Raw genomic sequence first — 57,671 nt, 5'->3', positions numbered from 1 at the left:
ATCCCTTTGTCCGGGAAAAACCCAAAAAGCCCTGTACAAAATAAACGGAAAACAGTTGAAATCCGGTATCAGCTATGGTAAAATAACCTCTAGTTGATTAGGAGGTGTAACCGCGTGAATATTTTGAAGATTATTCTGACTGTAATTTATGCAATAGATTGTATCGCTCTGACTGTTGTCGTACTGATGCAGGAGGGTAAGCAGCAGGGTCTTGGCTCTATCGCCGGAGTAGCTGATACCTATTGGGGTAGGAATAAGGGACGTTCCATGGAGGGTGGTCTTATAAGAGGAACCATTATCATGGGAGTTATTTTCTTTGTACTTTCAATTGTACTGAACATTATCTGACCGGCAGTTTATCCGGTCAGAATGTGGGAACACTCTTGCTGCGTTAGCATGCAGAAGGAACTCTGAAAGGAGTCTTCTTTTGTTAATCAGCAGGAGTGTTTTTGCGTTGATATAAGATCCGCGGGGAAATCCTTTCTGAAAATTACTGAAGTAGAATTATTATGAAACAGGAGAAATTGTGAAAAGATCAAAAAAATTTGAAAAAAGAAAAAAATTCGTGATGGAGCTGTTGGGAGATCCGCTGTACAAGCCTATGCGCCTGCGTGAGATCGGTTCTCTGCTCCGATTGGATAAAGGTGAAAAAAAAGAACTTTTTGAGGTGCTGGATGAGCTTTGTGCCCAGGGAAAAGCTGAAGTTGACAACAAGGGCAGATACAGCAAAGCCTCCGGCAGACATAAAGAAAGAGGAAAAAAGAAAGACCATTTTAAATCCGAGAAGAAGGACAGAAACAGCCGTGAAAGAGATCGCAGAGAAGAATACCGCGAGGAACATCATTTTTCTGAAAAAGACGGAACTATTATGGAAGGGACCTTCATTGGTCATTACAAGGGCTTTGGTTTCGTAGAAGTGGAAGATCAGGAGCAGGACATTTTTATTCCGGAGAATGATACGGGAAGTGCCATGCATCAGGATAAAGTGCAGATCCTTGTGCGAAACGGGCATAAAGAAGGCAAGCGTCCGGAAGGCGTTGTGCTGAAAGTTCTGGAACGTGGAATGCCTTCTATTGTGGGAACATATCAGAGCAGCAGGGACTATGGTTTTGTGATCAGTGACAACCCCAAGTTTTCCAAAGATATTTTTATTTCCCGAAAGAATTCCATGGGAGCCAAAGACGGGGATAAAGTAGTGGTTGAGGTAACAGATTATGGCTCCAGAAACAGAAAACCAGAAGGAAAAGTGACAGAAGTCCTGGGAAATTTACGTTCACCGGGAACCGATATTCTGGCAATCGTGAAGAGCTTTAATATTCCAAGTGTATTTCCAGACAAAGTACTCCGTCAGGCAGATCGTGTGCCGGATCATGTGCAGGAAGCAGATATGGACGGAAGGCTGGACTTAAGAGATTTTGTTACTGTTACGATTGACGGTGAGGATGCCAAGGATCTGGATGATGCCATTTCCCTGACAAAAGAAAACGGAATCTACCATCTTGGCGTGCACATTGCAGATGTAAGCAATTATGTTCAGGGTGGCAGTGCTCTTGACCGTGAAGCACTGAAACGGGGAACTTCCGTATATCTGGCAGACCGAGTGATTCCTATGCTTCCGGAGCGGCTTTCCAACGGGATCTGTTCTCTGAACCAGGGGCAGGATCGTCTGACCTTAAGCTGCCTCATGGATATCAACGAAAAAGGTAAGGTTATTTCACATAAGATTGCGGAGACAGTGATTTGCGTGAATGAGAGAATGTGTTATACAGATGTTAAGAATATCCTGGAGGATACTGATGATGAGGCGAAGAAGCGGTATGAATCACTAATCCCGATGTTTTTCCTGATGAAAGAGCTTTCAGGACTTCTTCGCAGTCGCCGTCATACAAGAGGATCCATTGATTTTGATTTCCCGGAAAGCAAAATTATTCTCAATGCAGCAGGTAAAGCCATCGATGTACAGCCATACGAAGCTAATGTTGCAACCAGGATCATTGAGGATTTTATGCTTCTTGCCAATGAGACTGTTGCACAGGAGTATTGTACCGGAGATTATCCTTTTGTATACAGAACCCATGAAACTCCGGACCCCGAGAAGATCGAGAGCCTTCTGATGCTTCTTCATAATGAGGGAGTTAATATTCAGAAATCCGGTCAGGAGATCACGCCGGGAGAGATCCAGGAAATTCTGGAAAGCATAGAAGGCCTGCCCAATGAGGCGCAGATCAGCCGCATGACGCTGCGTACCATGAAACAGGCAAAATATACAACGGAATGCAGCGGTCATTTTGGTCTTGCTGCCAAATATTACTGCCACTTTACTTCACCGATCCGAAGATATCCGGATCTTCAGATCCACAGGATTATCCACGACAGACTGCGTGGAAGGCTGGTGAGGGAAGGTCGTGCTGAACATTACAAAGAAATCCTGGATGAAGTGGCACGCCAGTCCAGTGTGTGCGAGCGGCGTGCAGATGAGGCAGAAAGAGAATCTGACAAGCTGAAAAAAGCTGAGTACATGTCCTATCACCTGGGTGAGGAATATGAGGGGATCATTTCCGGCGTTACAGGCTGGGGACTTTATGTGGAACTTCCAAATACTGTGGAAGGACTGATCCATATCAATACATTACGTGACGATTATTATGTATATGACCAGGATGCCTATGAGCTGCGGGGCGATATGACCGGCCGGATTTTCCGTCTTGGGCAAAAAGTCCGTGTACGTGTGGCAGATGCAGACAAGATGCTGAAAACCGTAGATTTTGTTCTGGTTGAGGAAGACTGAGGGAGCAGAAAATGGCAAAAAAATCAGGAATGAAACTGATCGCGAATAACAAAAAAGCGTTTCATGATTATTTTATCGAAGACACCTATGAAGCCGGGATCGCACTTGCAGGAACAGAGGTAAAATCCCTCCGCTCCGGTAAATGCAGCATCAAAGAGGCTTTCGTCCGTGTGGAGAACGGAGAAGTGTATGTATATGGAATGCATATCACTCCTTATGAAAAGGGAAATATTTTTAATAAAGATCCGCTTCGCGTGCGCAAGCTCCTGCTGCACCGCTACGAGATCAACAAGATCGAAGCAAAATTAAAAGAAAAAGGACTGACACTAGTACCGCTTAAGGTCTATTTCAAGGACAGTCTGGTAAAAGTGGAAATTGGCATGGCCCGTGGTAAGAAACTCTATGACAAACGCCAGGATATTGCCAAGAAAGACCAGAGAAGAGAAGCAGAGAGAGATTTTAAGGTAAAAAATCTCTATTAAAAATGAGGGGGAATGTACCGTGGATAACGGTCATGAAAGAAGAAAAAAGACAATAGAGGATTCTATGACAGAGCAGGTTCATCTGATCATGCAGCAGCATCTCAATGGAAGCGGAAGGCTTTTTGGCGGAGCCCTGATGCAGTGGATCGATGAGGTGGCAGGTATTGTGGCCATGCGCCACGCCGAGACACATAGAGTTGTGACGGCAGCTGTTGATAATCTTCAGTTCAAACGCGCTGTTTATGAGGGAGATATCCTGGTCTTAAGAGGATATGTGACTTACGTAGGAAAAACCTCCATGGAAGTCGAAATCGATACTTATACAGAACTGCCGGATGGCATGCGCCAGACAGTAAACCGGGCATTTTTTGTGATGGTGGCAGTGGATGAAGATCAGAAACCTGTACAGGTACCGGATCTTGTCATTTCCACAGAGGCAGAAAAAGCCAGGAATGAGGCTGCAAAAATGCGCCGTACCATGCGAAAACAGCGAAGAGAGAATGGATTCTGATATCAGATGCCGCAATTTTTCGCATAGTCTGAAAAAACTAAAAATTGTGTGAAATTCCGAATGGTCAGGTTGACAAGAAAGTGATACTCTGCAATAATAGGAAGAGATAACTAAAAAGAAAGACAGAACCATTTTATATGGAGGAGATATAATGAAGAAACGCTATTTGATCTTTGCCGGAATCCTGGCAGCGAGTATGTTTGCGGCTGGCTGTGGAAATAAGCCTTCCGTAGCACCGGAGCAGAAAGTGGAAGCAACAGCAACACCGGCAGTAACCGAGGCACCGAAGTCAGATGTAGTGGAGATGAAGACTGCAACAGATGATACAGCGAATATCAAGAATGTGATGGGAACCAAGAGTGAAACCACTACAAGTATTGTATTTACGAATAAAATGGGATCTACCATTTCAGCAATTTATGTCCGTCCGACCAGAGACGACGGGGATGACAGTGATGAGACCTGGGGTAGTGACCTTGTAAACAGTAAGTTTACATTGGCCGACAACGACAAGGCTGTTTATTATATGGAGAAAGATCAGAAGGATGATAACGGTGACACAGCGACCAGTTTTGATGTGCGCATCACATTTTCTGATGAGGAGCAGAATGAGTGCTTTTTCCGTCAGCTTCCGCTTACGACTATCTCACAGATCAGCCTGTGCATGGATGGAGAAGGTGAAGACGGAATCCCTTATGCTACATATCTGACAAGCGGAAGCACCAAGGAGGTTTCCACTTTGAAGGATGTGAAGGCAAGACTTGGAATCGAGGATGACAGCGCGGAGAGTGACAGCACAGATTCCGTCAGCGACAGCACTGATGTTACACCAACTCCGTCAGCAGATGATGAGAGTGGTAATTCTGATGGCAGTGGTAATTCAAACAGCACGGATAATTCGGACTCCACACCGTCTGCAGATTCCACATCAAACCAGCCGTCAGCAGATCCTACTTCAGCACCGTCTGATAACAATAATGGTGACAACAATAGTGGTGATGATCTGGCTTCTGTGGCGGCAGGATATATCGGTCAGTCCATGTCAGCTCTTGAAAGCGCATGCGGCAGTCCGAACGGCAGTGATTATGAAGATGAGCCGGAATCCGGCAAGACCGGTTATTATTACTATGATACGTTTACGGTTTCCACAACTTTTGATGATGATGGCAATGAAGTTGTATCCGGCGTATGGTAAAGGAGAATAAACATATGAAGAGAGTGTTACTGAAATTAAGCGGAGAGGCTCTTGCAGGAGAGCAGAAGAGAGGTTTTGACGAGGCAACTGTCACAGAGGTAGCCAAACAGATCAGGACTATTGTTGATGAGGGACTTCAGGTAGGTATTGTTATCGGAGGCGGAAACTTCTGGAGAGGACGTACCAGCGGAGCCATGGACAGAAGCAAGGCAGACCAGATCGGAATGCTTGCAACGATCATGAATTGTATCTATGTATCTGATATCTGCAGATATGTAGGACTTAAGACAGAGGTATTCACACCATTTGTATGCGGTGCATTTACAACTCTTTATTCTAAAGATGCAGTGGAAGAGAGCTTTGCAGCAGGTAAGGTAGTGTTTTTTGCAGGCGGTACAGGACATCCTTATTTCTCCACAGATACAGCTACTGTACTTCGTGCAGTTGAGATCGGTGCAGATGCTATCCTTCTTGCGAAGGCGGTTGACGGAATCTATGACAGCGATCCGAAGGTTAATCCGGATGCCAAGAAGTATGACGAGATTTCCATTGATGAGGTAGTTGCGAAGAAACTGGCAGCTATGGATCTGACAGCTTCCATCATGTGTATGGAGCAGAAGATGCCGATGCTGGTATTTGGTCTCGATGAGAAAGACAGCATTGTGAATACCGTTCACGGCAAGTTCTCCGGAACTAAGGTAACTGTGTAATTAAATTAATAAAATAACCATACAGGGAGATATGTGAAATGGATGAGAGAATTCAGGTATACGAAACAAAAATGGGAAAAACACTGAATGCTTTGGAGAGCGAGCTTACAACGATCAGAGCCGGACGTGCGAATCCGCATATTCTTGATAAACTTACTGTAGATTATTATGGAGCACCAACTCCGATCCAGCAGGTTGCCAACATTTCCGTACCAGAGGCGCGTATGATCCAGATCCAGCCATGGGAATCCAGCATGATCAAGGCAATCGAGAAAGCTATCCTCTGCTCTGACCTTGGATTAAACCCAAGCAACGATGGTAAGGCAATCCGTCTTGTATTCCCGGAGCTTACCGAGGAGCGCCGTAAAGAACTGGTTAAAGATGTTAAGAAAAAAGGTGAAGGCGCCAAGGTCGCAGTGAGAAATATCCGTCGTGATGCAAATGACGCTTTCAAGAAACTTGCAAAACAGGATGTATCCGAGGACGAGATCAAGGAGCTTGAGGACAAAGTTCAGAAGCTTACAGACAAGTACATCAAGGAAGTTGACAAGGCAATCGAGAACAAGTCTAAAGAGATTCTGACCGTATAATTGCAGGAATACAATGATTAAGAGGGCTTCTTCGAAGAAGCTCTCTTTCTGTATGGAGGAAAAAATATGAACGTACCAAATCATATCGCGATCATTCTGGACGGAAACGGAAGATGGGCCAGGGAACGGGGAATGCCGAGAACCTACGGACATGTGAAAGGCTGTGCCAACCTTGAGAACATCTGCTACGATATCAAAGATCTGGGAGTGAAATACTTAACGGTCTATGCTTTTTCCACAGAGAACTGGAAGCGTTCCAGAGATGAGGTTGAGGCACTGATGAAGCTGTTTCGCAGCTATCTCAAGAAATGTATCAAGATTTCCAGGAAAAATAATATGAGGATGAAAGTCATTGGAGATATTAAGGCATTTGCACCGGATATTCAGCAGAGTGTCCGTGAGCTTGAGGAATACTCCAAGGATTTTGACGGAATCTATTTCCAGCTGGCATTAAATTACGGAAGCCGTGATGAGATCCGCCGTGGAATGCAGAAGATGGCCCAGGATGTAAAAGATGGAAAAGTAGAGCCGGATAGTATTACAGAGGATACGATTGAAAGCTATCTGGATACAGCAGGTGTTCCGGATCCGGATCTGATGATCCGTACCAGTGGAGAGCAGCGGCTTTCCAATTTCCTTCTCTGGCAGCTGGCTTATTCCGAGTTTTATTTCACACCGGTAGCATGGCCGGATTTCAACAAGGAAGAGCTTATTAAGGCTATCGAGAAATATAATCAGAGAGACAGACGTTACGGCGGTGTTAAGGAGGAGTAATTTATGTTTAAGACAAGACTGATAAGCGGTATCATCCTTGTCATCATTGCCCTTGCAACGATCATTTCCGGCAGCTGGATATTGTTTTTTACACTTCTGGCTGTTTCACTGATCGGAATGCGTGAGCTTTACAATGTGATGAAGGTAAGTGATGAGCATGTTACTGTGCTGGAGCTTGTGGGATATCTTGGAGCAGTGCTCTATTATATTGCCATGAAGTTTGATTTTGGAAATTTTGGAATGATGGCAGTTATTGTAAGTATGATCCTTATCCTGTTCGTTTATGTATTTGGATATCCGAAATACCGCGCTGAACAGGTAATGGCAGCATTCTTTGGTGTTGTATATGTTGCAGTGATGCTTTCATTTATTTACCTGACCAGAAATCTTCCGGATGGCAAATTCCTGGTATGGCTGATCTTTTTATGCTCCTGGGGCTGCGATACCTGTGCGTACTGCGTGGGAATGCTTATCGGCAAGCATAAGATGGCACCTGTCTTAAGCCCGAAAAAATCCATTGAAGGAGCTGTGGGTGGTGTTGTGGGGGCTGCACTTCTGGGAGTGATCTATGCAGCAGCAACACAGGGGAAAATGGCTGAGTATGCCCTGATCTGCGGAGTTGGGGCCCTGATCTCCATGGTAGGCGATCTGGCAGCTTCTGCCATCAAAAGAAACCAGAACATCAAGGACTATGGAAAGCTGATTCCTGGTCATGGTGGAATTCTGGATCGTTTTGACAGCGTGATCATCACAGCACCTGTTATTTATTATCTTGCAAAACTGATTCTTGGAATTTAGGAGATATTGAAATGAAGAATATTGCAATATTAGGATCTACCGGTTCCATTGGAACCCAGACGCTGGATGTAGTGCGGAAGAATAATGATCTTCGTGTAGTTGCAGTCAGTGCAGGTAGGAGTGTGAAAAAGCTGGAGCAACAGATCCGTGAGTTTCATCCCCTTCTGGCAGCAGTCTGGGATGAGAAAGCAGCTGAAGATCTGAAGATCCGCATCGCAGATACAACAACAAAGGTTGTCAGCGGGATGGACGGCCTTCTGGAGCTTGCATCTATGCCGGAGTCCGATATCCTTGTTACGGCTATTGTTGGAATGATTGGAATCCGCCCGACCATGGAAGGAATCCGTGCAGGAAAAGATATCGCGCTTGCCAACAAAGAAACACTTGTCACAGCAGGTCATCTGATCATGCCTATGGCAAAAGAGTACGGAGTTTCCATCCTGCCTGTTGACAGTGAGCACAGTGCAATCTTCCAGGCAATTCACGGAGAAGAGAAAAAAGAGATCCACAAGCTGCTGATTACAGCTTCCGGTGGACCATTTCGTGGACGTACCACAGATTATCTTAAGAACGTGACAGTGGCAGATACTCTCAAACATCCGAACTGGGTAATGGGACAAAAGATCACTGTAGATTCTGCAACACTGGTAAACAAAGGCCTTGAAGTTATGGAAGCGAAATGGCTTTTTGATATGGATCTGGATCATATACAGGTTGTGGTACAGCCGCAGAGTATTATTCATTCCATGGTGGAATTTAAGGATGGAGCCATTATGGCCCAGCTTGGAACACCGGATATGCGTCTCCCGATCCAGTACGCACTGTACTATCCTCACAGACGTTATCTGGATGGAGACCGTCTTGATTTTACGAAACTTCGCGAGATTACTTTTGAGGTTCCGGATATGGAGACATTCCGTGGCCTTCCAATGGCTATCCAGGCATCCGGAGAAGGTGGCAGTATGCCAACAGTCTTCAATGCAGCCAATGAGCTGGCAGTAAAGAAATTCCTGGAAGAAAAGATCGGATTCCTGGATATTTATGAGATTATTGCACAGTCTATGGACAGACACAAAAAAATCGCTCACCCGGATCTGGATGAGATCCTTTCTGTAGAGCAGGATACTTATCAGTGGATCGAAAGCAGGTGGTAAATTGAGATTTGTGATAGCTGTTATAATTTTCAGCGTTGTAATACTGATTCATGAGCTGGGACATTTTCTTCTGGCAAAAAAGAATCACATAGAGGTACTGGAATTTTCTCTTGGCATGGGTCCGAGAATTTTAAGCACTGTAAAAGGCGGTACCCGCTATTCCCTGAAGCTTCTTCCCCTTGGCGGTTCCTGTGCCATGGCCGGAGAGGACGCTGAGGATGATGGTCCCGGGACGTTCAATTCAGCTTCTGTATGGGGCAGGATCGCAGTTGTTGCTGCAGGACCGGTTTTTAACTTTTTGCTGGCGTTTGTGCTTTCCGTGATCATTGTAGGCTGTATTGGTTATGATCCGGCTACAGTACTGGAAGTTACGGAAGGCTCCTCCGCTGAGAAGGCAGGTCTGGAAGCTGGCGATGTGATCACGCAATATCAGGGTTATCATATTGATCTTGGGAAAGATCTCTACGTATATACTTATCTGAATGAACTGCAGGAGGAGGACACCATCCACCTGAAAGTAAAGCGTGACGGAGAGATAAAGGAAATTTCCTATAAGCCGGATGTAAATGTACGTTATCTTCTGGGCTTTAACCGCTCTGATGCAAATTCCATGACAGTGGAATCACTGATCAAGGGAATGCCGCTGGAAGAGGCAGGTCTGGAGGCAGGAGATGTAATTACCAGGATCAACGGGGTGGAAGTACCTGATGGAGCGGCTTATGAAAAATATCTTGAGAAACATCCCCTGTCTGATCAGCCGGTTACAATCACTTATGAACGAAACGGGATGGAGTATGAGGTAGAAATTACACCAAGAGAATACAGAACTCCTGTGACTGGTTTCGGGTATAACACTTACAGCGAAAAAACTTCCGGTTTTAATGTGCTGAAATATGGTGCTGTGGAAGTAAAATATATGATCCGCACCACGATTCTGAGTTTGAAAGAGCTGGTAAGCGGCCATCTCGGGATGAAGGACTTAAGCGGTCCGGTTGGTGTGGTAGATGCCATTGGTGATACTTATGAGCAGTCCAGGAACGAAGGAACACTGATGATCTGGATGAACATGCTGAATATGGCAGTTCTTCTTTCTGCCAACCTTGGTGTTATGAACCTGCTTCCCATTCCTGCACTGGATGGAGGAAGACTGGTATTTCTGCTGACAGAAGCCATCCGCAGAAAACCGGTCAACCGTCAGATAGAAGGAATGGTCCATTTTGCAGGACTGATGCTTTTGATGGCGTTGATGGTTGTGGTGATGTATAATGACATTCTGAAAATATTCTGATATCTGGAGAAATAAGGTGAATATATGGTGCTGTATGATCTCATGGAAGATGATACAGCACTTTTTCTATTATTGTGGAGTATTTATTGTATAATAGACGCATTGGGCAAAGAAATTCATTGCGAGCTGCAGAAACGGATGAGTCGGCAGTGCAGATGAACTTGATGATATTCAGGATGAAGAGGATTACTGGGAGGAAGCACAGTAAAAAATATGGCATTTTTTGATTTTAGGCATATACTGACAGAGAGTTAATGTGTATTGAGATACAAAAAGGAGTCTCTGTTTATGAAAAATCATTCTTATATTTCCATACAGCAGGATACCCCGGATCAGGGCCAGCTGCAGGTGACGGTGTGGGATGGAGTAAATAACCGTCCTGTTGAAAATGCAAGAGTACGGATTTCATACACGGGTATGCCGGACAATATCATCGAAGAAATACGTACGGATTCCTCCGGAAAAACGCCTCTTCTGGATCTGGCGGCTCCGCCTTTGGAATACAGCATGAAACCGGTAGAGCAACAACCTTATTCAGAATATACAGTTCAGATCAGTGCAGATGGTTTTGAACCAAAAGAAGTGGCAGGAACAGAAGTACTTCCTCATTCAATCTCTTGGCAGGGTGCATCTCTCAGGCGGCAGCAGGGAAATGGGGAGGATTATCAGCGGATCGTTATCGGGCCGCACACCCTGTTTGGAGAGTATCCACCTAAAAATCCGGAAGCAGAGATTAAGCCGGTAAATGAATCCGGAGAGATCGTTTTGAGCAGAGTGGTGATTCCGGAGTACATCGTAGTCCATGATGGTCCGGCAGGGGACACCAGTGCCCGGAATTATTACGTACGTTACAAAGATTATATCAAAAATGTGGCCAGCAGCGAGATCTATGCGACCTGGCCGGACGATACGATTCGTGCCAATGTCCTGGCAATCATGTCATTTACATTAAACCGGGTATATACAGAATGGTACCGGAACAAAGGCTATGACTACACCATCACTTCTTCCACAGCATACGATCATAAATGGATCAATGGCCGGAATATTTTTGACAGCATCGACAGGATTGTGGATGAGCTTTTTGAAAACTATCTTTCCAGACCGAATGTGCGGCAGCCTATCCTGACGCAGTATTGTGATGGCAGACGGGTGCAGTGCAGGGATCGTGGCTGGATGACACAGTGGGGAAGCAAGTCTTTGGGAGATCAGGGATATTCTGCAATTGAGATCATACGGAGCTTTTATGGAAATGATATGTATATCAATGTAGCAGAGGCAGTTTCCGGGATTCCTGCATCCTGGCCGGGATATGACCTGACAATTGGTGTTACCGGGGAAAAAGTGCAGCAGATTCAGGAACAGCTTAATGCTATAGCAAAAGCCTATCCCGCAATTCCAACTGTGACTGTGGATGGTATTTACGGCCCCGCGACAGCTGCTTCCGTAAAAAAATTCCAGAATGTGTTCGGGCTTCGGGCTTCCGGAGTGGTGGATTATCCTACATGGTATAAGATCCAGGAAATATATGTGGCAGTTACCAGGATAGCGGAATTGCGATAATACAGATAATAGTTATAAAAAGATACGCATAAAAAATATAATTGCAGATTTCAAAAGGAACAAAAATTTACAGTTTTTGAAAAAAGTATTTGACCTTTCAGAATAAACCAGGTATAATGGCTGTTTGTATATTTGAATGCAGATCGCAAAACGATCGTGTTCATGAGCATATGGCAGAGCGGAATGTGAATGTCCGCTTTATAAAAGGAGCGATGAGAAATGACATTTTATCAGGAACTGCAGTTAAGCTCAACAGGATCCAAACAGCTGATACGGAATACCACAGACAAAAAAGAAAAAAGAAGGCACATTCTGATCTATAATTTTAAAGTATATCTCGTTATGGCCTTCTGCGTAGCTGTTGTTACGTTATACAGCAAGATAACAGGAAATGACAACAGTGTTGTAGGCGTAACTGTACTTTTGGCAATGCTGGTCTTAAGACAGGCAGATTTTGGGATACGAACCACGCATGGACTTTTATCCATTGCCGGGATCTTTGGGATTTTGATCGCAGGCCCCAGACTTTCCAACATGGTTTCTCCGATACCGGCGTTTTTGATCAATGCAGTGAGCATTCTGCTTCTGATGATTCTTGGATGCCACAATGTAATTATGTATAATCATTCTACCTTTGTACTGGGATATCTCCTGCTGATGGGATATGATGTGACGGGAAAAGCTTATGTACTGCGTGTGGAGGGTCTTCTCGTAGGAATGGTTCTCTGCATGGTGATCTTTTACAAGAATCAGAAGAAGCGTCCGTATCGCAGGACATTTCCGGATCTGTTTCGGGAGTTTAATCTCTGTTCTTCCAGAGGCAGATGGTATTTAAGACTGACACTGATCGTTTCAAGTGCCATGTTGATCATGTCCCTTCTTGGACTTCCGAGAGCTATGTGGGCAGGAATCGCCTGCATGTCCGTATGTCTTCCGTTTACAGAGGACTGCAAGACCAGAGCAGGAAAAAGAGGTATGTTTAACATTGTGGGATGTCTGCTTTTTGTTGTGCTCTATCTGGTGCTTCCGAAATCCATGTATCCTTACATTGGAATGATCGGCGGAATCGGTGTAGGATATTCCGCAGGCTACGCATGGCAGACGGCGTTTAATACTTTTGGTGCGTTGTCCATTGCAGCAGGGCTTTTCGGAATGCCGGCAGCAGTGCTGCTTCGTATCGGGGCGAATGTATTTGGGGCTGCTTATACAATGCTCCTGAATAAGCTGGGAGATAAGATTGTACAGCAAAAGCACGTTGTCAACGTGAGTCAGATGTGATAGTATAAAATTCATAAAGGCAAAATAATGCATCGCAGAGCCAAAGGCCGGGTGCATTATTTTTTTGGACAAAAAGGAGTCTCAGAAGATGAATACGTTAACAATTCTATTACAGCAGATTGGGATGTTCGTGATCTACATTATCACGGGCATTATCCTGATCCGCACGAAAGTGCTGACAAGAGAAACCCTGGAGGTGATTTCCAGATTTGTGATCAAACTGGCACTTCCGGTTATGATCTTTATCAACACAGTTGACGGTGTAGGCCGCAGAACATTTTTTTCATCCTTATCGATTCTTGCGATTGCAGCATCTATGTACATTGGGCTTTTGATCCTGGGAAAAATATCCGGAAAAATATTTCGGCTGAAAGGTGATCATCTGCAGCTGTACCGGGCGATGGTCGTATTTGGAAACGTAGGATTTATGGGAATTCCTATTATTACCAGTATTTATCCGGAAAAAGGAATGCTGTACATATCTGTTTTTACGGTCATTGACCAGCTGATGCTCTGGACCCTGGGTGTGAAGCTCACATCTCCTGCAGAAAAAGAAAGTGGGAAATTTAATCCCAGGAAACTCATTAATCCTGTCACAGTGGCAATTATACTTGCCATGCTCTGTGTGCTGACCGGGATCCATCTGCCATTGATCCTGGATACTGCACTGCAGAAAATGGGAGCTACCGCAACACCCCTTGCCATGATCTATCTGGGAGGAATTTTTGCCTGCATTGATGTGCTGAAATTTATCAAAGTACCGGATTATTATGGAATCGCTTTGATAAAGATGGTGCTATTTCCCATACTTTTCTATGTTTTGCTGGGATTTTTTCCGATTCCTTCAGATATCCATATGACAATGGCACTGGCTTCTGCCATGCCGGTAATGTCTTCTGTGGTAATGATGGCCAATGCTTCAGGTTCTGACGGAGATTATGCAATGGGAGGAATCCTGGTTACTACAGTATGTTCTATCATAACACTTCCGGCTGTATCCTGGATCTTTCAGATGATCGGTTAAAAGTATTGCTACGGAAAATATTTTGCCGTATAATGTGCAGTAGCAAAAGGTTACTGCGCATTTTTGTGAGAGTAACATAAAACGGCCTGATTTCCGGCCGGTCAGAGGAGAAAACAGACATGTACGAAGAGACAACAGAGAAACTTTTGGAATTTATCAGCAGCAGTCCAACTGCTTTTCATGCGGCAGAAACAATAAGAAAACGTTTTCTGGAAGAGGGTTTTACAGAACTGAAAGAGGAAGAACACTGGGAGCTGGAAAAAGGCGGAAAATATTTTGTCATGCGAAATCATTCTGCGATCATCGGATTTTCCATTCCAATGAATGATTCCGGAAGATACCATATTATTGCGAGTCACAGTGATTCTCCGTCCTTTAAGATCAAAGAAAATCCGGAGATGTCTGTAGGTGGAGCTTATGTGAAGCTGAATGTGGAACGGTACGGTGGAATGATCCTTTCCACCTGGTTTGACCGTCCTCTTTCTGTGGCAGGCCGAATGATCGTGCGCAAAAACGGCAAGATCCTGGAGAAGCTTATAAACATTGACAGAGATCTTGTGATGATTCCGAGCCTTGCCATTCATATGAACCGGGATATTAACGGTGGATATCATTATAATGTGCAGAAGGATATGCTGCCTCTGTACAGCGGAAATGGTGAAAAAGGAAAGTTCCTGGATATGATAGCGGCAGAAGCAGAGGTTCGTCCGGAGGATGTCCTGGGGCATGATCTGTTTTTGTACAACCGTATGCCCGGAACTGTATGGGGAGCCAGAAATGAGTTTGTATCAAGTCCGAGACTGGATGATCTGCAGTGCGCTTTTGCATCCCTGGAGGGATTTTTGCAGGCAGATAAAAAGAAAAATATTGCAGTCCACTGCGTCCTTGACAATGAAGAGGTAGGAAGCACCACCAGGCAGGGTGCAGCATCTGCATTTCTCAAGGATGTGCTGTACCGGATCAATCTGGCACTTGGCGGGGATCATGAGAGCTACCTTATGGCACTTGCGGAGAGCTTTATGATCTCTGCAGATAATGCACATGCGCTTCATCCAAACTATACGGATAAAGCAGATCCTGTGAACCGTCCGACAATGAATGGCGGAATCGTGATTAAATATAATGCAAACCAGAAATATTGTACAGACGGAATTTCAGCAGCAATCTTCAAGGAGCTTTGCAGGGAAGCGGAGGTTCCGTACCAGACATTTGTAAACCGTTCGGATATTGCAGGGGGCTCCACACTTGGAAATATTTCCAACACACAGGCTGCCATGAATACAGTAGATATCGGACTTCCGCAGCTGGCTATGCATTCAGCTTATGAGACAGCAGGAGTGAAGGATACAGAGAGTCTGATTCGCGCAGCAAAAGTATTTTACAGATGATATGGGAGACATGAGAAATGAGAAAAAAAGCGGTATTTTTTGATGCAGACGGAACGATCTGCGATATGAAAAAAGGAACTCCGGACAGTGCAATAGAGGCAGTGCGTGCATTGATAGATAATGGCCACGAAGCCTGGCTCTGTACAGGAAGAAGCCGTGCCTTTGTTCCATGGTATCTGGAGCAGATCCCTTTTACAGGGATGATCACTGCCTGCGGATCTACCATAGAGAAAGACGGGAAGAGGCTTTTTAATAAAGAAATGACACCGGAAGTTGCAAAGCTTTCCGTGGAAGTATTAAGAAAATATGGTCTGATCCCGGTGATGGAGGGTGCAGACTATATGTATTATGATAAGGACGAGTATACGGATGAAGTAAACTGGTATGCAAGCCTGATCACAGAAGCACTGGGAGATAAGTGGAGACCGATCCGGGGTAATGAAGACTGTATGCAGATCAATAAGATCAGTGCAAAAATGACGGCCGGCTGCGATGCAGAGGCTGCACTTGCCGTCTTAAGTGAGTATTATGATATCATCCGTCATGAGGGCAGCAGCTCTTTTGTTGGAAATACTATCGAGCTTGTTCCCAAGGGCTTTAACAAAGCTGTTGGCATTGCTGCAGTGATACGCCTGTTTGATATTCCGTGGGAAGATACTGTGGTATTCGGAGACAGCAACAATGACCTGGCTATGTTTGAATATGCGGCCACCAAGGTTGCTATGGGAAATGCTTCCCCGAAGATCCAGGAGCTGGCAGATCATGTTACGTCCGATATGTTCCATTATGGAATCAGGGACGGTCTCCGGTATCTGAAACTGATATAGACTGAATATTTGTACAAAATGCAGAAATAAAAATGCTGTAAGAACTGTTTGGAAGCAGACAGCTCTTACAGCATTTTCTGTATGAAACGGGCTATGTCTTTAGCTGGTATTTATGCTCCGTGTTACGCAGAGTGGCAATGTTTATATCCTGCTGCAGATAAGCCGAATCAGATAAGCCCAAGGTTCTTACAGATAAACAGCCATAAAGTCAATGTAAACGCACTGAAAACTGTAGTAAGAAGAACAACTCCGGAAGAGAAGGAACCTTCATGATCCATATTTTTTGCCATAACAAAGCAGGTTACTGTGCTGGCAGAACCAAGCATAATGATAATGGAAACCAGCTTATCCTGTGTGAAGCCGCAACGGATGGCCAGCGGGAGAAAAAGTGCTTCGTAGCCGACAAGCTTCATAAAAGTGCAGGCAACAGAAGCCTTCAGTCTGGAGAAAGCTTTTCCAAAACGGAGAGAACCTCCCATGGCCATCAGACCAAGGGGTGTGGCTGTTTTTGCAAGGTTTCCGACTGTGGAATCCAGGATCTTCGGAAATGGGAGACGGAGCAGAGACCATAATGTACCAGCTGCAATTCCAAGAATAATTGGGTTGGTGATGATGCCTTTTAAAGTACGCTTCAGAACAACACCATTCAGTTTACCCTGACCTGGTTTGAATATGGAAAGAATCACAACAGCCATAACATTGTAAAGAGGTACACTTGCAATGATCATCAGCGGAGCCATTCCGGCGTTTCCATAAAGGTTCTGGATAATGGCGATACCCAGGATCGCAGCACTGCTCCGGTAAGATGCCTGGATAAATTCACCGCGTATATCTGAAGGATGAAGGAATCGGGACAGAAATACGGAGATGATAATGCTTACAGAAGTGATACTAAAACAGAAGACCACCATCCTGAAATCCCAGGCTTCGTAAATATCGATCCTGGCAATATCCTGAAAAAGAAGCACAGGTAAAGGTACAACAAATACGAATTTATTCATACGGCTGACAAATGCATCGTCAAAAAGTCCGATCCTCCGGAAAAAATATCCGAGAAGCAGCGTAAGAAAAATCGGAACAGTTACATTCAGACAAAAAACAAGATTTTCCATAAAGAAACCCTCCCATGGGTAAATATCTCCACTTATTATATCGAAACCATGAAAAATGTCAAACAAGGTATACGTAACGGAAAATTTCTGGTATGATAAAGTGTGTCCCGAAAAGGATGCAGGGGTTGAGAAGGAGAAAGGAAAGAAAATGAGATACGGAAAGATACGGATCGAAGATGGATTTTTTGTGTTTAACAGGCACATGATGCTGAACAGCCTTCCATGCAGGGATATTGTCTGGGCGTATATGCGCCGGGAAGGTGCGGATAAAACCGGAGAGAAACAGCTGATCATCAACTATCTGGTAATCATAACACGACGTCAGAAACGTTATAAATTCGATATGACTGAACAGGAGGTCCAGGATTGTCTCCGGCTTCTTAAATTGCTGAATCCTGATATGGCCGTAGGATTTCCCAAAGGCAGCAGGCTTCCACTGAAGAATCTTCCCAACACCAGGGATCTTGGAGCACTGATGACAGAGAATGGTTCACATATTCTTCCGAGAAAGCTTCTGCGCAGTGGCGAGATTTATCATGCTTCCATTACAGATACCCGGATCCTTGCAGAGGAATATAATGTAAAAACAGTGATCGATTTCCGTTCAGCAGCTGAAGTAAAGAAAAAACCGGACGATATCATGGCTGGTGTGGAATATTACCATATCCCGATCCTGGATGAAGAGAGCGGAGGAAGAAGCTTTTTTGAACAGGTGATGTCCTGCTATGGGGATACTGATAAATATATGATAAACAGATACCGCAGTTTTCTGAATGATGAGTATTCTCTGAAACAGTATGCACGTTTTCTTGATGTACTTCTCCATGTAAAGAACGGGGCAGTGATCTTTCACAGTGGAACAGGAGAAGACAGAGCCGGAGTCGGAACCGCACTGCTGCTTTTGGCACTGGGCGTACCGAAAGAGACAATACGAAGAGATTTTATGCGTTCCAATCCATGTCTGGAGGAAGAACTTAAATATATGCGCAGGCTTTACCGGGCTTACCGTCCTGAGAACAGTCAGAAGTTTGCCAATCTTACTGCTTTTTATCAGGTAAAAGAATCCTACATTAATATCATATTTGATCTCATTGAGAATGAATACGGAGGGGGAGAGAGATTCCTTCGTAAGAAGCTTTATCTAACTGCGAAAGCAACAGAAGAGCTGCGCAAAAAATATCTGATCTGATGTAAACTCTTTATTAATTTGAAGGTGTCTTACGAGAAATTTTGATTGACAAAATTTTCGAAGTTGCTATAATGGTAAGAAAGCAAAGATTTATTAGATTAAAGCGTTACTTGACGAAGTCAGGTTTCTTTACATAACGTTTTGAAAGCAGGTGTATTATGGAAAAGAGAATACTATCCATTCTTGTGGATAATACCTCAGGAGTCCTTAGCCGTGTGGCTGGTCTATTCAGCCGCCGTGGATATAATATTGACAGCATTACAGCAGGTGTGACTGCAGATCAGAGATATTCCCGCATGACAGTTGTATGCGAGGCGGATGATCAGATGATACAGCAGATTACGAAACAGCTTGCCAAACAGGAGGATGTGAGAGATGTCAAGGTTCTGGAGCAGGATGACAGTGTTGCCAGAGAATTAATGCTGGTGAAGGTTGCCGTGAAGCCGGAACAGAGGCAGGGAGCACTTTCAGTTGCCGATATTTTCCGTGCCAAGGTAGTGGATGTAAGTAAGGATTCTCTGATCATGGAGATGACAGGAAGCCAGAACAAGCTGAAAGCTTTTATTGAACTGATGGCTGACTATGAGATCCTTGAGCTTGCAAGAACAGGAATCACAGGGCTGTCCCGCGGCAGTGATGATGTGAGATTTCTGTAAGATACATATGTTTGCTAGGAGAGCAGACACTCTCTTAACGATAAATAATTTTTATGAAGAAGATGTGATGAACATCAGAGGAGGAACGCAAAATGGCTAATAAGATTTTTTATCAGGAAGACTGTAATTTGAATTTACTGGATGGTAAAAAAATTGCAATTATTGGATACGGAAGCCAGGGACATGCACATGCTCTGAACTTAAAAGATTCCGGATGCGATGTCATTATTGGTCTGTACGAAGGCAGCAAATCATGGAAGAGAGCTGAAGAGCAGGGCTTTAAGGTATATACAGCAGCAGAGGCTGCTAAACAGGCAGATATCATTATGATCCTTATTAATGATGAGTTACAGGCTAAACTTTACAAAGAGTCCATCGAGCCGAACCTTGAAGAAGGCAATATGCTTATGTTTGCTCATGGTTTCAATATCCATTTCGGATGCATCAAGCCACCGAAGAACATTGATGTAACAATGATCGCTCCTAAGGCACCTGGCCACACAGTAAGAAGTGAGTATCAGGCTGGAAAAGGAACACCTTGTCTTATCGCTGTAGAGCAGGACTATACAGGAAAAGCTCAGGAGCTTGCACTTGCATATGGTCTTGGTATCGGCGGAGCAAGAGCTGGTCTTCTTGAGACAACATTCCGTGTAGAGACAGAGACAGACCTTTTCGGTGAGCAGGCTGTACTTTGTGGTGGTGTTTGTGCACTTATGCAGGCTGGTTTCGAGACACTTGTTGAGGCTGGATATGATCCAAGAAACGCATACTTCGAGTGTATCCATGAGATGAAACTGATCGTTGACCTGATCTATCAGTCAGGATTCGCAGGAATGAGATATTCTATCTCCAACACAGCTGAGTACGGCGATTACATCACAGGACCGAAGATCATCACAGAAGATACAAAGAAAGCTATGAAGAAAGTTCTTTCCGATATCCAGGATGGTACATTCGCAAAAGACTTCTTACTCGACATGTCCGATGCAGGTGCACAGGTTCACTTCAAAGCTATGAGAAAATTAGCTGCTGAGCATCAGTCTGAGAAAGTAGGCGAAGAGATCCGTAAACTCTACAGCTGGAACGGCGAGGACAAACTTATCAACAACTAAGCAAAAATTATTACAAAGTAATAATTTTTGCGCTACTCGAACGAAGCGAAGCGTAGTTTGAGTCATTGTTGAACAATAATTTTTGCGCTACTCGAACGAAGCAAAGCGTAGTTTGAGTCATTGTTGAACAATAATTTTTGCGCTACTCGAACGAAGCAAAGCGTAGTTTGAGTCAATTGCGGACTTTAGAATCCCATCGGATGTTTATATATTGAGCATCCGATGGGATTTTTTTATGATGATTATAAAATTTTTATACAGTTGATGAAAGATTAGTTTATCAGAGATCAGTATTTGCTGCTTCACCAAAAAACGGAGCAATCAGCGGAGAGTCCACATCTTTCTGTCGGCAGACAAATCCAATTTCCCGTGGTGGAAAAGAAAAGCCTACAGGTACCTCAACCAAGGTACCTTCTTCCAGCTCTTTTTCCACAAAATCCCGGATCACACAGGCAACACCAAGACCGATCTCTGCAAACTGGATCAGAAGATCCATAGTTGTTACTTCCAGGATATGGCTTAGTTCTACAAGATGATCTTTCAGCTGTGTGTTCACAGTTTGCCTTGTAATATTATCCTCATCCAGCATCATAAAAGTTGCAGTCTGAAGCAATGGCTCACCGGGGTACAATTTCTTCTGGTTCTGAAGATACTGCTCTGTGCATACAAATGTATCCCGAATCTGAAGAAGAGGCTGAAAAAAATATCCCCGGAGTTTTTGTGGACGACCGATCAGACCGAGATCAATTTTTTCTTCATCCAGAAGCTGCAGGGTCTGATAGGTGGACTGGCAGGAGATGGTAATACGCACATGAGGAAACTGATCTATATAATCTTTCAGATGGGAAAGAAGTACGTATTTGCTCAATGTGGAGCTGGCTCCCAGCCGCAGCTTAGGAATATTTCTGGAACGGTTATGGCGGATTGAATTCTCACCTTCATCCAGAAGCATGAGAGCAGCTTTTACCTTCTCGAAAAGAAGCTCTCCGTCAGGAGTTAAAGTTACACCTCTGGAATTCCGGTTAAAAAGAACAGTATCCAGATTTCGTTCCAGCTTCTGTATAGCCTTGCTGATCGCGGGCTGACTGATATAAAGATCCCTGGAACTATGGGAAATACTGCCTGTGCTGGCAACAGTGTAGAAGATGTGGTAGAGAGAAAGATTTTCCTGCATATGGTACCTCCTGTGACATAGTGAACGAAATAACATAAAACTATTATAACATATCACCCCTAAGATATCGCCAGGAAAAAGTGGTTGCATTTCAAAAGCATTTCTGTTATAATTTCAAATGTTGCGGGGTATGGCGTAGCTTGGTAGCGCGCACGGCTGGGGGCCGTGAGGTCGCAGGTTCAAATCCTGTTGCCCCGATAAAGAGTAAGTTTAATATGGAACAGTAAAAAAGCCTTTCAGAAAGTTAATCTGGGAGGCTTTTTGCATTACCAAGGAAAATGTGAAAACTGTCGCTAAATGTTGTATTAAGCGACAGTTATTTTTTTCGGATTTTTCAAGTTATAAGTCCAAAATTTTGAACTACATGTAATGATAACATTCACTTTTAGCCTTGTCAAGCTATGCAGGCTATGCAGAACAGACCAATTATGACGTTTTTTCTGCTGTTTTGTAAACATTTTTGTATATTATCTTAATCATCTCATCTATGCTCCATCGAAAATGGTCAAAATAAGTGGTCATTTGAATTTCCCGTAAACCTTTAATTTTCAACTAAAACTGCTATCAGAATGGTTTATTCGTGGTCAATAAGCAGTCAATATCATTCTGTATATTTAAAAAATAACACGGATACTATCAGCATTTTTCAGAAGTTCGTCGCTTAATACAACATTAAGCGATAAATAAATAAAATTGGATAAGTTATATAAATAAATACGGAAGGAATATAAAAATGCCATCCACCACAGGCTACAGCATAACCACCAGAAAGCTGCGTCTTTGCTGTGGGCATCCGAACTGGCTTAGGAAGACACAGGAACTCTATAACGAGATCGAGAGCTTTTATTATGATCTGCTTTTGAAAAGAGAGGAATTGTGGGAACTGAGCAGTCAGAAAACCATGCGTGCACTGGAAGTACTTACCATTATGGGACGAGATAAAAAAATCCCGGAGGTACCAATACCCTGGGAAAAGGTTCCTCTGTATTTTCGGCGGGCAGCCATTAACAGTGCTATAGCAGCAGCAAAAAGTCACATATCCAGACAGAGTATCATTCCAGGCAGGAAAGCAGAAAAGCTTCATTCAGCAGTTACCTATTATAAAGGAATGTACAGAGATTTTTCCCATAAGGAAATCACGCTGAAGGTCTGGACAGGTGAAAAATGGCAATGGATGCGCTGCCGTCTTTATGGAGAAATATTTCCGGAACAGGCTGAGCTGATGTCACCGTCAGTAACCTATGAGAAAAAATATCTCATGCTCCATGTACCTGTAAAAGAATTCACAGCAGATACAGCAAGTGTAAAACAGCGTATACAGGAAGGACGCAGGATCTGCGCCATCCAGTTTACAAATGGAGATGCTTTTGCTGTAGGTACTGTATGTGATGGAGCTGGCAAAGAAATTGCTGTGAAATTCTGGAGCGGAGGCAAAGAATATACTCACCGATGTAATCAAATCCAGAAAAAGATCGAGAAAGCCCGAAAGTCTCTTGGTGAAGAGAAGCAGCCGGGAGAAAACAGGAAACACTGGATGCGGCTGAAACATCTGTCTGAATATTATGCCCATGAGGTCAGCGCACAGATCATTAAATTCTGCCTGAAAAATCAGGTATCAATGATCATCCTTCCGAAATATAAAAAGGAATACACGGACTATGTAATGATCGGATCAGGAAACTGGAGCACACTGCATTTAAGCACCGGAATCCGCCGCAATCTGACATACAAAGCCTGGAAAAACGGCATTCTGGTAATCGAGACCTATGCAAAAGGAATATCTGAGACCTGTGCCAGCTGTGGTGCACCGATCGTATCAGTAAACCGCAAAGCCGATGAATATATCTGCCGGAACGGTCACAGGGGAAGCAGAAGTCTGAACAGTGCCAGGAATTTAAGCCGTAAATGTATTCAGCAATTGGGAAAACAGGTGGTATAACCACTGTTTTATAGAAGCGCAAGCACAACTCAGCAGCTGCTACAGGCAGCTCCTGACAGGTTGAATACCGCCTGTCGTGTCTTTCCGGTAAAGGGAAGAGTCGGCAAAGAATTTCTGCAGAAGTTACGGCGCAGGCCGTGACAGCAGATAAGAGTATTCAAAGTTATGAAAAAAAGAAAGTATGAAAAAGCAAAGGATAAGGAAAGCAATGAAGACAGAATACAAGAAACTGAAAAATCTTTTTCTGCGCCAGAGTTGTCAGGACGCATGGGAGGACTATGCGCGGAGCATCCGCAAAGTTAATTTTCCCAGGTGGGACTATGTGATCCTGACTTCATCAAACGAAGAGCAGGCCAGATCCTTCCGCAGCCAGATTGCAGACAGACTGGAACAGGGCGTACTGCCTGGATGGACAAAATACTTCGTATTGCCGGATCCGGAAGGAAAACGTGTAGGTTCCGGAGGAGCAACATTAAATGTACTCCGATTTCTTTCCGAAGAAGAAGGACTCCATGGAGATTTCCATAACAAAAGAATCCTGGTGATCCATTCCGGCGGGGACAGCAAAAGAGTGCCGCAGTATTCTGTATGCGGAAAGCTTTTTTCCCCAGTACCAAGAGAACTTCCGGATGGAAGAGGTTCCACACTGTTTGATGAATTTCTAATCAGCATGGCAGGCGTTCCGGCCAGATTTAAAGAGGGAATGCTGGTGCTTTCCGGAGATGTGCTCCTCCTTTTTAATCCTTTACAGATAGATGCCCAGTTCCGCGGAGCTGCGGCAATCTCCATGAAATCCCCGATCGAAGTAGGCGTGGATCATGGAGTGTTTTTAAACGATGGAAATGACCACGTAAAAATGTTTCTGCACAAGCAGCCGGAAGAAACGCTTCGTAAACTGGGAGCTGTGAACGGACAGGATTGCGTGGATCTTGATACAGGGGCTGTACTTCTGGATGCCGAAATCCTTGGCGCGCTTTTTAATCTGATCGCGGATAAAACAGGCAAAAATACGGACCCCGATAAAGATGAAACTTTTGTAAATGAGAAAGCAAGAGTCAGTTTTTACGGAGATTTTCTGTATCCACTGGCTGCAGATTCCACATTTGAACAATATCAGAAAGAAAAACCGGAAGGTGAATTCTGCGAAGAGCTTTTTTCCTGCAGGGAAAAAATCTGGGAAGCATTAAGTCCGTATCAGATGAAGCTGATCTGCCTTTCACCGGCTGAATTTATCCATTTTGGAACAACAAGAGAACTTCGAGCTCTGATGACAGAAGAAGTGGCAGACTACGAATTTCTGGATTGGAAAAAACATGTGTTTACAAATGCCGGCAACTGTGCAGGAGCTTTGCATACAGCGCTGATCGCACCGGAAACAGAAGTTGAGGAAGGAACCTACATTGAGGATAGCTGCCTGGAAGGTAGATCCCATATTGGAAAAGGGGCAGTGGTATCAGGACTTTTTCTTAAGGATATTTGTGTGCCGGAAAATACGGTGTTCCATGGTGTAAAGCTGAGAGATGAAGCTGAAGAGCTTTGCGGTGCACAGGCAGGCAGATGTGTGATCCGAACATACGGCGTGGTGGATAATCCGAAAAAAACACTGGAAGAAAAAGGCAGCTTTCTGAAAGGAAACCTTGACAGTTTTCTCAGAGAGAACTCCCTGACTGTAAAAGATGTGTGGACAGGAGAAAATCATGCTCTCTGGAATGCAAAGCTGTATCCTGTATGCCGGACATTCCAGGAAGCAGCAGAAGCAGGAAGGCTTCTTGTAAAAATGAGCGAAGGACAGGCAGATCCGGCGCAGGTTCAGAACTGGAAGAAACAGACCAGACTAAGCCTGGAAGAATCATTCCGTTATGGAAACACTGAAAACATCCTTTCCTGGAAAAAAGATCTGGAAGCCCGTATCCTTGTAGCACTTTTTCTGGAAGAAATTAAAAAAGGCGGACATTACATCCCTGCCTTGAAGATCTTCGGAGAAAAAGAAATCAGGGAGCGGCATTATCAGCTTCTGATGGAAGCGGCAGAAAAGGCAGATTTTTTCCAGAGGATAAGAATTCTGTATGCAGTGTCACGTTCCATGAAATTCACGAAAAAGTGTTTTGCAGGAAAAACTTACGACATGCTGGAACAGGAGTGTTTTTCCCAGATACAGAAAGAAATCGCATCTCAGACGCAGCTGGATGGAAAAGGTAACTATCAGATTGCAAAGGAGCATGTAAAAGTAAATCTTCCGGTACGAGTAAACTGGGGCGGCGGCTGGTCAGACACACCACCATACTGCAATGAACACGGTGGAACTGTTCTTAATGCAGCAATTCGGTTAAGAGGCTGTGAACCAATTGAAGTAGAAATCCGGAGGATCCCGGAATTACATATTGAGCTGGCAAGCACAGATACCGGTGCTTACGGAACAGCAGAAACAGCAGAAGAAATCCAGGATTGTCATAATCCATACGATCCTTTTGCACTGCACAAGGCAGCTATTATCGCCTGTGGAATCCTTCCGCTGGAAGAAAAAGCAGACCTGAAAAAGGTTCTGGAAAAAATGGGAGGCGGATTTTATCTGTCCACCTGTGTTAAGGGTGTGCCAAAAGGCTCCGGTCTTGGAACAAGCAGCATTCTTGCAGGTGCCTGTGTCAAAGCTTTTGCAGAATTTCTGGGAGAAAACTGGGATGACAGCCAGATCTACGACACAGTCTTGAATCTTGAGCAGATCATGAGTACAGGCGGCGGCTGGCAGGATCAGGTCGGCGGTCTGACTCCTGGAATCAAATTTATCACATCCAGACCAGGAATCCGCCAGCATCTCAAAGTAGAAAAAGTGGAAATTTCCGAAAAGACAAAACAGGAGCTGCAGGAACGATTTGCACTGATCTATACAGGCCAGCGGCGCCTGGCCAGAAACCTGCTCCGAGAAGTAGTAGGAAACTATATCGGAGGCCGGAAAGAATCCCTGGAAGCTTTGGACGAGATGCAAAAAGTAGCAGCTTTGATGAAATTTGCCTTGGAAAAAGAAGACATCGACGAATTCGCAAATCTTCTGAACCAGCACTGGGAAATCTCCAAAAAACTGGATGCAGGCTCCACTAACACCTGTATCGATCAGATCTTCGGCGTATGCGAAGACCTCATCGACGGAAAATTTATCTCCGGAGCCGGAGGAGGCGGCTTCCTGCAGGTAGTGCTGAAAAAAGGCGTTACACAGGAGATGCTGCATAAGAGACTGAGAGATGTGTTCCAGGATTCCGGAGTGGATGTCTGGGATGTGGAGTTTGTGTGAGGGACACGGATTTTATATTTAGATATAAATGAAATCTGAGCCAGCATCATCAGGTGACAGCAGTGGATATAGTTCCGGAAAAAGCAGAGATGATCAACAATCGCAAATCTCCAATCCAGGATGATTATATTGAGAAATATCTTGCAGAAAAAGATCTGAATCTGACGGCAACGCTGGATGCAGAAGCTGCATATCGGGATGCCGATTTTGTAGTAATTGTAGCACCTACCATGTCTACCTCAAACATTCAGTGGCGGCATGATGGTCTACGGTGGCGTATAAAACTCATGCAAAATACCCTGCTGCGAGCCTGTTTTATTGCAGAGCAAGAGATGGTGATGATACCTTCATTTTTCCGAAGAATTAAGAGTGGAAAGCCAACGTGCAAAAAAGTCCAAAATCTATTTTTCCGAATAAATTTATTGCAGACAGTAAGTGGACATGATAACTGCATTTTTCTGGAGAATTAGAGGTGGTGAGGGGTAGATGATTGTTCATGTTGCAATAAGGAAATGATATGAACTTGTACAGTTTTAACAAAGTAAGTTGGATTACGGGTTATGACAATAAGGGTCAGCACTTTGAAAAATGGAGAAGTGCGACAGCGAGTTATGACAATAAGAGTCAGCACTTTGTTGGTGAGCTGGTATGAAGGTGTCTACCTTAAAGATTCAGTTGAGGAAAAATAGGTGAGTAGCCCATGACAGTACGGCGAGTACGAGAAATAGCGCCTGCATGTGACTCCCAGCCTGAGCTGCTACTGGCAAATTGCCCAGCATCGTAATGACCTCACCTTTGAAGAATGGATGGATCTGGATGTGAAATATGTCAAGGAGCGTAGCTTCTGGGTGGACTGGAAAATCATTTTTAAGACCTTCAAGGTGTGTTTACTGGGGCATGGAGAGTAAAAGGCTTACATAGATTTGCGGAAAGAAAAAAGACGAGGAGTATTTGAGGGATGAGGAAAAATAAAATCAGGGTATTGCATGTGGCGCAGGCCGCAGGTGGCGTAGATCGCTATATCCGAATGCTTCTCAAGTATTTGGACAAGGAGAAGTTTGAGAATATATTGGTTTGCTCACAGGATTATTATGCGGAAGATTATAAAGGTTTGGTAGATTTCTTTGAACAGATTGAGATGAGCAGAGCCATTGGAGGTAACGACTTAAAGGCAATCGGACAAGTTCGGAAACTGATAAAAAAATATACCCCTGATATCGTTTATGCGCATTCCAGTAAAGCTGGTGCAATCGCTCGTGTGGCAAATATTGGTCTGAAGAATCACTGTGTATACAACCCACATGGGTGGGCATTTAATATGCGTTGTTCAAATAAGAAGAAAACAATGTATGCTGCAATTGAAAAATTAGCTGCACCATTCTGTGATAAGATTATTTGCATTTCAGATGCAGAAAAACAGTCTGCGTTGGATAAGAGCATATGCAAAGCAGGCAAATTGCAGGTTATTTTTAATGGTGTGGATGTAGATGCTTACAAAGCTGGGGCACATGGAGTAGTTAAAAGAGCAGACTTGGGTATTCCAGATGATGCTTTTGTCGTTGGCATGGTTGGGCGTGTAAGTCCTCAAAAAGCGCCAGATGTTTTTATTAGGATGGCAAAGCTTGTGAATGATAAAATTCCAAACGCATATTTTATCATTGTGGGAAACGGTATGTTGGAAAACGAAATCAGAGAATATGCAGAGGAGCAAGGATTTTCTGAAAGGTTACATATTACTGGTTGGGTAGATGATCCTATGAGCTATGTCGAACTTTTTGACGTTGGATGTTTGCTGAGTCGCTGGGAAGGATTTGGTCTTGCACTTCCGGAATATATGATGGCAGGAAAGCCAATTGTGGCTACCAGTGTAGATGCTATTCCCAATATCATTAAGGATGGCGAGAATGGTCTACTTGTTAATGTTGATGATGTGGATGGCGCAAGCAAGGCAGTAAACAGAATTTTTGATGACTCCGTGCTAAGAAGAAAGTTGATTGAGCATGGATATAGCGACGTTGAATCAAGATTTGATGCAAAGCGTGTATCAGTTGAGCATCAGACTGTGTTTGAGAGCCTTTATAATAAATAATTAGATTTTAAGTATACTGTATATCGAAAAAAAACATGAAAGATAGATGATTAAGGTAGCGAAGAAGTGAGTGTAGGAGTGGGATAATGTCAGAGGAAAAAATAAGGGTACTGGTTGTTTCATATCTACCATGGAGAAATGATGTCAGTGTAGGAAATACACTGTCCAATATCTTTGACGGAATGCAAGATAAAATAGAATTTTCTAACATCTATTTCAAAGGTGGAAAGCCGCAGAACAATGTGGCTCAAAAATATTTTTACATTCCAGAGAAAGAATTGGCAAAGAGCATTTTAACAAGGAAGAGCGTTGGACGAAAGGTATCTTTGGATAGTGTATCAAATAATAATGTGACAGAGAATAACGGTGCCTATAATAAGGCGCGTCAATTGCGATGGGAGTCATTGCTTTTGGCTCAGGATATGATTGGTATTTGGGGCAAGTGGCATTCAAAAGAACTTGATTCATTTGTTGAAGAAATAAAACCGCAGCTGATTTTCGGACCATTAGGTAGGGTTCCTGCGTCAAACATTTTAATGTCATATCTTCACGATAAATATTCGATTCCAGTTATTGCATATGCTTGGGATGACCACTATTCGCTACACAAACAGGCTGTATCTCCCTTTTTCTGGGGAAAAACATTCTTGGAAAGAAAGTATATAAGAAAATGCGCGCAGAGAAGCGAATTCCTATACACCATTACAGAAGAGATGAGGGAAGAGTACAGCCAGTATTTTGACAAGAAATGCAAGGTTTTGTATAAGGCATATGATTTTAGTGGAGATCCTGAAATAAAATCCGAAGTAAAATATCCGATATCCATTATATATATGGGAAATGTCGGTGCAGGGCGTTGGAAAGAACTTGGAAAAGTTGCACAAGCAGTAAAGGCTATAAACAAAAACGAAAGAAAGTGCCTTTTAAGAATACATACAATGTCACCACACACGGATGAAATGGAGAAGGCACTCAATATTGAGAATGCTTCAGCTCTTTTGGAGCCGGTTCCTACGGCAGACGTATTGAAAACTATGCATAGTGCTGATATTTTGCTCCATGTTGAACCAACGGGAAAGAAAGAATGCAATTTTTTCAGGTTGTCTTTTTCGACAAAAATTGTGGATTATCTTTATAATGCTCGATGCATAGTTGCAGTTGGAGGACACACAGCAGCTATGTCGTATCTGAAAAAAAACGATGCAGCTGTTGTGACAGAAGATGAGGGTAGAATACAAGAAGAACTTGAAAAGCTGATTGATAACCCTAAGAAAATAGAAGAATACGCTTATAAGAGCTGGGAATGTGGAAAAAGAAATCATCAGAAAAAAACAATACAAGATATGATTTATTCGGATTTTATGCAGGCAGTGAATAAGGAAAATATGTAGTAGAGGTAAGAATGAGAACAGATAAATTAAATTTAGCAATAAAAAAGGCGATGGGAGAATCATCGAAAAAAGTTTTGACGAAATTATTGTTTCCGTTCAGAAACAATTTTATCTTGTTTAATATTTCAAATCGAGCAAAAAATGAACAAGTGAATCTAGATTATTGGGACGAGTCAAATAATCTAGGAGATACTTTGTCCCCTGTTGTTGTCAACTATATGCTTGGCTTAAAAAAAATAAAACCGGATGTAAGAATTGATGAGAAAAAACATCTATATGCAATTGGCAGTGTGCTCACAGCAGGAATTCAAGATGCCACTGTTTGGGGCAGCGGTGTCCTTAATGCAAAACTGACATATAGATTGGAAAAGAGAAAATTGGATGTTCGAGCGGTTCGAGGACCGGTTACACGTGCAATTTTGATGGACTATGGATATAGTGTTCCAGAGGTCTATGGAGATCCTGCAATCATAATGCCAGAAATTTATAAGGCAGTTCCTTTAAAAAATAGAAAAAAATATGGTCTAATAACACATAAGGACTATGTTCTTAATGAAAAATATGAGGAGAACAAGATTGCACGATTAAACATATGTACTGATGATTATCAAGATTTCCTTAATCAATTAGTAAGCGTAGATGTTGTAATATCCTCAAGTTTGCATGGCATTATTTTAGCAGAGGCATATGGGGTTCCGGCGGTTTTATTGAAACCCCAGATAGATATTGTTAAATATTATGATTACTATTATAGTACGGGAAGAATTAATTTCCCTATGGCGGATTCAATAGAGCAGGCGATACAAATTAAACCTGTGGAATTGCCTGAGTTGGATACTATAAGGGAAAAATTAAAAAAGAGTTTTCCATACGATATATACGGAGAGGAACAAAATTAATGATTAGTTTGATTATAAAAGATGGGCTTGGAAATCAGCTCTTTCAATATGCATATGCAAGATATTTACAATATTTATATGAACAAGAGGGACAAAAAGAAAAAATTGCAATTAATTCATACTATATTGATCATTTTGATTTTAGAAAAGCATCTCTCCATAATTTCGTTCTAAACGATGATGTTGAGTTCATGAAAAAAAAGAAACAAAAAAATGATATGGAGATTTTTAAAATAAGAACATTATTAGCTAATGGATTTGATATTATACCTTGGAAAATACTTAAGACTTCCAAACCACTCGGAGAGGAAAAATTCATTAAGCGTTCTAAACATGGTGTGTATTATACATATAGATCTCAAACGGAGTTCAAGACCCTTCTTGCACGAAAAAAGAATAAATATGTTTTTGGCTTTTTTCAAGGGGAGGCAAACTTTGCTCCCATTAAAGAGATTATAGGAACAGAATTTGAGATAAAGACTGCACCAAGTAAAGAAAATGCTGATATGCTTAGAAGAATAGGCTGCACAGAATCAGTTTGTTTACATATTCGTCGCGGAGACTATTTGGATCCAAGATGGAAGAATCTCCAGATTTGTACTTTTGAATACTACAATAATGCAATTAATGAAATGTTGAAAAAAACAGTAAATCCAACCTTCTATATTTTTTCAAATACGCATGATGACCTTGCGTGGATCAAGGGTAATTATCATTTTACGAATAACATTGATAATAGAAAGTTGAATTTTGTGTATGTTGATCTTGGAAACCCCGACTACGAAGAACTTAGATTGATGAAATCTTGCAAGCATTTTATTATTTCAAATAGTACTTTTAGCTGGTGGGCGGCTTATTTATCAGCCTATAAAGATAAAATTGTTCTGACACCTGAAAGATGGAATTTATCGCTTGAAAATGATGTGTCCATATATTTGGATAATTGGATTAGAATTCCAACGAAATAGTTGCTTGGCAGGAGAAATTATGAAAGAATCATATTTTGAGGATAGAGAAAAATCGAAATCAAAAATTGCACTAACAGTTTGGAATTATCTTATAATTGTGTGCATTGTTACGGCATTCTTTACTGCAATTTATAATAAGTCCAGTGGTTTGGTTGATAATCTTTTTGTACTACCAATTGCATATTTTGTGTCATTGTGTTTTTCGAGAAAAGCCTTTAGGAAGCAGCCGGGGTTAGCTCTTGTAATTATTGAAGTGACGATGTTCTGTCGTTTTATAATGATACCAATATTATATGCATTAACTGATAATTATAGCGGAGTTAGGATTAGCAGTCAGTTAAATGAAGCAGTGTGGTACATGGCGTATGAAGAGATTGCCGTTGGTGCAATCATGCATTTCTGGTCCTCAATAGTACATAAACAGAGTTCGTTAGATCGAAATACTGAAACTGAGGAGAAATTTGTTCGCCCTCTTACTGTTACAATAATATTATTTTGGTTTTTTATTATAGCTGTGAATTCTAAGTTGAGAGGATATTTATTTAATTTTTCACTTTTAACGCGAAGCGAGATGGGAATTATGGGCTATATAACTACACAAGAATATTATTCTGACATACCTGGCATTTATAAGGCCTTTTTTCATATTGGTTTGTTGGTGCTTTTCACTGTTTTAATTGATTTGATTGCCCGTTATGTGACAACTAAGTGGATAAAAGTACTTTTTCTTGGATTGATATGCGTTGGGTTTATTTCTAGCATGTGGACAAGTGGATTTTCAGTATCAAGATGGAATATGCTTATTGCAGTAATTGTGTCGGCGTATGCGCTTATTCGTGTTTTTCCCAATAAGACCAAGGCAATAGTGACAATAGGCATTGTTGGGATACTCATGGTGGTACTCATGGGATCAGTTCTTAAAATTATGTCATTTGGTGAAACTAATGTAAAAGTATCTGATGCTACTGGAAAGTATTTTACGGCTGAATATTTCGATGAATATTTTGAAGGCATTACCCCGGTTGCTAATGGAATGGTGACAGCTGAACAATATAATAATGAACGCGGCTTAGCAGGAATTTTAGTCGATTGTTTCTTTAATTTTCCATATGCAATGAAAATTTTAGGACTTAGTGATTTCAAAACAGCTACATCATACTTTCAAAGCTCAGTTGGAAGGGCAGACTTTATTATTCCAGTCATAACTGAATCTGTTATGCAATTTGGTAAAATACTTTCACCATTGTATTCTTGTATTATAGTTTGGCTGGCACTATGGGTTGATTTGAAGAGAAGTCGGTCAAGAACTTTATATCGAAGATTGTTTTATACAGTTATAGTATTCTGGCTATCTTTATTTATGGCTGTAAGTACTAATACTATAGAAGCAAATATATGGTATGCAGTTATTGGAATTTGGTTGATTGCATTAGAAGAAAAATTTAGGTTTACAATTTCACATAGATTACGTTGAGTGGAGAAGTATAATGAGAATAATGTGGACAGTGTTTGTCACATTTCCAGAAGTGGCAGACAAAATAGGAAGAAAGTCGGAATATGCGTGTACATGGGCGCGCGCGTTGGCTGCAAAATTAAGATATAGAGACGATATTGAACTTGCAATTGTTTCAGTTGCAGATGAGGACAGTGTAAAAAAGTTTCGTGTTGATAATGTGGATTTTTATTTTCTGCCTAATGGAAAAGAAGTCATGAGAAGTGGTGGCGGAGAAAAAATACGAGAGTCTTGGAAATATATTATTTCGGACTTTAAACCGGATTTGGTACATATTCATGGAAGTGAATCAATGGTTCCTTATGAATTGATTAAGATGAAGCCTAACGTACCGCTTTTTCTTACGCTACAAGGAATTTTGTCTAATTACTATAAAGATGCGTATGCTGGGATGGAGATGAAAGACATTATTAGAACCTATTCATTGAGGGATATTGTCAGACATTCTGGTATTATATGGGATAGAAAGAAAGAAATTAGACGTAGTAGATATGAAAAGGAAATGTTGAGAGGCATTCAGTATGTAGGCGGAAGAACTACGTGGGATAAAGTTTCCTCTTTAGCAGTTAATCCTGAAACAAAATATATTTATGCACCAGAATTAATCAGACCAGAGTTTTATCAGGCAACACGTTGGGATGTCAATAAAATCAGACATCACAGGATTTTTATGCATCAAGGATTTAAGCCAATCAAGGGACTTCATATTCTTTTGGACGCAATGAAAATCTTAAAAAAACGGTATCCAGATGTTGAATTGTATATGTCTGGAAAAAATGTAATGAGAAATTCAACTGTAAAGGAAAAACTTCTTCAACCAGGATATGTTAAATATTTATTTGAAAGAATACGAGCCAACGAGTTGCAGGAGTGCATACATTTTACGGGAATACTTGACGCGGAACAGATAGTCAACGAATTAAAAAAGGCGAATGTAATGGTTTTGCCGTCCGCGATTGAGAATAGTCCGAATTCCTTGTGTGAGGCTCAGTTAGTTGGAATACCGTGTGTTGCCAGTTTTGTAGGTGGAGTTCCAGAGATGCTTCGCGATGGAAAAGATGGGTATCTTTATACATTCAACGAGCCATTAATGTTAGCAGAGTATATATCTAGAATTTTTGATTCAGACTCTTTGGCTGAGCAATTTTCTAAATCATCGTATGAATGGATTAGAAGCCGACAGGGTGAAGATGCTGTAGTAGATAAAACAATAAATAATTACAAAGAGATTATAGACGATTGGAAGAATAAATTGTGAAAAAGAGAGATGAACAAATAGATGTAGCAAGAGGAATTGCAATCTTACTTGTAGTTTTAGGACATAGCTTTTATTCTGTCGAAAGTCCATTGAATAAAATTATATTGACGTTTCATATGCCCCTTTTCTTTTTCCTCTCAGGTTTAGTTGCGAAAATTGGAGATAAAAGAACAGGGGGCAGGTTCGTTCTTGGTAAGTTGAAAACAATTCTTTTGCCACAAATCTTATTAGGGTTGATTTCATACATATACTATGGATTGTTTACTGTCGTGATGAAAGGTAAAAGTTTAGCTGAAATTGATTTTCTATATCAATTTTGGAGATATTGGTTTCTTCAAGTCCTTTTCATAGTAGTAATTTTATTTTATTTTATTTCGCGGATGGTGCGTATTACAAGCATAAAATACCAGATGATACTTGGTGGGTTATGTATTGTTTTAGGAGTGTTGTTTGAATATAAAATAGAATGGCCTGATGAATCACTTTTTTATATAAATGTTGTCCCAATGGCGTTTTTCTTTTATTTGCTAGGATTTGCGTGTAGAGGTTTTTTGCCAAGTCAATTAAAACGAATTTGTAACCGGAAAGAAAAGAAGATTCTATTATTGATTGGTGAATTATGGATATTGTTGGTTTGTGCATTATGTAATTCTAGCGTTACAATGTACAATAACAATTATGGAAACTTTCCCGTGTTTATAATTGGAGCCTTAAGTGGAATCACGGTTGTTTGGATAGTTGCAGATTTTATGCGAAAAAATGTGTTCTTTAATTGGTGTGGAAGGAATTCTATTATTATATATGTGTGGCAGTTCGTGCTAACTCAATTCTTTAAAAATGTAATAGAAATGTTTTTCACAGTGGCACATTTTGAGTGCCCGGATATTATAATGACATTATCTGTTTTTATAGTATGTGTTCTGGTGGTGATTCCTATTGTTATATTTAGTAATCGTTTTATTCCAGAACTATATGGCAAGAAAAGAATTAACTAATTTGAGGGTATAAGGATGAATGATATATATGATTTAATTCAAGCGGAGTATGAGAAAGATAATTATAAGATTGAATACAATAACTGTAAGAATGGATTGGCGTATATTTATTGCTCCAGTAATGCCTTGTATGAAAAAGATAATCTTCAGTCATTTAAAGATAAAATAATTGGAGGAAATCGTTATGAGTGGTCTAATTTACGAGCCGAGTGTAAACCTGAATTAGAGATATTCATTCGAGATATTTGGCTTTCTTGGTATGTTAAAGGAATTAATAGTAGGGTTAATACTTATGATAAGCTGATTGATTTTATTAGAAGTATAACAAAAGGATACACTATTCGATGTGTAGGGGCTTCATCAGGTGGATTTATAGGTTCAATTCTTGCAATGGAATTGAATGCAGAAATATCATATTCTTTTGCTGGGCAGTTTTCATTAAGTCACCATTTTGATCATTTAGAACAAAATCCGTACCTTAAAGAATACTGCACTACTGGAGAAAAGAAATACATTGAATATTACACACGAATTCCAGGCTCATCAACGAATATCTTTTATATGTTTCCAAATCGTTCCAAGCAGGATCAAGAACAGTATGAGTTGGTTAAAACAATGAATCAATTACATACGATAAAAATAAATATAGATGAACACGGAGTAGCGATATATCCGTTTGCACTTCCGAAATATCTTTCCTATAATCTTCATGAAATTGAAAAATTAGCGGGGGGGGGCAGCATGTCCAAAATGAATGCCTCAATAAAAATTGGAGGATGGTCAAATTTCATTAGATGGGCGACAAAAAAGATATTAAAGATGATTAAGAGGTGATAGTTTATTTATGGAAAGAAAAGAGAAGTCTATTGGAGTCAATGCATTATTGAATGGATTGAAAACAATATTATCAGTTATATTTCCACTTATAACATATCCTTATGCTGCACGTGTTTTGCAAGTCGAGAATATGGGAAAAGTGGATTTTTCAAATTCTGTTGTGAGTTATTTTGTGCTGATTGCAGGCTTGGGAATAGCAACATATGCAATCAGAGAAGGAGCAAGGGTACGAGATAGCAAAGAAGATCTTGAAGCATTTTCCAGTGAAATGTTTTCAATCAATATAATATCTGTTGCGATTTCAATTATTGCTCTTGTTATTGTGGTCGTTGCTGTTCCTAAGTTTCACTCGTATATACCTTTGATTGCCGTTCAGAGTTTGGCGATATTTGGTAATCTGATTGGTGTGACATGGCTTTATTCGATTGTCGAAGATTATGCATATATTACGGTGCGTTCTCTCGTGGTACATATTATTGCTTTAGTGTTGCTGTTTTTGTTTGTTCATAATGAATCTGATTATGTTCCATATGCAGCAACAACAGTTATTGCTAATGCAGGTGCCAATATTTTTAATTTTTTTCATGCTAAAAAATATGTAAAGATACGTTTCACAAGAAATCTTAACTTGAAAAAGCATATTAAGCCAATCATGATAATTTTTGCATCTACGGTTACAACGACAATATATGTTAACTCAGATAAAACAATACTTGGCTTCTTGTCTGATGAATTTCATGTGGGCTTGTATTCAACATCTGTTAATGTTTATACTGTGCTGAAAAGCTGTATAGCGGCAGTTATTCTCGTGGCGTTACCAAGATTATCTAATTATCTTGCAACAAATCACAAGAAAGAGTATGAAAAAACAGCAATTGATATTTTTAAGATGTTCATGATGATATTGCTTCCAGTGATGGTTGGAATATTTGTTACATCTGATGCTGTAATTGAAATTATCGCTGGAGCATCATATGCAGAAGCTGCAACATCGTTAAGAATTTTAAGTGTGAGTTTGGCGTTTTCAATGATTGCAACGTATTATACTAATGCTGTTTTACTGCCAATGAAACAAGAAACGGTCGTTTTAAAAGGAACTATAATGAGCGCAGTTCTGAATATTGTTTTGAATTTTGCTTTAATTGGAACTCTCAAACAAAACGGAGCTGCATTTACGACTCTTTTAGCTGAAGTACTAATGTGTGTTTATCAATACTTTTATGTGAGGAAAGTATTAAGAATAAAGGTTTCTTTGCACTATGTAATAAGTCTGCTTATTGGATGCATTGGGATTATTATTGTTTCTGCTGTTTGTGATGTTTTTTTGACTTCATTTATCGTAAATCTTATTGTGAAAATTTTAATGTCGATTATAGTATACATCACTGCACTCTTGGCATTAAAAAATGATGCAGCACTTTCTATGGTTAATGGATTCTTGATAAAGATAAAAAAATAAGGAGAGACAGATGTATGCTATAGTAGATAAAATTTGTGTCAATATCATCTCGACACTTTATCAATATTTATTTGTATCTATAGTTATGGCGGCACTTTTTATGCTTTTGTATACAGAGTGGAAAAAGATTGGATTGAAAGCAGTGCTTAGTAATTGGATGAACGAATTTAAAAAATCCAAAGAATATAGAAGAATTTATATATTGGCGGTATACACTTGCTTAATTCTTTTTAGAACCATATTTTGTCGTCAGATTTGGGGGAATCCAATAGGAAATGTCCTGGGAAATTGGAGTTTTCATTTTTCTGACGGCACCTTAAGCACAGAATTAATAGAGAATGTTTTTCTGTTTATTCCGTTTTCAATGCTTATGCTTTGGGCATTAAAAGATAGAATTCTCAAAGGAAAGAAGGGATTTTTGCAAATCTGTTATAGGACAATTAAGATTTCCATTTTATTTTCGCTTAGTATAGAAGTGTGTCAAATTATCCTTCGTGTCGGAACTTTTCAGATATCTGACTTAGTGAGTAATACAGCTGGGGGATTGATAGGTGGAATCATATATTGGGGTTGTTATAAACTAAAAACTTCAAGAGCTGGTTCGAGGCACATATCTATGGAATAATAGATAATAGAAAAGACCGTGTGAGATTGCTCACACGGTAGCTGCTCAAATCTTCACACACCTCTCCGTGGTGAGCAGCAGGCAACGGTCTTATGACTGGCTGAGATGTGAAGAAGTAACTCTGGATAGGAGGAATAAACACATGAAGATAAATAATAAAGAATTTGGAGAATGGACTGCGGATGATCTTCAGGTCCTTCTCAATAATGATGCCTATCGAGAGAATAATTTTATTGATTATAAGGTGAATTTTGCGCCACTTGTAGATAAGTGCAACAAGAGGGAGAAACAAGCTGAGTTCAGAAATGATGTTTGTTCCTTCGCAAATGCAGACGGAGGATACATATTTTATGGAATCGGAGAAACTTCTGGAGTAGCCAGTATATTAGCGGGGATTTCGATTCCTAATATTGATCGCTTTGAATTGGATCGCCGGAATGAACTACAGGCGATTCGCCCAACTGTACCGGATGTGGCCTTTTCGTTCATTTCATTACAAGATGACAAATATATTGTGGTACTTCATATTCAACGAGGACTGTACAAACCATATATTACAGAAGAACCAGAAGGACAGTTTCATTTCTACATAAGGCATGGAAACAAAAAGCAGGCAATGAGTTATACAGAGATACGAAATGGATTCTTAAACGCTGCAATGCTGTCAGAAGATATCAAGAGCTTTAGAAAAGAACGACTGGAAGAACACTTTACAGAAATGAAGAAACCATTTGCACTTGTACAGGTGATTCCAGCCACATTTAGAAGTGATTGCGTTCCGATGTATGATCTGTACAGAGAAGGAAAGTTGAATTTTGATGATTTGTTTAATGGCATGATTTATGACCGTGCGGTTCCAAATGTGGATGGCGTCTATTTTCCTGATTACTCTGAACAGCGGGATTTTGAGCAGCTACAGATTTTTAACAATGGTGCTGTTGAACTAAAAATGGATTTTCAGATAAGAGAACAAAATTCAAGAAGCCAGCAACTAAAAACGGAACGATATTTGATTATATTTGACTTCGTAGAAAAACTCAAGGGATTGATACAGGAAACATCACAAATGTATCAAAAATTGGGGCGTTCAACTGCGATGTATGTTTGCGTAACTATTGTTGGCTGCAAAGACTTATGGAACTATACCGTAGATGCATATGGAGCGAATACACCGACGAAAGTAGACCGCAATCAAATTGTTTGTACTCCAATCGAAATTCGGAATATTCAAGATGATGAGCAAGTAAGGGAAAGTATAGAAAACAGTATTCGGGTGACGAAGTATTCACTTGGGATAAGAAAATAAATGCTTGATAGTGTTTGGCATTCTGAACGTGGTTTAAATGGAAACTACTTGAAATTGATATATAAATGCATATTAAATTCAAAATTTTAGGGTCAGACCATATGAACACAATATGGACAAAAGTCAATAAATTATCGGATAAAATAGCATTGAGCTAATAGTCGATATTAAACAGGTTGCTGATACAGCGGATATGATATGTAAGGTTGGATGCCTGACACCCTTTATTCTGATTAGGTGCCAGGCATTGGAAACGCCGAGCCCATTGTTAGAGAGGCGTTTGCATAGTTGTAATAGACAAGTGGACTGAAATTTCAATATGGATTGGGAAAATAAATTTTTTAAAAAAGATGTTTTTTAATCGTTTTAACATAATTAAATTCTCCTTTCATAATGGATGCTGTGAAGTGGTGCTATATTGTTTGTATCATAAAATAGATTGTGCATCAATAAAGAGAAAGTATTATTTTTTTACTATTTCAGAATGAAAATGAGTAACTTTGAAATGGAGATGAGTAATGAAAAGCGAAGATTTGTTAAACAGATTATTAAATGCCATAGGGGCAAAAAAATTTGAAGGAAATGACATTTATTCACGAAAAGGCATAGGAATAGAAAAAAACTTGAAATATAGTAGTTCTTATTTTTATAATCGTTTAAAGGCGGAAAAACCGGTTAATAGTATGCTGATAGCAGAATTGCAGGAAGTATATAAAAATGTTCTAAACGATAATACAGGCTATTCTGCAGAAACAGTTTCCAAAGCATTATGTGATTTCTATAAGGAAAACTTTCAAATAAATGCGGATGTTTTTATATTTAATGGTGATGATGGAAGACAACTGCGGGCTGAAAAAGAAGTGTTCTGGAAGGAAACCATAGAAATGCTTTTGCAAAAGGCAAATGGTTTGTATGAATTTTCTGCGACAGCCCAAGATTTTAGGACGATTTTCGATACGCAAAAGGAATGTGTAAAGAAGTATAGCGCAGGTACTCATACGGAAGCTATTTTGGAACATGAGGCGGAAGCAGGAGAGGTCGATGATTCTGTGAGGGAGTTCTACTGTGGTTCCTATTATTGCTTTTATGCCGCGTCCGATTCCGATGGAAAAATCAGAGGCGGTAAAATAAAAATATATCCGGATGGATTAAAACTGAAAGTGCGGCTGATTTTACGGATTTCCGAAGAGTATTTGTTGGATGAAGAAGGATTGAACAAGGTCTTGGAAGGAGAAGATGGATCGGATAGTTATACCAGCTTGAAAAACTATAAAGCACGGGAAATGAGTAATGATCATTATGATGCAGGCCGTTGTGAAGTGTATGAAGGAGATTTTCGCGTTTTCAGAACTCATATTAGAATAGATTTGAATCATAAAGAGAGAGGGTATTGTGGATTTATTTTATTACATCGCATCAGTTCTGCAACGCAGAGAAATATGCAGGGGTGCCTTGGCTATTTGATGAACATGCCGGATACGAATTCTATTTATATGAGAAAAATAGCAATTAGTTCTTATAAATTTTCACTTAATGATTCGGAATTATGGAAATATATCGGAGTATCCGGTAAAAAAGCTTATTTGGAAATCTCTAAATCTCATAGCGATAACAATCATAAATTTTATACTTATGTGTGGGAAAGCATTTTGAAAAGTAAGAGGGAGAAGGAAAAATTAAGTTAGCATATGAAAAAACTGTTGGAGTCAGAACACCCAAAGGAAAAACAAAGCTTTTCTAAAGAAAATATAAATTAAACAGGGAGCAAAAGATATGATGAACACAACATTACTTATCATGGCGGCCGGAATCGGAAGCCGATTTGGGACAGGAATCAAACAGTTGGAGCCGGTGGATGATGCTAACCATATCATCATGGACTACTCAATCCATGATGCGATTGAGGCAGGTTTCAACCATGTAGTATTTATCATCCGTAAGGATATCGAGAAAGAGTTCAAAGAGGTTATTGGTGATCGCATTGCTTCCATTTGTTCTTCTCATAATGTAACTGTGGACTATGCATTTCAGGATATCAACGATGTTCCTGGAGAACTTCCGGAAGGTCGTACAAAGCCGTGGGGAACTGGACAGGCAGTGCTTGCGGCGAAGGACGTAATTAAAACTTCGTTCATCGTCATCAATGCAGATGATTATTATGGCAAGGAAGGCTTTAAGGCGGTTCATGAGTATCTGGTGAATGGCGGCAAGTCCTGTATGGCAGGCTTTGTGCTGAAAAACACACTGTCTGATAACGGTGGTGTGACTCGTGGCATTTGCAAGATGGATGAGGAAAACAACCTGACCGAGGTTGTGGAGACCAAGAATATTGTAAAGACTGTGAACGGTGCAGAAGCGGACGGTGCGGCTGTGGATGTAAATTCTCTGGTATCTATGAACATGTGGGGATTAACTCCAGAGTTCTTGGATGTTCTGGAGCAGGGCTTCAAAGAGTTTTTCGAGAAGGAAGTACCTGAAAATCCGCTGAAAGCAGAGTATTTGATTCCTATCTTCATCGGTGAGCTGCTGGGGCAGGGGAAAATGTCCGTGAAGGTTCTGAAGACCAATGACACTTGGTACGGCATGACTTACCATGAGGACGTTGCAGCAGTAAAGGATAGCTTCAAGAAGATGCTGGAGGACGGCGTGTACAAAGCCGATTTATTTGCAGATTTGTAATAGAAGAGTTTTGCTTGAAAGATTAAAAGAGTAATATTTGACTGCATAGATTTGAGGACTACATAAATGAGTGAAGCTATAGGGACACGAGAATTTGCTGAAAAATATGGTGTAACGCAGGCTACGGTTTCCAAGTGGTGCAGGAAAGGTAAAATTCCAAACTGCAATCAAGATGGAAAAGGATCGCCGTAGCATATTCCCAAGGATGCCGTTCCACCAGTTGGATATAAGCGAAGGAAAAAGTGATGCAAGGGAGGACGAGAAGATGGACGAGTTATTCAACCCACAGTCCTCGTCCGTGACATTCTCCCGAATCCTGTACACACCGTCCACGTTTGCGCGGACATCGTTACTGCATCTGCAGGAGGTCGGATCGTTGCAGGCCATCCATCCGCACACCTCGACGAGAACGAACCTGACCTCGTTTCTGTGCTTTGTTGTCCTGTCCGGAAACGGAACCCTCACCTACGAAGGAACGACCTATGAGCTGGCAGCCGGGGATTGTGTGTTCATTGACTGCCGGAAAGCGTATAGTCATTCTACCGGATACAGTACTGACGGCAACGATACCAGCAAAAACAACATCAACACACCCGTCTGTGAAAAAAGTACTGACACCTGTGAGAAAGACACTGCGACTTCCCAGAGCACTGATTCACCCACTTCTCTCTGGTCCATCCAATGGTGCCATTTCTATGCCCCGTCCCTGCCGGCCATCTATGAGAAGTATAAGGAACGAGGTGGCAGCCCTGTGTTCCATCCCGATGATTCCGCCCCTTTTACCACCATCCTTACCGACCTCTACAGTCTGGCTTCTTCTTCAGACTATATAAGAGATATGCGGATCAACGAATCGTTGTCCGCCCTGCTTACATTGCTTATGGAGCAGTCATGGCATCCAGAGAGCAAGACGGTGAGCCGGAAAAGGCTGGAGCTGGTAGAGATAAAGAATTATCTGGACGAGCACTATACGGAGAGAATAGTGCTGGACGACCTAGCCGAGAGGTATTACATCAACAAATACTATCTGACGAAAATCTTCAAGGAAACCTACGGTAGTACGATCAATGGGTACATAATAGCGAAGCGGATCACAAGGGCGAAACAGCTGCTGAGGTTCACTGATATGACTGTGGATGAGATCGGAAACGCTGTGGGCATGGGAGATGCGAACTATTTTTCTAGGACGTTCCGGAAAGTGGAAGGGATAAGCCCAAGAGAGTACCGTAAGCAGTGGTAGAGAATGTGGCTCACATACATATAGTTTGTAACGTGGATGGAAATACAAATGGTAAAAGTGGAAGAACCCGTAATAATTGAAACGAAGAAATATGAAGATTTCCGTGGGTGGTTATCAGTGTCGGCAGAAGACTTCCATGTAGTCCAGATCAACCAAGGCTACAGCAAAAAGAAGTTTACACTGCGAGGTTTGCATTACCAGGAAGGCGAACACGCACAGGCCAAGTTGGTATCCTGTCTGCGTGGGAGCATATTTAATGTGGCTGTGGATCTGAGACCCGGAGAAACATATAGTCATGCGTATGGAGAAATCCTGTCTTTTGAAAATCAAAAGCAGATGTACATCCCGCGAGGCTTCGCTCATGGCTATCTGACATTGGAAGATGACACCCTGATGCAGTGGTGCGTAGACAATGACTTCTGTGCAGAAGCAGCAAGAGCCGTGCGGTACGACTCGGACTTTGCTTGGCAGACAGATGCGTGGCCTGCTGGGGAGTATATTGTTTCCGAGAAAGACAGGAATGCGGAAAAATTTCCATTCTCTATTGTCAAGACTATGTATGCGGACAGACGGCTAATCGTATTGCAAAGGAACTGAATGAACTTGGCAGAAAGACGGTGAACAAAAAGAACTGGTCGGCAAGTTCTGTACTCACGGTTCTTCGGAATGAAAAATATGTGGGAGACATTGAGATGCAGAAGACCATCACAAAGGATTTTCTGACCTACCGTTCCACGATCAACAAAGGCGAGGCACCTCGCTATTATGTAGAAAACCATCATGTCGGTATTATTGATCGCAGTACATGGGACAAGGCTCAGACGATGCTTTACGAAAAGCCCGGCAAGGTTGGAGATTCGATACCGGCTCAAAAGAAGAAGAGAGGATACATTGGCTCGCCATTTGGAAATCTGATCTGCGGTGCGGTTCTTGAACACGGAGAAAGAGCCGGAAAAGAATGCGGGGAAGGATTCTTCCGTGTGACCTATACAGGCGTGGCAACCGGGTACACGGATGATCGAAGCCTTGCAGCAACCGGTGGAGATATGGATACTTACCTTGAAAAGTACGCATACGCTTATCCCGTGTGGCGGTGTAAACAGAAGATGGGAAAGCGGGAGGGCGAAAAGCCCAGACAGAATGGAACTCCGGACCAGAAGCTGTACTGCAGGGAAAAGCACGGGAGATTGTCAGATGCCGAGAGAAAAGCAGCCAATGAAAGATGCCCTTCGGAAAGCATCCATGAATGCGCACTGGAACAGAGTTTTATGGAAATGCTGTACCGCCTGAAACGGGATTATGAGAAAAATCATGAGGCTTCGGAAATAAGCATTCTTTTTCAAAAAGCCTGTGAACAGATGTATCAGCAGATGAAAGGAAACAGCGTGTCAGTGGAAAGACTGGAAACGCTGGATGCCCAGATAAAGGAGCTGGAAGAAAAACTGCAGGAGACGATCGGCCGTCAGGTTACTGCCATGCGGGATGCAGTATTGGAGCAGAATTTGGAACTGAATGAATCGCTGGCGGAGGGCAACATCACATTGGACGAGATTGACAGTGATATCCGAAATGGGCTGACGGGAAATGATATTGGTACGAGCTTCTACCATGCTGAATATGAAGAAGGGTCTGAAATCGAAGCCTATGCAAGTCTGGCAAAGGACATCCGGCAGCGAATTGAGAGTTTCCGGAAGGAAAAAGAAACGCTGAGTCAGGAACAGGGAGCCCTTACAGTCATGAAGAAGAATTTTGACCTATTCATTGCCTGCCTGAAAGAACTTCCGGAGCAGAATACCGCCGAGATGCCGCTGAAGGTCAATGGGCAGGATGTGCAGGGAAGCCTTTTAAGGGATGTGGATGGAAAACCGATTGATGGCGCAGTCGCCAACCTGAATCGGGGAAGGATGAAAATGACACCGGATAAGATTGCAGAAGCACCGGATCTTCTTCATTTTGAAAAAGGCATTTACTGCGCCTTTATCCAAAAAGGAACTGTAACGGGCGACATTGTGACCTATGAGACAAACTTTGGAGTGAAGCTTCTCACCTGTGGCAATCAGCGGACACTGACCAGTTTTCTGGGATTTAAGAAGTGCGATTTGAATGGAGTAGTGACCCTTGTGGATGCCCCATATCGAGTGTATGACAATACCGTGCAGTATCGAGGATATCTGAGAAGTAAAGCAAAACGAGAGCAGGCTGTATAAAGGAAAGAATGCCCTGTCGGATGTGTGGAAATGCATACCGGCAGGGCTTTTTTGCTTTGCACGGATTTTTCATCGTACATATTGCTATGTGCAGAGTTTTGGTATATGGTGAGGATACAGAAATACACATAGCAGGAGAGATTGACATGAAAAAGTTAGCTTGGCTGTCCGTTGAGGATTATGGAACAACAGTGATGGAGATCATTGTGGCAAGTGCAATGAAAGGCTATCTGAGGCGGATGCCAGAGAAAGAAGCCTTGAAAAAGGTGGAGAGCATCATTGAACCAAAGGTAATCCAACTGTTCGGTGAAGGCGGCGAACCGATGCCAGTGCAAAGCTATGTTGATGGGGCAAAGTTCGCTGCGTTCATCGATGAGGCTGTGGCGGATTCGATACGAGAACTGGAAGTGAGGAAAGATGATATGTCCGAAGTCAGTATTGCTGTTTTGCAGAATGTAGAGGGAAAGAGTATGGTGGAGACAGTGAGTTTTATTGGAGATGCATATCGAAGCATGAAATATGCGAAGTGAAAACGGCGTCTTTTTGAAAGATTTTTAAATATAGTTGATATTTTGATCGAATTTGAGTACAATATAGAAGAAGTAAAAGATGCCGTGTGGCGACACGTTAAAGCTGTACTCTGGATGGGGTGGTTAATTACCGGCACTTTGTGATGCTCGGTATAGCATCAAACCCACACCAGGGGTATATGGTGAGTCCGCATCGGGGACTTAAATTACTGATGACTGGTGATGCCCGACAGGATATCGAAGCTGACAGCTAGCATAAAATCGCCACTGACTATGAAATATACTCCAGTGCCCGATGGAACTGGAGTTTTTCTATATTCACCAAAATAATACTATTATGCTTTATCAGATCTTAAGAAAAGGAGCACTCTAACAAAAGAGTTGGAAAGAACGGTTTAAGATGAGTAATAAAATAAATAAACCAATGATGACCTCAGAGTCGCTTGTTGCAAAAATGAGGGATGAAAAGGGAATTACATTTAAGTATGTTACTGAAGAAAAAGCAGAAGCATACCTGACGGATATTAACAACTATCTTCGTACAGCTGCATATCGACAGAATTATTCTAAATATACCCGTGGTGTTAATACGGGAAAGTACATAAACCTTGATTTTGCATATTTACAAGAAATGTCAACAGTTGATATGCATTTTCGTTTTCTTATTAATAGAATGTGTCTTGATATAGAACAGGTCTTGAAAGTAAAACTGGTAAAAGATGTTTCAAATGATGCAAATGCAGATGCTTATAAAATAGTTGAAAATTTTTTATTAGGGAATTCATACATAGTAAAGAGTTTGGAATCAAGAATTATGTCTCCGTTTACAGGTGATTTAATACAGAAATACTTTGATGTACAAAGGGTGTATAATCCGAGTAAGGGGCGGCATGAACACATAATTCAAGGATATGATGATTGCCCAATATGGGTTTTGTGCGAAGTTCTAACGTTTGGAGAATTTTTGCGGCTTTATGATTTCTACTATGGAAATACAGCAGCAGTTTCCGGGGCAATTCTTGGATTAGTAAGATGTCTGAGGAATGGATCAGCACATAACAATTGTTTACTGGCAAATTTATCACACGGTACATCAAAACCTCCGCGTGAGATTAAAGATTACGTTAAAAAGATGGGGTCTATAACAACATCTCAAAGACAGAAGAAGCTTTCCTGTAGACCTATGCTTGAGTTTGTCGCATTAATTTATACATACGAATTAGTTGTGACACCAAAAGTAAAACTTCATAGAAGTGAGGAATTGTATAATTTGTTCTTTAAAAGAATGTTAGAGAAAAAGGGCTTTTTTAAAGACAATGATTTGATAAAAACAAACTATGAATTTGCAGGAAAAGTAATATGTGAGTCATTGTGCAGGCAAAAATAATTCTCTTGAAAACTTTGCATAGGGGTTGACTTTCAAGAAAAAATCGCATATAATAAGAGCAACATCAAAAAACTGATTACAGTTTTTGCACGGGGCGACGTTACGACGGCGTCCTAGTTTTTTATACAGAAAATTTTTGTCACAGAGATGTAACTTTTGGTGATAAGATGTCTGCCCGCTGGCACACTGTGTAGAATCCCTACATGGAACGCTGGTGGGCTTTTTTGTTCCCATCCACATGAATCACAGACATCACCCAGAAGTGAGCCGAAGTGTAGCTGTGGCTTAGGAGAAAGCATCATAGAGACTATGAGCCCGGAATTTGTAGGATTCCTTGGAGATGCATATCGAAGCCTGAAATATACAAATCATTAAGGAAGGTCTTGAAATAAAACTGGAATTGAGTATTCTTAAAAATAGAAAAAATGATATTTAGGGCTTGACGGGGACAAAGTCCCTATGTGCTATACTCGGTTTCAGAAAGGAGGTCGAATGTTATGAGACCAAAAGAAATACAAGAAAAATTAGGCATTGATGCAGAGCGCATAAAACTCTTTAAGCGTGAGGGCATCTTCAAACCAGAACATCCACCGGTGGGAAACAAGGCAACGGATTATACGGAAGCAGATTTCAAAAATCTGCAGAGGATTGTTGTCCTTACAAAATCCGGCTTGACCTGTGGAGATATAAAAAGACTTCAAGCAGGAGAAATCAATCTTGAACAGGTAATTCATGAACGGAAGCAGTATATCAATGATGAACTTGAACGAAAGCGGAATGCCTTAAAAATGCTGGATAACCTTCTGGATGACAGCGCAGAATTTGAAACTTTCCAGACGCAGCATTATTGGGACATCATCAGCGAAAAAGAAGCAGCAGGCGAGGAATTTATCGATATCGAGGATATGTATGGATATCGACCGGTTTCTCTGGAAAGAGCAGTCAAATGTCCTCATTGCGGTCATGAAGAAAATGTTGACCTTGAGGACTTCATGTATGATGAAAGTTCTTACGAAAAAGAAAATGGTATGGGACCGGATCTTGTGTACAGCTTTAATTCTGAAGATTGCTATGAATGTCCAGAATGTGGCCACACATTAAAAATCGAAGGCTGGATTCGGGAATACCCAATGGGAGCGTATGATTCGGAAGATATAAAAGTAGAGGATTGTGGGGGTGATGAAGATGACGAGTGAGGAAAGAGAACTGCTGAAAAGAATGGATGCCGGAGAACTGGACGGCATGGTTGGGGACATGTTTCAGACAGATGGGGGTTCAACTGTCTGGACGATAATTAAAAATGGGATTCCCGTCAGATTTAAGCAGGGACCTGGAGGCAAGTTTTTCAACGGAAAGGAAAATGAACGATACGAGGGAGTTCTTCATACACTTGCAAAATGGATGACTGATGAAGAGCGATTGGACTTCTTGAGAAAATTTGGATGGCTTATCCATGATGCAGCAGTAAATGCTTACAGCGCAAAGTTTAAGCCGAAAAAATAAATAAATGACTGCCCGCTGGCGCACTGTGTAAATCCTACATGGTACGCTGGCGGGCTTCTTTTTTTGCCCTGACCCGCATGAACCACAGACAGCATCCCGGTTTGAGCCGAAGTGCAGCTGTGGCTTATGCGGGCTTTTTTGTTATGTGGTCAACGAGTTACAAAATCAGACTCCCAGGCCGTATAGGATTGCTTTCATTTCCTTTACCATCCGGGTGAGAATTTCCTGTTCGATTTCATTGCAGTCCAGAAGCAGACGGTGAATCTCTGAGTCTGCGGTGGAAGCAGAGTGCGTCAAGCTGTCCACCAAAAGGTCTTCTGCGGATAGGCCAAGAGCATTGGCAATATCAATCAATGTGTCGAGGCTTGGACGGCTGATTGCCGCTTCAATAACGCTGATAGCTTTCGGGTCATACTGAGCTGTTCACCCAAAGCTTCCTGGGTGATACCAACTTGTTTACGGGCATTTGAAATACGCTTGCCCAAAGCTTCATAATCAATAGCCATGTGTTTTCTCCTTATGATGCCCGCATAAGGCAGTACGATTATCTCGCAGGAAAAAATACATAGCAACTGAATAAGAAAGATTTTAAGGCCACAAAAGCATACACCTCTATCTGTTGTGTGGTCTAAGGCTGTTTTGCTACCTGTTATGTAGCAAAATACGAAACGTGCTACATGATAGGTAGCAGTCAAATCGTCATATGCACCTTATAATATAAATGTAGAAAAAGACTGCAAATGGAAAGGAAAGACGATGGCGGGAAAAGGTGAAACAGGAATTCTTACATTATACAGTGATGTACAGGCGACTTCTGTTCGCTGGCTGTGGTATCCGTTCATTGCAGTTGGAAAGATCACATTGCTGCAAGGAGATCCCGGAGACGGCAAGTCCACAATGATGATGAACTTGATTGCGGAACTTTCTAAAGGCGGGAACACCCCGGATGGGAAACCAATCGGGATGCCGAAGAAAGTCATCTACCAGTGTTCGGAGAACGGTGTGTCAGATACCATCAAGCCCAGACTGGAAAAGTGCGGTGCAGATTGCAGGAATGTGGCATTTATAAATGAAGATACATACAGCGGGCTGACGCTGGATGATGAGCGCATCCGGCAGGCGATTATAGAATTCCGGCCGCGTCTGGTAGTCATCGATCCGATCCAGGCATATCTTGGAAGCGATTCTGACCTCCAGATTGCGGGCAGAGCCAGAAAGCTGATGCACCGGCTTGGTATGTGGGCATCGGTATATGATTGTGCCATTGTGCTGATCGGTCATCTCAACAAAAAGGAAGGAACTAAAGGTCTGTATCGGAGCCTTGGCAGTATTGATGTCGTGGCTGCGGCCCGGAGTGTCCTGCAAGTAGAGCGCGACCCGGAAAACACAGACATTCGTATTGTTCGGCAAATCAAAAACAGTCTGGCTCCATCGGACGGTGAGATTCGATTTTCCATAACAGCAGAAGCAGGATTTGAGTGGCTGGAGTGTGAGGTTACACCAGATCCATACGCAGAACCGGGAATGCCGGATTTTGAATCAAAGTCAAAGAAGGCGGCATACTTGATTAAAAAGTTGCTTTCTGAGGGTGACATGAGATCAAGGGAAATCTATATGCGGATGAGCGATGAGGGTATCAGCCGCAGGACCGCAGAAAATACAAAAAAGGAACTCGGCATCCGAAGCTATCGGAAAATGCGCCAGTGGTATTGGAGCATAAAGCCGGAAGAATGAGAGGAAGTACATGATAAGTAGTGAAGTGGAAGCGGTAGACCGCAAGCAAAAAATCAGAGATCGGTATAAGGGCGTGGATGTCTCCGAACTGGAAGTCATCCCGGCAAAAACTGTGGAGGGGCTTGAAGAAAGCACCTCTATTCGGCGTGTCGCAGCCTATGTCCGTGTTTCCACTGACAATGATGAACAGACTTCCTCGTATGAGCTTCAGAAGAATTATTATACCGAGTACATCAAGGCACAGCCGGGATGGGAATTTGTCGGTATCTACGATGACGAGGGCATCAGCGGCCCATCCCTGGAACATCGGAAGGGAATGCAGCAGTTGATCGAGGATTGCAAGGCCGGAAAAATAGACCTTGTCCTTACAAAGTCCATTGCTCGTTTTGCACGAAATATCGTAGACTGCTTATCTGTAATTGAAACACTGAAAAATCTCACCCCACCTGTAGGCGTGAAATTTGAAGCTGACAATATTTATACCTTGGATAGCAATGGTCGCATGATTCTTACCATCCTGGCATCAGTGGCAGAGGAAGAATCCCACTCCAAGTCTATCATTATGAACTGGTCCATTGATCGTCGTTTTAGTCGCGGTCTGTTCCTGACTCCGGCTCTGCTGGGATATGATCAGGACGAGGAAGGCAACCTTGTGGTCAACCCGGAGGAAGCCCAGACGGTAAAGGTGATCTATTACCTGTACTTGAACGGATTTTCTCTTAAAGAAATTGCAGAGCTGCTGACGGACTATGGGCGAAAGACAAAGCTGGGGAACGCAGAATGGAATTCGAGTACATTGGCTGGCGTTATCGCAAATGAGCGTCATTGCGGTGATGTGCTGGCTCGAAAGACTTACACGCCAAATTTTTTGACGCATAAATCCAAAAAGAACAATAATGACCGGACACAGTATCGGCAGCGAGACCATCATGAGGCAATCGTGTCCAGAGATGTCTTCAATGCGGTCAACCACCTGAGAGCATCCAGAAGTTACACGAGGAAAAATCGGCCTCTGCCGGTTTTGAGCGTGGTTGATGATGGAATTTTGCGTGGATATGTTCCGTTTGATAAAGACTGGACTGGCTTTTCGTCAGAAGAATACCGGGAAGCATCTGAAAGTGTGATGCAGGAGCCGGATGATTCTGTCGTGACAGATGTGAAAAAGCGGCTCGACCTGACGGGATATGAGGTGGTTCGGGCCCAGTACTTTTCAACGATGCAGAATCCGGCAATGACGATTTCCAACGGGAAGCTGCGTTTCAACACAGCCTGTCTGAAAAAGTTTGAAGATGTGGAATATGTGGAACTGCTGTTAAATTCCGTTGACCGCTGCGTTGCAATTCGTCCGTGTGAAAAGAGCAATCCTAATGCGATCCGCTGGGGCCGGCTGAAAGAAGGATGCTGGTGTGCCAGCACACTTGGCTGCCGTGGTCTGGCAAAGACTCTTTTTGACATCATGGAATGGGATGAAGACTTGCGTTATCGGTTCCGTGGGCAATTCGTGGAGGATGGCGATAATAAGCTGATGCTTTTTGAACTGGATGAGCCGGAGATGATCAAAGTTGAAGAAATCGTTTTGCCGCCCAAGGAAAATTCGGAAGAAGCAGAGGGCGAAACGGTTAAAAAGACGATTTACATTTTCCCACCGGAATGGGCAGGGACTTTTGGACAGCCAATCACAAGTATTGCACAGGTCGGCATTTTACAGCAGGAGCATTATGCTGGAAACTGGGATGTGCTCCGACCGGCAGCAGAGATAGAAGAAATGAACACTTTTACCGCAGATGGTCTGAATGCACTGCTCCATGAGGCGGAAGAGATAATGGAAGGATGGACTGAAATAGATGAATGAGGAAAATACAACAAGTATGCCGCCAGAGGGGCAGGCAGAACAGAATGATAGAGATGCAAGGGCAGAAGAATTGGAGAGTACTTTTTCGTATGATGGATACCAGGTCGTGCGGAAAGAGCTGTTTGCTCATCTTCGTGACCCTGCCATTGTGATCCGCAAGGACAGCATCACATTCAACACGGCCTGCATTACTGGGGTGGAGGATGTGGTTTATGTGCATGTTATGTTCAATAATGATTTGAAGCGCATTGTTGTGCGTGGGTGTGATGAAAACGACAAGGATGCTCTGCGCTGGTGCATTGCTAAGCCGGATAAACGCAAGAGCAGGAAGATGAGTTGCAAGCCTTTTGCGGAGTTGGTCTATAAGGAAATGGCCTGGGACAGTGAATGTAGATATAAGGTGCTGGGGTACAGGATTACTTTTGAAGGGGAAACTCTGTACGTTTTTGATCTGCTTGTGCCTGAGATTTTCCATGAAGGGCAGAGAAGGAAGAAAGGTATGGCCGCTTCTCCGAATAACACACCAGAAGAAAAGCCTGTAGATACCAGAAAGGGATTTTACCCGGATGATATTGAGGGTACTTTTGGCGTACCTGTAGAAGAACATCTAAAAGAATCTGAAGTCCAGCAGATGGACGGATATGTATCGATGGGAATTTTGACAGGAAAACCTGTCCCCGAAGTTGGAGCAGATTAGGGGATATAAGCAAACCAAGGGGGAAGTGCGCTCATTTTTAAGGAGGGGAGAGAAGTGCAGGAAAAAGAACAAAAATGGTATTCAGGTATGCTGGGAATGACATTCAATGCTGATGAGGGAAGAATTACGATTTTCCGAAGTACGCTGGAAGCTTTGGGCTGGCCTTCGCATTATCGTCTTCTGTATAATCGAGAGAAAAAACAGATTGCTGTGCAGGCGTGTGGCGCAGCGGATTCCGGATCACATCGAGTGACAAAAATGAATGAATCCAACAGTTGTGAGATTAAATGCATGGCTTTTTCAAGGATGATTTATCAGGATGCACGATGGTCATTCCGAAGATCATATCGATTAACAGGAAAATCATTTGCGAATCAAAAACTTGTGAGCTTTTCTATACGGGATGCGATTCCGATTGAGAGCGGAGAAATCGTGGACGAGGCTGTAAGCCCCACAGTTGCCCTGTGTCGGGAAGAAGGTGCGCAAGCGGAAAACAATCCAAGTCCGGTAATAAAAGCCGACAGTGGGGCAGTGTGAGGGGCGTGTGGTGAAGCAGGAAAAAAGCAGCCCACTGGGTCGTAATCCAACTGGCTGATTCTTCACAGCAAGCAGGAAAGTGACCGTGTAGGCTGGGTGATAAGTGATTTTTCTCACCTATCTATATGTAGTAAGTGAACTTAATCACTTATTGGTGCAGTCGGAAAAGTGAGTTTTTCTGTCACCCAATGATGTTTACATCCGACAAGAATAAGTGAACATAATCACTTATGAAGATGAAAAAGTGAGTAAAATCACTTTTTTGAAATAAGTGAGCTTTTTGAAAATTGAATAGAAAAATAAACTCCTGAGAGCTACTGATCTTTTGATCGGCGGCTCTTTTCTTTTTGCCAAAAATCCGGCCGGAAAAGCGAAAATGTACCTACATAGGACGGAAAATGGACATTATACTCCACCCTGTTGCTATTTTTCCGGCGAATTAGAGGTGGTGGAATTACGACAGTAAGAAGAAATTTTTCGACACAAGCGCAGTCGAGGCGGTCATCAAGCTGGTGATTGCTGTATTATGTAGTCAATCACACACCTCTCCGTGGTGAGCAGCAGGCAACGTCTATATGGACGGCTAAGATGTGAAGGAAAATGGAAAGAAGGTGAATTTATGACCGATAATCCAGCAATGAAAAAAGCGTTGATTATGCAGTCATTTGCGCCATTATTTCTGATTTTGTTGATAAAATATTTTGACCTTAAATTGTTTCATTTATGTAAGAAATTTTCTGACATAATTCTAAATAATCCAATTTACGCTTTGACAAAACTATCTTGACAATCAGCGAATGCAGGATCAGATGGAGAAAAGAAGGAAAAATAGAATTATTTTGAGTTGCAGATATAGCGACACTCGATTTAGGCAAAAAAAACTGGAAGTTCACACAAAAGTACACAGGGAGGGAATGATTCTTAAGCATTTTCGCTTTGAACGAAATTAAAACGAAAATTTGAGTTGATATATTTCGCTATGCAAGGTATACTTACAATAGATTATCGTTTGGAGGTTATTAACGGTGCATTATGGACTATTTATCTTGCGCTGACACTGCTGAAAAATTGAGGATTACAGTCCGTAGAGTCCAGCAGATGTGCAAACAAGGAGAACTTCCGGGTGCTGTAAAAGATGGCCGGACGTGGTTGATTCCGGTAAATGCGGTTTCCGAAGATTTAAACGCCCAAAAGAAACCTTTGCCAATAGGTGTTTCTGATTTTAAGGCTGCGACCATTGGTTATTACTATGTAGATAAAACTCTGCTAATTCGCGATTTTCTTGACACAAAACCAATGGTGTCGCTTTTTACTCGTCCGCGACGTTTTGGTAAAACGTTGAATATGGATATGCTTCGTGTCTTTTTTGAGAAGACCGAGGAAGATACTTCGGTTTATTTTAAGGATAAGCAGATATGGCAGTGCGGCGATTTTTATACCAGGCATCAAGGACAGTATCCAGTCATCTTTCTGACATTTAAAGATGTGAAATGCCTGACGTGGGAAGAAACTTTTCAGAAGATTCGTATATTGATTTCTTTGGAGTTCATGCGACATAGCGAGCTGGAAAATAGTTCTGTATTGACCACATATGAAAAAGAACAGTATCATCGTTTTGCCAGTGACAGTGCTACAGAAGTTGATTGCCAAATGGGATTGCAGCTTTTGTCAATGCTTTTGCATAAGCATTACGGCAAGGAGTGCATTATCATTATTGATGAGTATGATACGCCGATTCAGCAGGGGCATAATTGCAATTTCTACTTGGAAATCGTAAACTTCATGCGAAATTTTTTCTCAGGAGGTCTTAAAGATAATCCACATTTGGCTTTCGGATTTCTTACAGGAATTTTGCGTGTAGCTAAAGAAAGTATCTTTAGTGGCATGAATAATTTGAAGATCAATTCAATTTTGGATGAAAGCTATAGCGAATATTTTGGCTTTACAAAAGAAGAAGTGAAGGATATTTTGAGCTATTATGAAAAAGCAGGAAAATATCAGGAGATTTGTGATTGGTACGATGGATATCAATTTGGTAATACTGAAATTTTTAACCCGTGGTCAGTGATTAATTACATTGCAGATAAGTGCTTTCCCAAAGCATTTTGGCAGTCTACAGGTAGCAACGAGATCATCGGAGAAATCATTTCGACGGCTACACCGGAAACTACAGAAGATCTTTATAAGTTGCTCTGCGGTGAGAAAATTACAACCTATATTGATACCAGTGTGACTTACCCTGAAATACAGAATAATCCCTATAGTATCTATAGCTTTCTGCTCGTTGCAGGGTACTTGAAAGTCGCGGCAGTCTACCCACAAAATGATGGGAATTTTATGTGTGATGTTGCAATTCCTAATAAAGAGATTGCGTTTGTGTATGAAAAAGAGGTTTTAAATCGCACAAATCAAAATAATGTCTCTATCTCCATCAGTCAAGCTATTTTTTCGGGAGATACGAAAAAGTTAGAGTTCCTTCTGGAAGAGTTTATGATAAAGAGCATTTCTTCTATGGATGGTGTGAATGAGGGATTTTATCACGGGATGATGTTGGGGTTATGTGCTGTTCTTGGAAATCGTTATCGAGTTCGTTCTAATCGTGAATCGGGGCTTGGACGTTTTGACATTCAGCTGATGCCTTTGGTGAATGGTATTCCAGGATTTCTTTTTGAATTTAAACATATTAATGATGCACATGTAGATTTGGCATCTTTAGCAGAGAAGGCACTTCAGCAGATTGATGAGAAAAAATATGACACGGATCTGCGTGATGCAGGTGTCAATTCAATTATTAAAGTCGGGATTGCATTCCGAGGAAAAAATGCTGTAGTGAAACGAGCGTGACTTATATCTCAAAATAAGATTTGCACTTTGTAAAAGATAAGGGAGCTGGCATATCTGACAGAAATTCTTTTAAAAAGAAGGAAAAAAAACGGCTTTTACTCCAAATGAGGAGATAAGACAGGAACTGACTGCTGTTGTAGAAAGTGAGGCATATGTTACAGATTCCAGATATATTGTGAAAACATGCGATGAATTAGAAAAACGCAATATATTATTCAAAGGGGAGGGGTGCGCCAGTTCGGTGCCAAATATATAACTGGTGGGAATCCAGTCTGGTAAGACT

General features: G+C 41.8%; 53 protein-coding genes, 1 tRNA gene and 1 pseudogene (1 of these 55 running past the window's edge). 50 read left to right on the top strand and 5 right to left on the bottom strand.

The features are described from left to right. The 17 genes from eno to HFM85_RS13430 all read left to right on the top strand — a co-directional run. A protein-coding gene (gene eno / locus HFM85_RS13510; RefSeq protein ID WP_173738752.1) for a phosphopyruvate hydratase crosses the window boundary here: on the top strand, positions 1 to 44 show its 3' portion. It extends 1,306 nt beyond the left edge of the window; the window shows 44 of its 1,350 coding nt (coding positions 1,307-1,350); its start codon lies beyond the left edge, outside the window; the stop codon is at positions 42 to 44. 70 nt (positions 45 to 114) lie between these two features. Next, positions 115 to 348, top strand: coding sequence for a preprotein translocase subunit SecG (gene secG / locus HFM85_RS13505; RefSeq protein WP_173738751.1), 234 nt, complete (start codon positions 115 to 117; stop codon positions 346 to 348). 178 nt (positions 349 to 526) lie between these two features. Beyond that, positions 527 to 2,788 carry a ribonuclease R gene (rnr, locus tag HFM85_RS13500; protein WP_330594910.1) on the top strand — a complete coding sequence of 754 codons (2,262 nt, stop codon included), beginning with the start codon at positions 527 to 529 and terminating at the stop codon, positions 2,786 to 2,788. Positions 2,789 to 2,799: 11 nt separating this feature from the next. Beyond that, a complete protein-coding gene (gene smpB / locus HFM85_RS13495) occupies positions 2,800 to 3,270 on the top strand; it encodes an SsrA-binding protein SmpB (protein WP_119240624.1) in 471 nt (156 codons plus the stop codon). A gap of 19 nt (positions 3,271 to 3,289) precedes the next feature. Next, complete coding sequence (locus HFM85_RS13490) at positions 3,290 to 3,781, top strand: acyl-CoA thioesterase (protein ID WP_330594909.1); 492 nt, start codon at positions 3,290 to 3,292, stop codon at positions 3,779 to 3,781. 151 nt (positions 3,782 to 3,932) lie between these two features. Continuing rightward, complete coding sequence (locus HFM85_RS13485; protein ID WP_179976615.1) at positions 3,933 to 4,976, top strand: Rossmann-fold NAD(P)-binding domain-containing protein; 1,044 nt, start codon at positions 3,933 to 3,935, stop codon at positions 4,974 to 4,976. A gap of 14 nt (positions 4,977 to 4,990) precedes the next feature. Continuing rightward, entirely contained in the window at positions 4,991 to 5,686 is a 696-nt protein-coding gene (gene pyrH / locus HFM85_RS13480) for a UMP kinase (protein ID WP_173738750.1), read from the top strand. Positions 5,687 to 5,724: 38 nt separating this feature from the next. Beyond that, the gene (frr, locus tag HFM85_RS13475; RefSeq protein ID WP_173738749.1) at positions 5,725 to 6,276 is read left to right on the top strand and encodes a ribosome recycling factor; all 552 of its coding nucleotides are present in this window, start codon (positions 5,725 to 5,727) and stop codon (positions 6,274 to 6,276) included. A gap of 66 nt (positions 6,277 to 6,342) precedes the next feature. Next, positions 6,343 to 7,050 (top strand): isoprenyl transferase, encoded by a 708-nt coding sequence (locus tag HFM85_RS13470; RefSeq protein ID WP_173738748.1) that lies wholly within the window; start codon positions 6,343 to 6,345, stop codon positions 7,048 to 7,050. A 3-nt stretch (positions 7,051 to 7,053) separates the two neighbouring features. Further along, a complete protein-coding gene (locus HFM85_RS13465) occupies positions 7,054 to 7,848 on the top strand; it encodes a phosphatidate cytidylyltransferase (protein WP_173738747.1) in 795 nt (264 codons plus the stop codon). 11 nt (positions 7,849 to 7,859) lie between these two features. Continuing rightward, the gene (dxr, locus tag HFM85_RS13460) at positions 7,860 to 9,002 is read left to right on the top strand and encodes a 1-deoxy-D-xylulose-5-phosphate reductoisomerase (RefSeq protein ID WP_173738746.1); all 1,143 of its coding nucleotides are present in this window, start codon (positions 7,860 to 7,862) and stop codon (positions 9,000 to 9,002) included. Between the two features lie 10 nt (positions 9,003 to 9,012). Beyond that, complete coding sequence (gene rseP, locus HFM85_RS13455; RefSeq protein WP_330594912.1) at positions 9,013 to 10,290, top strand: RIP metalloprotease RseP; 1,278 nt, start codon at positions 9,013 to 9,015, stop codon at positions 10,288 to 10,290. Positions 10,291 to 10,578: 288 nt separating this feature from the next. After that, complete coding sequence (locus HFM85_RS13450; protein WP_173738744.1) at positions 10,579 to 11,853, top strand: peptidoglycan-binding protein; 1,275 nt, start codon at positions 10,579 to 10,581, stop codon at positions 11,851 to 11,853. Between the two features lie 219 nt (positions 11,854 to 12,072). Further along, positions 12,073 to 13,131, top strand: a complete 1,059-nt coding sequence (locus tag HFM85_RS13445; RefSeq protein WP_173738743.1) for an FUSC family protein — start codon at positions 12,073 to 12,075, stop codon at positions 13,129 to 13,131. Between the two features lie 88 nt (positions 13,132 to 13,219). After that, complete coding sequence (locus tag HFM85_RS13440) at positions 13,220 to 14,155, top strand: AEC family transporter (protein ID WP_173738742.1); 936 nt, start codon at positions 13,220 to 13,222, stop codon at positions 14,153 to 14,155. Positions 14,156 to 14,274: 119 nt separating this feature from the next. Then, complete coding sequence (locus tag HFM85_RS13435; RefSeq protein WP_173738741.1) at positions 14,275 to 15,543, top strand: M18 family aminopeptidase; 1,269 nt, start codon at positions 14,275 to 14,277, stop codon at positions 15,541 to 15,543. Positions 15,544 to 15,560: 17 nt separating this feature from the next. Beyond that, positions 15,561 to 16,370: a Cof-type HAD-IIB family hydrolase gene (locus HFM85_RS13430; protein ID WP_173738740.1), complete on the top strand. Its 810-nt coding sequence runs from the start codon at positions 15,561 to 15,563 to the stop codon at positions 16,368 to 16,370. A 167-nt stretch (positions 16,371 to 16,537) separates the two neighbouring features. On the opposite strand, the gene HFM85_RS13425 is transcribed toward HFM85_RS13430, so the two are convergent. Then, the gene (locus HFM85_RS13425) at positions 16,538 to 17,482 is read right to left on the bottom strand and encodes an AEC family transporter (protein ID WP_173738739.1); all 945 of its coding nucleotides are present in this window, start codon (positions 17,480 to 17,482) and stop codon (positions 16,538 to 16,540) included. A 148-nt stretch (positions 17,483 to 17,630) separates the two neighbouring features. On the opposite strand from HFM85_RS13425, the gene HFM85_RS13420 reads away from it, so the two are divergent. The 3 genes from HFM85_RS13420 (at position 17,631) to ilvC (ending at position 20,439) form a co-directional block, all read left to right on the top strand. Then, positions 17,631 to 18,671 carry a tyrosine-protein phosphatase gene (locus HFM85_RS13420; protein WP_173738738.1) on the top strand — a complete coding sequence of 347 codons (1,041 nt, stop codon included), beginning with the start codon at positions 17,631 to 17,633 and terminating at the stop codon, positions 18,669 to 18,671. A gap of 158 nt (positions 18,672 to 18,829) precedes the next feature. Then, positions 18,830 to 19,327 carry an acetolactate synthase small subunit gene (ilvN, locus tag HFM85_RS13415; RefSeq protein WP_173738737.1) on the top strand — a complete coding sequence of 166 codons (498 nt, stop codon included), beginning with the start codon at positions 18,830 to 18,832 and terminating at the stop codon, positions 19,325 to 19,327. A 92-nt stretch (positions 19,328 to 19,419) separates the two neighbouring features. Continuing rightward, positions 19,420 to 20,439 (top strand): ketol-acid reductoisomerase, encoded by a 1,020-nt coding sequence (ilvC, locus tag HFM85_RS13410; protein ID WP_173738736.1) that lies wholly within the window; start codon positions 19,420 to 19,422, stop codon positions 20,437 to 20,439. A gap of 280 nt (positions 20,440 to 20,719) precedes the next feature. On the opposite strand, the gene HFM85_RS13405 is transcribed toward ilvC, so the two are convergent. Then, entirely contained in the window at positions 20,720 to 21,613 is an 894-nt protein-coding gene (locus HFM85_RS13405; RefSeq protein WP_173738735.1) for a LysR family transcriptional regulator, read from the bottom strand. A 124-nt stretch (positions 21,614 to 21,737) separates the two neighbouring features. On the opposite strand from HFM85_RS13405, the gene HFM85_RS13400 reads away from it, so the two are divergent. The 25 genes and pseudogenes from HFM85_RS13400 to HFM85_RS13280 all read left to right on the top strand — a co-directional run bounded on the left by HFM85_RS13400 (position 21,738) and on the right by HFM85_RS13280 (position 49,724). Next, a tRNA-Pro gene (locus HFM85_RS13400) sits at positions 21,738 to 21,811 on the top strand. A 535-nt stretch (positions 21,812 to 22,346) separates the two neighbouring features. Further along, a complete protein-coding gene (locus tag HFM85_RS13395; RefSeq protein WP_173738734.1) occupies positions 22,347 to 23,552 on the top strand; it encodes a zinc ribbon domain-containing protein in 1,206 nt (401 codons plus the stop codon). 208 nt (positions 23,553 to 23,760) lie between these two features. Continuing rightward, positions 23,761 to 26,838, top strand: coding sequence for a fucose pyrophosphorylase domain-containing protein (locus tag HFM85_RS13390; protein WP_173738733.1), 3,078 nt, complete (start codon positions 23,761 to 23,763; stop codon positions 26,836 to 26,838). Between the two features lie 35 nt (positions 26,839 to 26,873). Beyond that, a pseudogene (locus HFM85_RS16710) lies at positions 26,874 to 27,068 on the top strand (UDP-glucose 6-dehydrogenase); the annotation flags it as partial. 507 nt (positions 27,069 to 27,575) lie between these two features. Beyond that, positions 27,576 to 27,746: a sugar transferase gene (locus HFM85_RS16795; RefSeq protein ID WP_408609593.1), complete on the top strand. Its 171-nt coding sequence runs from the start codon at positions 27,576 to 27,578 to the stop codon at positions 27,744 to 27,746. A gap of 50 nt (positions 27,747 to 27,796) precedes the next feature. Then, the gene (locus HFM85_RS13375) at positions 27,797 to 28,927 is read left to right on the top strand and encodes a glycosyltransferase family 4 protein (RefSeq protein WP_173738732.1); all 1,131 of its coding nucleotides are present in this window, start codon (positions 27,797 to 27,799) and stop codon (positions 28,925 to 28,927) included. Positions 28,928 to 29,013: 86 nt separating this feature from the next. Beyond that, positions 29,014 to 30,318, top strand: a complete 1,305-nt coding sequence (locus HFM85_RS13370; RefSeq protein WP_173738731.1) for a glycosyltransferase family protein — start codon at positions 29,014 to 29,016, stop codon at positions 30,316 to 30,318. 11 nt (positions 30,319 to 30,329) lie between these two features. Then, entirely contained in the window at positions 30,330 to 31,217 is an 888-nt protein-coding gene (locus tag HFM85_RS13365) for a polysaccharide pyruvyl transferase family protein (protein ID WP_173738730.1), read from the top strand. Continuing rightward, entirely contained in the window at positions 31,217 to 32,185 is a 969-nt protein-coding gene (locus HFM85_RS13360; protein WP_173738729.1) for an alpha-1,2-fucosyltransferase, read from the top strand. The genes HFM85_RS13365 and HFM85_RS13360 overlap by 1 nt, the downstream gene beginning before the upstream one ends. A gap of 19 nt (positions 32,186 to 32,204) precedes the next feature. Then, entirely contained in the window at positions 32,205 to 33,659 is a 1,455-nt protein-coding gene (locus HFM85_RS13355; protein WP_173738728.1) for a hypothetical protein, read from the top strand. A 13-nt stretch (positions 33,660 to 33,672) separates the two neighbouring features. Then, positions 33,673 to 34,956 (top strand): glycosyltransferase family 4 protein, encoded by a 1,284-nt coding sequence (locus tag HFM85_RS13350; RefSeq protein WP_173738727.1) that lies wholly within the window; start codon positions 33,673 to 33,675, stop codon positions 34,954 to 34,956. Continuing rightward, a complete protein-coding gene (locus HFM85_RS13345; protein ID WP_173738726.1) occupies positions 34,953 to 35,951 on the top strand; it encodes an acyltransferase family protein in 999 nt (332 codons plus the stop codon). The genes HFM85_RS13350 and HFM85_RS13345 overlap by 4 nt, the downstream gene beginning before the upstream one ends. A 15-nt stretch (positions 35,952 to 35,966) precedes the next feature. After that, entirely contained in the window at positions 35,967 to 36,785 is an 819-nt protein-coding gene (locus HFM85_RS13340) for a hypothetical protein (protein ID WP_173754682.1), read from the top strand. A 10-nt stretch (positions 36,786 to 36,795) separates the two neighbouring features. After that, positions 36,796 to 38,247, top strand: a complete 1,452-nt coding sequence (locus HFM85_RS13335) for a flippase (RefSeq protein ID WP_173738724.1) — start codon at positions 36,796 to 36,798, stop codon at positions 38,245 to 38,247. Positions 38,248 to 38,257: 10 nt separating this feature from the next. Next, positions 38,258 to 38,872 carry a VanZ family protein gene (locus tag HFM85_RS13330; protein WP_173738723.1) on the top strand — a complete coding sequence of 205 codons (615 nt, stop codon included), beginning with the start codon at positions 38,258 to 38,260 and terminating at the stop codon, positions 38,870 to 38,872. Positions 38,873 to 39,014: 142 nt separating this feature from the next. Further along, positions 39,015 to 40,178 (top strand): ATP-binding protein, encoded by a 1,164-nt coding sequence (locus tag HFM85_RS13325; RefSeq protein ID WP_173738722.1) that lies wholly within the window; start codon positions 39,015 to 39,017, stop codon positions 40,176 to 40,178. A gap of 518 nt (positions 40,179 to 40,696) precedes the next feature. Continuing rightward, a complete protein-coding gene (locus tag HFM85_RS13320; RefSeq protein ID WP_173738721.1) occupies positions 40,697 to 41,863 on the top strand; it encodes a hypothetical protein in 1,167 nt (388 codons plus the stop codon). 91 nt (positions 41,864 to 41,954) lie between these two features. After that, positions 41,955 to 42,857, top strand: a complete 903-nt coding sequence (locus tag HFM85_RS13315) for a sugar phosphate nucleotidyltransferase (protein WP_173738761.1) — start codon at positions 41,955 to 41,957, stop codon at positions 42,855 to 42,857. A gap of 220 nt (positions 42,858 to 43,077) precedes the next feature. Beyond that, positions 43,078 to 44,097, top strand: coding sequence for an AraC family transcriptional regulator (locus HFM85_RS13310; protein WP_173738720.1), 1,020 nt, complete (start codon positions 43,078 to 43,080; stop codon positions 44,095 to 44,097). A gap of 48 nt (positions 44,098 to 44,145) precedes the next feature. Next, positions 44,146 to 44,694, top strand: coding sequence for a dTDP-4-dehydrorhamnose 3,5-epimerase family protein (locus tag HFM85_RS13305; protein WP_173738719.1), 549 nt, complete (start codon positions 44,146 to 44,148; stop codon positions 44,692 to 44,694). Next, positions 44,577 to 46,304, top strand: coding sequence for a recombinase family protein (locus HFM85_RS13300; protein ID WP_173738718.1), 1,728 nt, complete (start codon positions 44,577 to 44,579; stop codon positions 46,302 to 46,304). The genes HFM85_RS13305 and HFM85_RS13300 overlap by 118 nt, the downstream gene beginning before the upstream one ends. Positions 46,305 to 46,450: 146 nt before the next feature. Then, positions 46,451 to 46,834 (top strand): hypothetical protein, encoded by a 384-nt coding sequence (locus tag HFM85_RS13295; protein ID WP_173738717.1) that lies wholly within the window; start codon positions 46,451 to 46,453, stop codon positions 46,832 to 46,834. 400 nt (positions 46,835 to 47,234) lie between these two features. Then, positions 47,235 to 48,221 carry an Abi family protein gene (locus HFM85_RS13290; RefSeq protein WP_173738716.1) on the top strand — a complete coding sequence of 329 codons (987 nt, stop codon included), beginning with the start codon at positions 47,235 to 47,237 and terminating at the stop codon, positions 48,219 to 48,221. Positions 48,222 to 48,718: 497 nt separating this feature from the next. Further along, positions 48,719 to 49,417, top strand: coding sequence for a MerR family transcriptional regulator (locus HFM85_RS13285; protein WP_173738715.1), 699 nt, complete (start codon positions 48,719 to 48,721; stop codon positions 49,415 to 49,417). Next, a complete protein-coding gene (locus tag HFM85_RS13280; RefSeq protein WP_118578261.1) occupies positions 49,407 to 49,724 on the top strand; it encodes a hypothetical protein in 318 nt (105 codons plus the stop codon). The genes HFM85_RS13285 and HFM85_RS13280 overlap by 11 nt, the downstream gene beginning before the upstream one ends. A gap of 165 nt (positions 49,725 to 49,889) precedes the next feature. Here the strand turns inward: HFM85_RS13280 and HFM85_RS16790 are convergent, their stop codons facing one another. Both HFM85_RS16790 and HFM85_RS13270 read right to left on the bottom strand, forming a co-directional pair. Beyond that, positions 49,890 to 50,102, bottom strand: a complete 213-nt coding sequence (locus HFM85_RS16790) for a hypothetical protein (protein ID WP_408609594.1) — start codon at positions 50,100 to 50,102, stop codon at positions 49,890 to 49,892. After that, positions 50,075 to 50,230 (bottom strand): hypothetical protein, encoded by a 156-nt coding sequence (locus tag HFM85_RS13270; RefSeq protein WP_173738714.1) that lies wholly within the window; start codon positions 50,228 to 50,230, stop codon positions 50,075 to 50,077. Before HFM85_RS13270 ends, HFM85_RS16790 begins: the two co-directional genes overlap by 28 nt. A gap of 250 nt (positions 50,231 to 50,480) precedes the next feature. Here HFM85_RS13270 and HFM85_RS13265 point away from each other — a divergent pair, with 250 nt between their 5' ends. From HFM85_RS13265 to HFM85_RS13245, 5 genes are all read left to right on the top strand, one after another. Further along, the gene (locus HFM85_RS13265; RefSeq protein ID WP_173738713.1) at positions 50,481 to 51,458 is read left to right on the top strand and encodes an AAA family ATPase; all 978 of its coding nucleotides are present in this window, start codon (positions 50,481 to 50,483) and stop codon (positions 51,456 to 51,458) included. A gap of 10 nt (positions 51,459 to 51,468) precedes the next feature. Beyond that, the gene (locus HFM85_RS13260) at positions 51,469 to 53,310 is read left to right on the top strand and encodes a recombinase family protein (protein WP_173738712.1); all 1,842 of its coding nucleotides are present in this window, start codon (positions 51,469 to 51,471) and stop codon (positions 53,308 to 53,310) included. Further along, positions 53,303 to 54,007, top strand: a complete 705-nt coding sequence (locus HFM85_RS13255; RefSeq protein WP_173738711.1) for an integrase — start codon at positions 53,303 to 53,305, stop codon at positions 54,005 to 54,007. The genes HFM85_RS13260 and HFM85_RS13255 overlap by 8 nt, the downstream gene beginning before the upstream one ends. A 54-nt stretch (positions 54,008 to 54,061) precedes the next feature. Then, complete coding sequence (locus tag HFM85_RS13250; protein WP_173738710.1) at positions 54,062 to 54,544, top strand: hypothetical protein; 483 nt, start codon at positions 54,062 to 54,064, stop codon at positions 54,542 to 54,544. Between the two features lie 1,032 nt (positions 54,545 to 55,576). Next, on the top strand, positions 55,577 to 57,388 hold the full coding sequence (locus HFM85_RS13245; RefSeq protein ID WP_173738709.1) for an AAA family ATPase: 1,812 nt from the start codon (positions 55,577 to 55,579) through the stop codon (positions 57,386 to 57,388). A 69-nt stretch (positions 57,389 to 57,457) separates the two neighbouring features. Here HFM85_RS13245 and HFM85_RS16095 read toward each other — a convergent pair. Continuing rightward, a partial coding sequence (locus tag HFM85_RS16095; RefSeq protein WP_207718916.1) for a hypothetical protein occupies positions 57,458 to 57,671 on the bottom strand: 214 nt, incomplete at its 5' end.

This window comes from Blautia schinkii, from assembly GCF_013304825.1.
GTDB lineage: Bacteria > Bacillota > Clostridia > Lachnospirales > Lachnospiraceae > Blautia_A > Blautia_A schinkii_B.
The sequence above is the reverse complement of the archived record's forward strand: the minus strand, read 5'-3'. Positions and strand labels throughout refer to the sequence as shown.

Bases quoted from the DNA above. Each gene is read 5' to 3' on its own strand.
- HFM85_RS13320 (WP_173738721.1), top strand. From the start codon at position 40,697: ATGAAAAGCGAAGATTTGTTAAACAGATTATTAAATGCCATAGGGGCA.
- ilvC (WP_173738736.1), top strand. From the start codon at position 19,420: ATGGCTAATAAGATTTTTTATCAGGAAGACTGTAATTTGAATTTACTG.
- HFM85_RS13450 (WP_173738744.1), top strand. From the start codon at position 10,579: ATGAAAAATCATTCTTATATTTCCATACAGCAGGATACCCCGGATCAG.
- frr (WP_173738749.1), top strand. From the start codon at position 5,725: ATGGATGAGAGAATTCAGGTATACGAAACAAAAATGGGAAAAACACTG.
- HFM85_RS13395 (WP_173738734.1), top strand. From the start codon at position 22,347: ATGCCATCCACCACAGGCTACAGCATAACCACCAGAAAGCTGCGTCTT.
- HFM85_RS13465 (WP_173738747.1), top strand. From the start codon at position 7,054: ATGTTTAAGACAAGACTGATAAGCGGTATCATCCTTGTCATCATTGCC.
- HFM85_RS13305 (WP_173738719.1), top strand. From the start codon at position 44,146: ATGGTAAAAGTGGAAGAACCCGTAATAATTGAAACGAAGAAATATGAA.
- HFM85_RS13355 (WP_173738728.1), top strand. From the start codon at position 32,205: ATGAAAGAATCATATTTTGAGGATAGAGAAAAATCGAAATCAAAAATT.
- HFM85_RS13295 (WP_173738717.1), top strand. From the start codon at position 46,451: ATGAAAAAGTTAGCTTGGCTGTCCGTTGAGGATTATGGAACAACAGTG.
- HFM85_RS13280 (WP_118578261.1), top strand. From the start codon at position 49,407: ATGACGAGTGAGGAAAGAGAACTGCTGAAAAGAATGGATGCCGGAGAA.
- HFM85_RS13485 (WP_179976615.1), top strand. From the start codon at position 3,933: ATGAAGAAACGCTATTTGATCTTTGCCGGAATCCTGGCAGCGAGTATG.
- dxr (WP_173738746.1), top strand. From the start codon at position 7,860: ATGAAGAATATTGCAATATTAGGATCTACCGGTTCCATTGGAACCCAG.
- HFM85_RS13405 (WP_173738735.1), bottom strand. From the start codon at position 21,613: ATGCAGGAAAATCTTTCTCTCTACCACATCTTCTACACTGTTGCCAGC.
- HFM85_RS13365 (WP_173738730.1), top strand. From the start codon at position 30,330: ATGAGAACAGATAAATTAAATTTAGCAATAAAAAAGGCGATGGGAGAA.
- HFM85_RS13315 (WP_173738761.1), top strand. From the start codon at position 41,955: ATGAACACAACATTACTTATCATGGCGGCCGGAATCGGAAGCCGATTT.
- HFM85_RS13260 (WP_173738712.1), top strand. From the start codon at position 51,469: ATGATAAGTAGTGAAGTGGAAGCGGTAGACCGCAAGCAAAAAATCAGA.
- HFM85_RS13255 (WP_173738711.1), top strand. From the start codon at position 53,303: ATGAATGAGGAAAATACAACAAGTATGCCGCCAGAGGGGCAGGCAGAA.
- HFM85_RS13265 (WP_173738713.1), top strand. From the start codon at position 50,481: ATGGCGGGAAAAGGTGAAACAGGAATTCTTACATTATACAGTGATGTA.
- pyrH (WP_173738750.1), top strand. From the start codon at position 4,991: ATGAAGAGAGTGTTACTGAAATTAAGCGGAGAGGCTCTTGCAGGAGAG.
- HFM85_RS13390 (WP_173738733.1), top strand. From the start codon at position 23,761: ATGAAGACAGAATACAAGAAACTGAAAAATCTTTTTCTGCGCCAGAGT.
- HFM85_RS13470 (WP_173738748.1), top strand. From the start codon at position 6,343: ATGAACGTACCAAATCATATCGCGATCATTCTGGACGGAAACGGAAGA.
- HFM85_RS13425 (WP_173738739.1), bottom strand. From the start codon at position 17,482: ATGGAAAATCTTGTTTTTTGTCTGAATGTAACTGTTCCGATTTTTCTT.
- HFM85_RS13430 (WP_173738740.1), top strand. From the start codon at position 15,561: ATGAGAAAAAAAGCGGTATTTTTTGATGCAGACGGAACGATCTGCGAT.
- HFM85_RS13375 (WP_173738732.1), top strand. From the start codon at position 27,797: ATGAGGAAAAATAAAATCAGGGTATTGCATGTGGCGCAGGCCGCAGGT.
- HFM85_RS13420 (WP_173738738.1), top strand. From the start codon at position 17,631: ATGAGATACGGAAAGATACGGATCGAAGATGGATTTTTTGTGTTTAAC.
- HFM85_RS13360 (WP_173738729.1), top strand. From the start codon at position 31,217: ATGATTAGTTTGATTATAAAAGATGGGCTTGGAAATCAGCTCTTTCAA.
- HFM85_RS13270 (WP_173738714.1), bottom strand. From the start codon at position 50,230: ATGGCTATTGATTATGAAGCTTTGGGCAAGCGTATTTCAAATGCCCGT.
- smpB (WP_119240624.1), top strand. From the start codon at position 2,800: ATGGCAAAAAAATCAGGAATGAAACTGATCGCGAATAACAAAAAAGCG.
- HFM85_RS13340 (WP_173754682.1), top strand. From the start codon at position 35,967: ATGAATGATATATATGATTTAATTCAAGCGGAGTATGAGAAAGATAAT.
- HFM85_RS13330 (WP_173738723.1), top strand. From the start codon at position 38,258: ATGTATGCTATAGTAGATAAAATTTGTGTCAATATCATCTCGACACTT.
- HFM85_RS13335 (WP_173738724.1), top strand. From the start codon at position 36,796: ATGGAAAGAAAAGAGAAGTCTATTGGAGTCAATGCATTATTGAATGGA.
- HFM85_RS13445 (WP_173738743.1), top strand. From the start codon at position 12,073: ATGACATTTTATCAGGAACTGCAGTTAAGCTCAACAGGATCCAAACAG.
- HFM85_RS13325 (WP_173738722.1), top strand. From the start codon at position 39,015: ATGAAGATAAATAATAAAGAATTTGGAGAATGGACTGCGGATGATCTT.
- HFM85_RS13290 (WP_173738716.1), top strand. From the start codon at position 47,235: ATGAGTAATAAAATAAATAAACCAATGATGACCTCAGAGTCGCTTGTT.
- HFM85_RS13370 (WP_173738731.1), top strand. From the start codon at position 29,014: ATGTCAGAGGAAAAAATAAGGGTACTGGTTGTTTCATATCTACCATGG.
- HFM85_RS13285 (WP_173738715.1), top strand. From the start codon at position 48,719: ATGAGACCAAAAGAAATACAAGAAAAATTAGGCATTGATGCAGAGCGC.
- HFM85_RS13435 (WP_173738741.1), top strand. From the start codon at position 14,275: ATGTACGAAGAGACAACAGAGAAACTTTTGGAATTTATCAGCAGCAGT.
- HFM85_RS13440 (WP_173738742.1), top strand. From the start codon at position 13,220: ATGAATACGTTAACAATTCTATTACAGCAGATTGGGATGTTCGTGATC.
- HFM85_RS13245 (WP_173738709.1), top strand. From the start codon at position 55,577: ATGGACTATTTATCTTGCGCTGACACTGCTGAAAAATTGAGGATTACA.
- HFM85_RS13350 (WP_173738727.1), top strand. From the start codon at position 33,673: ATGAGAATAATGTGGACAGTGTTTGTCACATTTCCAGAAGTGGCAGAC.
- ilvN (WP_173738737.1), top strand. From the start codon at position 18,830: ATGGAAAAGAGAATACTATCCATTCTTGTGGATAATACCTCAGGAGTC.